Consider the following 56,593-nt stretch of genomic DNA (forward strand, 5'->3'; position numbering starts at 1 on the left):
CACACACCGCTCGGCCGCGCCCGGACGGCTGCCCGGGCACGACTCCTCCGGCCGCGCCCGGACCCCGGGCACAGTCCCTCGGCCCTGCCCGGACCGCCGCATCCGCCCCCCTCGATTTCCCGTCGAACGCCCGAACAGGAACACGATGACGGACACCCAAGACGTGCCCACCGACTGGTCCGCTGCCAAGCGCGCCCTGCTCAGCCAGCGGCTGCGCGGCGCCGCGGCGCCCGCCCGGGTGGTGGACCCCCGCCCGGCGGACACCGCGCCGCCGCTCTCCAGCGGCCAGGAACGGCTCTGGTTCATGGACCAGCTCGCTCCCGGCTCCACGGCCTACACCCTGGCACCGGCCCGCCGGTTCCGGGGCCCCTTCGACCGCGCCGCACTGGACGCCGCGCTGACCGACCTGGTGGTCCGGCACGAGAGCCTGCGGATGACCTTCCGCACCAGCGAGGCCGGCACCGCCGAGGTCCGGGTCGCCGAGCCCGCGCCGTTCGCCGCCCGGCACCTGGACGCCAGTGCGGACCCGGACCCGGAGGCACGCGCCACCGCCGAACTGGGTGCGCTGATCGCCGAACCCTTCGACCTCCAGGCCGGACCGCTACTGCGCGCCCTGGTGGTCCGGATCGCCGAGGACGACCACGTCCTGGCCCTGGTGATGCACCACATCGTCTGCGACGGCTGGTCGATCGACCTCCTCAACCGCGAGCTCGACCTCCGCTACGCCCACCACGCCCACGGCGCTCCGGGTGAACTACCTCCCCTGCCCGTGCAGTTCGGTGACTACGCGGCGTGGCAGCGGAGCCGTCTGGAAGACGGCCGGCTCGCCGCCTCGCGCGAGCACTGGCGCGTGGAACTCGACGGCGTACCGGCCCTGGAGCTGCCGTCCGACCGGCCCCGCCCGCCGCTGTTCACCTTCGACGGGGCCGCGACCGAGTTCCACTGGAGCCCGGAGCTCTCCCGCCGGGTCGGCGAGGCGGCGCGGGCCTACGGCGCCTCCACGTACATGGTGCTGATGGCCGCGTTCCAGGCCCTGCTGGGCCGGCACACCGGCCAGCGCGACTTCGCCGTCGGCTCCGCCGTCGCCGGCCGGCTGCACCGCGAACTCGAAGGCGTGGTGGGCGCGTTCGTCAACATGCTGCCGATCCGCGCGCGACTCACCGCAGGTCTCGACTTCGGCCAACTGATCAGCCGGGTCCGCGAGACCACGCTCGACGCGTACGCGCACCAGGAGGTGCCGTTCGAGCAGATGGTCAGCGATCTCGCGGTGGAACGCGACGTCAGCCGCGCCGCCGTCTTCCAGACCACCTTCGCCTTCCAGAACTACGGCGACCACGCCGCCGCCCCCACCGCGGGCCGGGACTCCGAGGGCTTCGGCTACGAGGCGACCACCACCCACGCCGACCTCGCCCTCTACATGCGCGAGAAGCCGGACGGCGGCCTCTACGGCCTGTTCACCTACCGCACCGACCTCTTCGACGCCGCCACCGTCGAGCGCCTCGCCGAGCGGTTCGAGCTGCTGACCGCGGCCGGCGTCGCCGACCCCGCCCTGCCGGTCGACCGGCTCCCGCTGCTCGGCGCGGCCGAGCGGACGGCCGTGCTGGAGACCTGGGCGGCGGGTCCCCCGCTCCCGGACACCGGTCCCGCCACGCTCACCCGGGCACTGGCCCGGACGGCGGCCCGGACGCCCGACGCGCCGGCGCTGGTCTTCGAGGACCGCACGCTGACCTACGGCGGTCTCGAACGGCGCGCCAACGCCATGGCCCGGCGCCTGCGGGCGCTGGGCGTGGGCGCGGACGACCGGGTGGCCGTCTGCCTGGAGCAGTCCGTCGAGCTGGCGGTCGCCCTGGTCGCCGTGCTCAAGGCCGGCGGCGGCTACCTGCCGCTCGATCCCGAGCAGCCCCCGTCCCGGCTCGCCCGCCTGGTCGCCGACTCCGGAGCCAAGGTCCTGATCACCGACACCGTGCTGCGGGCGCGGTTCGGCGACCATCCGGCGGTCGACCTGCTGACCGACGGGGACGACGACGCCACGCAGGCGGACGGGGCCCCGCTGGAGGAGGTCTCCGGCGCCGACCACCTGGCGTACGTGATCTACACCTCGGGCTCCACCGGCACGCCCAAGGGCGTCGCGGTGCAGCACCGCCAGATCCTCAACTACCTGGCGGGCGTGGGCGAGCGGCTGCGGATCGAGCCCGGGGCCTCGTACGGGCTGCTGCAGTCGCTCTCCTTCGACTTCAGCATGACCATGCTCTACCTGGCGCTCACGACCGGCGGCCGGGTCCACCTGCTGCCGCGCCGGATCGCGGGCGTGGAGCTGGCCGCGGAGATCGAGCGGGCCGGTATCGACCACCTGAAGATGACGCCGTCCCACCTGGCCGCGCTGACCGCCGACGCACCCCTCGAACACCTGCTGCCGCGCCGTGCCCTGGTCCTCGGCGGCGAGGCCAGCAGCCGGTCGTGGGCGGCGGGCATCGCCGCACTGGGCCGGTGCGCGGTGTTCAACCACTACGGGCCGACCGAGGCGACGGTGGGCATCACCGTCCACGAGGTCACCGCCGACGGGCTGGGCGCGCCGGGCAACACCCCGATCGGCAGGCCGCTGGCCGGCGGGCGCTGCTACGTGCTGGACGGGGAGCGCAACCCCGTTCCGCCGGGCGTCACCGGCGAGTTGTACCTGGGCGGGGACCGGTTGGCCCGGGGCTACCTCGGGCGGCCGGACCTGACCGCCGAGCGGTTCCTGCCCGATCCGTACGCCGGGCCGGCCGGAGCGGCCGCCGCGGAACCGTCCGCGGCCGACCCGTCCGGCGCCGACGGGTACGCCCCGGGGGCCGCCGGACCGCGGATGTACCGCACCGGTGACCTCGCGCGCTGGCGCGCCGACGGGACCCTGGACTACCTCGGCCGCGGCGACGACCAGATCAAGGTCCGCGGCTACCGGGTCGAGCCCGGCGAGATCGAGGCCGCGCTGACCGCCCTGCCCGGCATCACCCAGGCGGTGGTCCTGGCCCGCGGCGAGGGCGTCAAGCAGAACCTCGTCGCCTACCTCGAACGCCCCGCCGGCGGCGAACCGCCGGCCACCGCCGAGCTGCGCGCCACCCTGGGCGAGGTCCTGCCGGACTACATGGTCCCGGCCCGCTACGTGGTGCTGGAGCGGCTGCCGCTGCTGGCCCACGGCAAGGTCGACCGGAAGGCGCTGCCCGAACCCGCGGACGGCCCGGCCGCCGGCGCCCACGTCGATCCCGAGGCCGGGGCCGAGCAGGTGATCGCCGCCATGTGGGCGGACCTGCTGGACCTCCCCCGGGTCGGCGCACTGGACGACTTCTTCGAACTGGGGGGCCACTCCCTGCTCGCCACCCAGGTGGTCGCCCGGATGCGCCGCGCCTTCCCCGACCTGGCCGTCCCGGTCGGGGTGATGGACCTGTTCACGCACCCGACGGTCCGTCGGCTCGCCGAGCTGGTGGCCACCCCCGAGGCCGACCGCGGCCCGCGCCGGCTGCTGCACCTGCTCACCCCCGAGCGCCGCACGGTGGCCGCCAGTGTGGTCTGCGCCCCGTACGGCGGCGGCAGCGCGCTGATCTACAAGCCGCTCGCCGACGCCATGCCGGCGGACTGGGCCCTGCACTCCCTCGCCGTACCCGGCCACGAGCTGGGCGAGGAGGCCATGGACATCGACGAGGTCGCCCGGCTCTGCGCGGAGGAGATCCTCGCCGACGTGGCCGGACCCCTGGTGCTCTACGGGCACTGCGGGGTCGGCGTCCGGCTGACCGTGGAGATCGCCCGCAGGGTGGAGGCGGCCGGCCGGAAGATCGACGCGGTCCACCTCGGGGGCATCTTCCCGTTCGCCCGCCCGAAGGGCCGCGGCGCGGCGCTGGCCGAGCGCTTCGCCGAGCTGGCCACCCGCCTGCGCAGCGACCAGGGCATGATCAACGCCCTGGCCGCGGCGGGCCTGGACGTGGACGAGGTCGACGAGGAGCAGCTGCGGCTGATCGTGCACAACCGCCGGGTCGGCACCAAGGGCGCCGAGCGCTACTTCGGCGAGCTGTACGAGAGCGAGGGCGGCGCCATCGCGGCGCCGGTGATCGCCGTCTGCGGCGACCGCGATCCGGCGACCGAGTTCTACGAGGAGCGGTTCCGCGAGTGGCACCGGATCACCGGGACCGCCGCCGTGGTGGTCCTGGACGAAGCCGGGCACTTCTACCTCAAGTACCGGGCGGAGGAGCTGGCCGACATCCTCACCGGGGTGCACCGCTCGATCGCCGCCGGTGAGGAGGCGCGCCACGCACGCACCCCCGACGCCACCTGGTGGTTGGCCGGCCTGTCCCGGAACGCGGACGGGACCGAGCCCGAGGCGGAGCCGGGGCCCGGGCAGCCGGGGAAGCCGGAGCCGGCCGGGACGCCGGTGAAGCCCGAGCGGTCCGGGCGGCCGGAGACGGCACGGAAGGCCCGCCGGCGGCGCCCCGTCCACCCGACCATGGGCCGCTTCCTGGCCATCGCCACCGGCCAGCAGCTCTCGATGATCGGCTCGGCGCTCACCGAGTTCGCACTGCCGATCTGGATCTACCTGCAGACCGGCTCGCTGTTCCAGCTCGGCCTGCTCGCGGCCTTCGGCCTGGTCCCCGGCATCGTGGTCGCCCCGCTGGCCGGTGCCATCGTCGACCGCGGCGACCGCCGCCGGGTGATGCTGGGCGGCGACATCGCGGCCGGCCTGACCCAGGGGGCCCTGCTGGTGCTCTACCTCAGCGACTCGCTGGAGATCTGGCACTGCTACGTGATGATCTCCCTGCTCTCCGCCTCCCTCGCCTTCCAGCGCGTCGCCTGGGGCTCGGCGGTGCCGCAGCTGGTGCCCAAGCGCTTCCTCGGCCGCGCCAACGGCGTGGTCCAGATGGCCCTCGGTCTCGCCCAGTTCCTCGTTCCGCTGATCGCGGTCGGCATCCTGCACGTGATCGGCCTCGGCGGCATCCTGGTCTTCGACGTCGTCAGCTACCTGATCGCCACGGGCGTCACCCTCGCGGTGCGCTTCCCCGACGTGATGGCCGCCACCCGCCGCGAGAGCGTCGGCGCCGAGATCCGGGCCGGCTTCCAACGCGCCCTCGGCAGCCGGCACTTCAGGGCCATGCTGTTCTGGTTCGCGGCGCTGAACATCTTCCTCTCCCCGCTCTTCCTGCTCGTCACCCCGCTGGTCCTCTCCTTCTCCTCGACCGCGTCGGCCGGCTGGGTCTCCACCGCGGCCGGCCTGGGCGCCGTCTTCGGCGGCCTCACCCTGCTGGTCTGGGGAGGCCCGCGCCGGATGCGCCTGCGCGGCGTCCTGTTCGCCACCCTCGGCCTCGCCGCCGCCTGCGTCGTCACCGGCCTGCGGCCCTCGGTGGCCGTGGTCGCCGCCGGCGCGTTCGGCATGACCTACGGGCTGGCGCTGCTCAACGGCATCTACGCGACGGTCGTCCAGACCAAGGTGCCGATGCGCTTCCACGGCCGGGTGATCGCGGTGAACACCATGGTCGCCTGGTCGACCCTGCCGATCGGCTTCGCCCTGGTCGCCCCGGCCGGTCCCGAACTGCTCCAGCCCCTGATGGACGAGGGCGGCGCGCTGGCCTCCACGGTCGGCGCGCTGATCGGCACCGGCGACGGGCGCGGCATCGGCCTGCTCTACCTGGTGTTCGGCCTCGCCATGGCCGTACTGGTCCTCATCAGCTTCTGCATTCCCGTCCTGGCCCGCTTCGACCGGGAAGTCCCGGACGCCGAGTCCGACGACCTGATCGGCCTGAAGACCCTGCAGGCCCGCGCGAAAAGCGAGACGAACGCATGACCTCTCCGACCTCGACCATCCGGTATCCCCTGACCGACGAGCAGCGGCGCCTCTGGTTCCTCCAGCAACTGAACCCGCTGGACTCGGGGTTCAACATGTACCTGAACCGGCGCTGGAGCGGCCCCGTCGACCCGCGGGCGCTGAGCCGGGCGCTCACCCGGCTCACCGTGCGGCACCAGGTGCTGCGCACCCGGTTCGAACTGGACGGCGAGCAGCCCGTCCAGGTCGTGGAGCCCGTGCGGGACGTCGAACTGACCCTGGTTCCGATACCGGACGCCGCGGAGGAGTCCTTCACCGCGGCCTGCGCCCCCTTCGCCAACGCCCCCTTCGACCTGGGCGAGCGTCCGCCGCTGCGGGCCGTCCTGGTCAGTGCCGGCGCGCACGAGCACGCCCTGGGCGTGGTGGTGCACCACATCGTCTCCGACGGCTGGTCGTTCACCGTGCTGTGGCGCGAACTGCTCGCGCTGTACCGCGAGGAGATCGGCGAGGCGGCGGCCGGACTTCCGGAGCTCAAAACGCAGTTCGGCGACTTCGCGCTGGCCGAACGGACCAGGCTGGACGGCGGTGCGGCCGAGGAGGCGGTCCGGTACTGGAGCGGACGACTGGCCGGCGTCGGCGCCCTGCGGATGCCGCTGGACCACCCCCGGCCCGCCGGGCCCGCCCACCCGGCCGGCTTCGCCGACCTGGCCCTCGGCCCGGGCCTCGTCGCGGGCGTCGACGCCCTGGCCCGCGAGCAGCGCTGCACCCCGTTCATGGTGCTGCTCGCCGCCTACCAGTGCGTGCTGGCCCGCTGGAGCGGCAGCTACGACTTCGCCGTCGGCACCCCGCTGGCCGGCCGCAACGAGACCGCCCACGAGGACCTGCTCGGCTACTTCTCCCGCACCGGGGTGATCCGCGCCGACCTCACCGGCGAGCCCGACTTCCGCACCGTGCTGCGCCGGGTGCGCTCCGCCACGATGGCCGCGCTGAGCCATCAGGACGTCCCGGTGGAGCGGGTGGCCGCCGAACTGGCGCTGCCCGTGCTGCCCGGTGTCGGCCCCCTCTACCAGGCGGTGTTCGTTCACCAGAGCCAGTACGAGCTGGCCGGCGCCGACGGGGGGACCGCGCTGCCCGCGGGCGTCCGGACGGCGAGCATGGACTCCGGTTTCGACCGGGCCAAGACCGATCTGCTGCTGGACAGCTGGCGCACCCCGGACGGCGGGATGACGCTCTCGTTCTGCTTCGACCGGGAGCTCTTCGAGCGCGCCACGGTCGAGGCCCTGGCGCGTCGGGTCCGCGACCTGCTCGCCCGCGCCGTCGTGGACGTGGAGGTCCCGCTGCACGGCGACTGGCTGCTGGCCGGCGACGAGCGCGCCGCCCTGCTCGCCCTCGGCACCGGACCGGCCGTCGCCGAGGTCGCCCGCCCGATCCTGCGCGCCTTCGCCGACCAGGTCGCCGCCCGTCCCGGCGCACCCGCCCTGGAGTGTGCGGGCGAGGTCCTCGGCTACGCCGAACTCGACGATAGATCAGACGAGTTGGCCGGTCGGCTGGGCCCGGTGGCCGGCCGTGCGGTGGGCGTCCGGATCGAGCCGTCCTTCGAACTGGTCATCGCGCTGCTGGCGATCTGGAAGGCCGGGGCCGGCTACCTGCCGCTCGACCCCGCGCACCCGGCCGAGCGCCAGCGGCTGATGCTCGGTGAGGCGGACGCCGCCCTGCTGCTCACCGGAGGCGAGCGGCCGGACCTCGGAGTCCCGGTACTGGCCGTCGGCGATCCGGACACCGGGCCCGGACAGGCCGGCACCGCCGGCACCGGGTCCGGGGACACCGGGTCCGCACGGAACGCCGCGCTGCCCGGGACCGACCCGGGCGGCCTCGCCTACGTCCTCTACACCTCGGGCTCCACCGGAACCCCCAAGGGCGTCGCCGTCGAGCACGCCGCTCTCGCCGAGCGCGTCCGGTGGATGGCCGGCCCCGAGGGCTACCGGCTCGGGCCGGGCGACCGGATCGTCCAGTTCGCCTCCATCGGCTTCGACACCCACGCCGAGGAGATCTGGCCCGCCCTCTCCGCCGGCGCCTGTGTCGTCCTGCTGCCCGGCGGCGGCCGGATGCTGCCCGACCTGCTGCGCAGCGAGGCCGGACGGTCCGTCACCGTGCTCGACCTGCCCACCGCGTACTGGCAGGAACTGGTCTCGCTCGCGGACCGGGCCCCGTGGCCGCCGGCGCTGCGCCTGGTGGTCCTCGGCGGTTCCGAAGCGCGCGCCGCCACCCTCGCCCAGTGGCGGGAGCGGCACGGCGACACCGTCCGCCTGGTCAACACCTACGGCCCGACGGAGGCCACCGTCATCGTCACCGCGGGCGAGCTCTGCGGCGGCCCCGGCGACGGCGTCGGCCGTGGGCCGTCCGCCGAGCGGCGGCCGCCGCTCGGCCGGCCGCTGCCGGGCGTACGGCTCTACCTCCTGGACGAGCGCGGCAGCCTGCTGCCCGCCGGCTCGGAGGGCGAGCTGTGGATCGGCGGCGCCGGTCTCGCGCGGGGCTACCTGGCCCGGCCCGAGCTGACGGCGGAGCTCTTCCTCCCGGACCCGTTCGCCGACGCCCCGGACGGCCGGATGTACCGCACCGGTGACCGCGCCCGGTGGCGCACCGACGGGCAGTTGGAGTTCCTCGGCCGCGCCGACGACCAGGTGAAGATCCGCGGATACCGCATCGAGCCCGCCGAGATCGAGACCGCCCTGACCGCCCACCCGGCGGTCGGCCGGGCGGCGGTACTGGTCCGCGACGGCCGCCGACTGATCGCGTACGCCGTCCTTCGACCGGCCGGCGGTCAACGGGACGCGGCCGCGCCGACGGCGGACGGACTGCGCGAGCACCTGGCGCTGCGGCTGCCGGCCTTCATGGTGCCGGACGCCGTGGTGCTGCTCGACACGCTCCCGCTCACCGCCAACGGCAAGATCGACACCGCGGCCCTGCCCGACCCCGACCCGGCGGGCGCCGCCGCCGGGTACCTGGCGCCCCGCACCGATGCCGAGGCCCTGATCGTCGACCTCTGGCAGGAGGTGCTCGGCGTACCGAAGGTCGGCGTACTGGACGACTTCCTCGCCCTCGGCGGGGACTCGCTGCTGGTCACCAGGGTCGCCGCCCGCATCCGGGCCGGGGTCGGCCTCGACGTCCCGATCCGCGACGTCTTCGAGAGCCCCACCCCGGCAGCCCTGGCGGCCCGGATCGAGGCCCTGCTGATCGCGGAGATCGACGCCCTCAGCGAGGAGGAGGCCGCCGGCCGGCTGGCCTGACTCCGCGTTCGGGTCGCCGCACCGCCATCTCCCCTTCCGCGCAGCGGATCTGCCCTTCCCCGCCCCGCCTCACCGCCCGCCACGCATCACACCGGAGAACGCCATCGCCACCACCGTGCCGCCCACCGCGACGACCGTCCCTGAACTCCTCGACGCGCGGGCCGCCGAACACCCGGACCACATGGCCCTCCAGGTCGTCGGCGGCGGTGAACTCAGCTACCGGCGTTGGCGCGAGGAGGCGCTGCGCGCCGCCGTCGGGCTGGCCGCCGCCGGGGTCGGACCGGGCGACCGGGTGGTGCTGCGGTTCTCCAACGCGCGCTGGGAGCGGTACGCCGTCGGCTTCCTCGCCGTCCAGTACGCGGGCGGGGTGCCCGTACCGGTCCGCGAGGACCTGTCCGAGGCCGATGCCGCCGCCCTGGCCGCACTGGCCGAGGCCCGCACGGTCCTGTCGGAGGGCGACCTGCCCAGCGTCCCGGGACGGGTGGAGCTGCACCTGGACGCCCTGCTGGCGGCGCACCCCGCGCCGCCGGCCGGGCCGCCGCACCGGGTCGGCCCGGCCGACCCGGCCCAGGTGATCGGCACCTCCGGCACCACCGGCGCGCCCAAGGGCGTGCTCGCCGCGCACGGCAACCTGACCGCCGGTCTGGCCGCCCACCCCCGCCGGCGCGCCTACGCGCACTCCCGGTACGCCCTGCACGCCTTCCCGATCGGCACCAACGCGGGCCAGGTGATGCTGCTGGGCGCCCTGACCGCCGCGCCCACCACGCTCAGCCTGCCGCGCTTCGACGCGGACCGGTTCGGCCTCGCGGTCCAGGAGTACGGGATCGGCACCGCCTTCCTGGTGCCCTCGATGGCGATCGAACTGGTCAACGCGGGCACCGCCGGACGGTACGACCTGAGCAGTCTGCGCCTGGTCAACTCCTCCGCCGCCGCACTGCCCGTGCCGGTGGCGGCCGCGCTGGCCGCGGCGCTGCCCGGCGTGACGCTCGTCAACACCTACACCTCCGCCGAGGCCTCGCCCGCGCAGGTGTCCACCGTGGTCGACCCCCGCCGCCCCGGCTCGCTGGGCCGCCCGGCCGACCCCGGTGACGTGCGGATCCTCGACGCGGAGGGGCTGCCGCTGCCCGCCGGGCAGGTCGGCGAGGTCTGGCTGCGCCAGCCCGGACCTTCCCGCGGCTACCTGGGGGCCGCCGGGCCGGGCGCGCGGGTGTTCCGGGACGGCTGGGTGCGGATGGGAGACGTCGGACGGCTCGACCCCGACGGCTACCTGTACCTGGTCGACCGGGAGAGCGACGTCATCAAGAGCGGTGCGCTGAAGGTCTCCACGCTGCGCATCGAGGAGGTGCTGCACGAGCACCCGGCGGTCGCCGACGCCGCCGCGCTCGGCCTGCCGCATCCGGTGATGGGCGCCGTCCCGGTGGCGGTCGTGGTGGCCGGTCCCGGCGGTCTGGACCTGGACGAGCTCCGGCTGTTCCTGAGCGCCCGGTTGAGCCGGCCCGAACTGCCGGTCCGGATCCTGCTCGCCGGTGACCTGCCCCGCAACCCGAGCGGCAAGGTGGTCAAGCACCGGCTGCGCCCGCTGTTCGACGCGCCCGCGGAGTCCACCGGCCCCGCGGTCGCACCGGCCACCCCGACGGAGCTGCGTCTGGCCGGACTCTGGCGGCGCCTGCTCGGCCGACCGGTCACCGACGTGGCCGCCGAGTTCTTCGCGCTGGGCGGCGACTCGTTCCGGGCCGTCCAGCTCGCCAGCGCCATCAGCGGCGAGTTCGGCGTCCGGGCGGGCACCGCCATGGTCTTCGAACGCCCCTCGCTGCGGTCCCAGGCGGCCTGGGTGAACCACCCCGACCGGCAGCTGGGCGCCGCTCACGGAGCGACGGCCGGGACCGGGACGGTGACGCCCTACCTCGCCGCGCTCCGTGCGCAGCCGCACGCCGTGGCCCTCACCTCGCAGCAGGAGAACTTCTTCCGCTGGATGTCCGAGGCCCCCGGGCGGGACGCCGGTGCGGTGACGGCGCTGTTCCGGGTGGCCGACCGGCTGGAACCGGAGACCCTGGGCCGGGCCCTCACCGAGGTGGTCCGGCGCCATCCGGCGCTGCGGACCCGGTTCGAGGCGGTGGGCGACGGCGTCGTACGGGCGGTGCTGGACGAGGAGCCCCGGGTGCGGATCACGCTGACCCGGGCCCCGGGGGCCACGGACGCGGAGGTGGACGCCCTGCTGCTGGCCGAGCGCGACCGCCTCACCGACCTGGCCCGTGACCCGATGGCCCGCCTCCTGGTGGTCAGCCGGTCGGAGACCGACCACGTGGTCCTGGTCGCGACGCACCACATGGTCTCCGACGGCTGGTCGGTCGGCGTGCTGCTGGCCGACCTCGGGGTGTTCTACTCCGCGCTGCGGCGCGGCCGCTCCGCCCCGCCGGCCCGCTCGGGCCCGGGCTACCGGGAGCTGGTGGACTGGGCGAACGCGCACTGGCCGGCCTCCCGGGCCCACTTCGCGGCCGCGCTGGCCGGGGCTCCGGAGGCCGTCGAGCAGTTCGCCGGCCGCCGCGCGGTGGACGAAGTGCTCACCACGGCGCACGAGTTCGAGGTGTCGGCGGCGCTGGCCGAAGCCCTGCGGGCCCGGGCAGCCGAGCTGGGCGCCACGCCCTTCCTGGCCGTCACCGCGGCCTGGACCGGACTGCTGGCGGGTCGCAGCGGCCGTCCCGACCTGGTGGTGATGACCCCGGTGCCCGGCAGGCCGCGCCCGGACGCCGAGCGGACGGTGGGCTGCTTCGTCCAGTCGGTGCTGCTGCGGGTGGACGCGAGCGGGGGCCCCGGCTTCGCCGAGCTCGTGGACCGGCTGCGCACGGTCTACAGCGAGGCGCTGGACCACCAGCTCTACCCGTTCGCCGAGTTCAGTCCGTCCGTACCGTTCGCGGCCTGGCTCCGCTACGAGGCCTGGGCAGCGCCCGCGCAACTGCCCGGCCTGAGCTGCGAGCCCTGGGAGCTGCCGCGCGGGAGCACCGTGCCCTGGCCGCTGCCGGGCGGGGACCGGAGCGTCCCCGAGCTGACCGTGGTCGAACAGCCGGACGGCGGCCTGCGGTGCTGGCTGCAGTACAACGCACTGGCCTTCGACCTCCCCGTGATCACCGAACTGGCCGGGGAGTTCACCGCCGCCCTGACCGCCGCCTGCGGTTGACCCGGCGCCGGCGGCCTCAGCCGGCGCCGGGCGCGAGGGCGTCCACCGCGGAGGCCAACGGCACCGTTCCGCCGATCAGTTCGAGGACCAGCCCCGCGGTCGCCGGGGTGTCGATCAGCCGGACCAAGGCGGCCGCCACGTCGTCGCGCGGTACCGGGCCGCGGCCGGTGACCGGCCCGAGGCTCACCCGGCCGCTTCCCGGCTCGTCGGTGAGGGCGCCGGGCCGCAGGATCGTCCAGTCGAGCCCGGACCGGAAGCGGAGGTCGTCGTCGGCCGCGCCCTTCGCGCGCAGGTACGCGTCGAAGACCTCGTCGCCCGGGTGTTCCGCGTCCGCCCCCATCGCCGAGACGGCGAGGTAGCGGCGCACCCCGGCGCGTTCGGCCGCGTTCGCGAAGAGCACGGCCGCGCCGCGGTCCACCGCGTCCTTGCGCGCGTGGCCGCTCCCGGGGCCGGCGCCGGCCGCGAAGACCACCGCGTCGGCGCCCCTCAGTACGGCGGCGACGGATCGGACCGGCGCCGATTCCAGGTCCAGCACGACCGGCTCGGCGCCGGCGGCCCGCAGATCGTCCGCCTGTTCCTCCGTGCGGATGATGCCCACCGCCCGGTCCCCGCGCGCCGCGAGGAGCCGCTCCAGCCTCAGGGCGATCCGTCCGTGTCCACCTGCGATGACAATGCGCATGGGAGTGACGGTACTGCGCCGCGCGGCCTTTCCCCGCATTCCCCGGCCCTCGGCGGACCGCAGGCCGCGGGGCCGGTGCGGGGGAGGCCGCGGGCGGAGTCCGTACCGCCCCGCCCGCTCAGCGCCGCCGCTCGGGACGTTCCGCTTCGGCGGGGCGGCTCCCCGGGCGGGTCAGGATCGCGCTCGCGACGACGTCGAAGAGGTGGTCGGCGCGTGGCGCCAGCGAGGATTGGTCGCCGAGCCACGCGAGCATCGCCACCAGCGCGAACACGTCGGCGCCGTCGATGTCGCCCCGTGCCGCGCCCGCGGCCTGGGCGCGGGTGAGCAGTCGCGCACCGGCTGCGCGGAGCGTGACGCACGAGGCGTGCAGGGCGGATTCGGTGTCCTCGATGGCGGCGGCCATGAGCACGGTCACGCCCCGGTACTCGGTCGTCCACGCGACGCAGGCGCGGACCCAGGACACGAGGGCGTCCTCGTGCGAACCCGATGCCTCCAGCTCGCGCGCCAGCGCCGTCAGTTCGTCGAAGCTCGTGCGGAGCAGGGCTTCGAGCAGCGCCTCGCGGGTCGGGAAGTGCCGCAGCAGCGTCGCGAGCCCGACGTCCGCCCTGCGCGCGATGTCGCGCAGGGACACGTCGACGCCCTGTTCGCCGATGGCGGCGCCCGCCACCGCGAGCAGGTGGTCGCGGTTCTTCCTCGCGTCGGCCCGCATCTGTGCCCCTTGACTATCCGGATCAGTGGTCCATATATTCGGATCAGCGATCCGCTTCCATTAACTGGACCACTGATCCGATTCTATCCCGCAGCGCGGCCAGGAGATGACGATGCCGACACACACGATGAGGGCGGTCCGGCTCCACGAGCACGGCGGCCCCGAAGTCCTGCGCTACGACGCCGAGGTGCCGATCCCCGAGCCGGGGCCGGGCGAGGTGCTCGTTCGCGTGCACGCGGTCGGGGTCAATCCGCCGGACTGGTACCTGCGCGGCGGACTGACCACGATGCCCGGTGAGACGGAACCGACGGTCAGCCTGCCGGTGGTCCCCGGGACGGACGTGTCGGGCGTCGTCGCGTCCGCGGCCGCGGACGTGGACGGCCTCGCCGTGGGGGACGAGGTCTTCGGCCTCCTGCGCTTTCCCGGCTTCCGCGGCAGCGCGTACGCCGAGTACGTGGCCGCGCCCGCGTCGGACCTCGCCCGCAAGCCGGCCGGCATCGACCACGTGCACGCCGCCGGGGCGCCCATGGCCGGGCTCACCGCGTGGCAGTTCCTGATCGAGGTGGGACACGACCACCCGTCCCCCTTCCAGAGCACGGTGCACCGCCCGACGGTGCTCGACGCCGGCACGACCGTCCTCGTCAACGGCGCCGCGGGCGGAGTGGGGCACTTCGCCGTGCAGTTGGCGAAGTGGCGGGGCGCCCGTGTCGTCGCGGTGGCCTCGGGCGCGCACGAGGCGTTCCTGACCGAACTGGGCGCCGACCGGTTCATCGACTACACGAAGAGCCGACCCGAGGAACGCGTACACGACATCGACCTCGTCCTCGACACGGTCGGCGGCCCCGGCAGCAGGCGGTTCCTGCGCACGCTCAAGCGCGGCGGCGCCCAGTTCCCCGTGTTCCCCGGAGACTTCGACGCGGAGGAGCTCGCGAAGCTGGAGGTCACGGTCTCCAGCACCCAGGTCCGCTCGAACGGTGCCCAACTCGCCGTACTGGGGCGCCTCCTCGACGCGGGAACGGTGCGCGTCGCGATCGACGACGCCTTCCCCCTCGCCGACGCCCGGGCCGCCCACGAACGCGCCGCCCGCGGGCACCTCCGGGGCAAGATCGTGCTGACGGTCGTCTAGTGCTGTGACCGCACAGGTTCGCCGGGTTGGTCGTCGTGGCGGTTGGATGTGCGGTGACGTCCGATCCGACCGCTGGCGGCGCGGTGGCCGAGCCTGTCCGTGTGCGCGGACCGACCGACCAGGAGGGGCGGCGGTTGCAGCAGATCGTGCGCCGGGGCAGCACCGACGCGGTGCGCCATCGGTTCGCTCGTGGCCAAGCGCGGACGACCGAAGCGTCGTGAAGACGATCTCGATCGGGCAGACCCGGAGCCCCGAACGGGGCCGGTTCAGGAGAAGGACGGCGCCAGAGGAGAACGACTCAGGAGGCGGACGGCCCGATCTCCCCCGCGAAGACGACGACCTGGTCGATGAGGCTCCGCCGCAGATGGACGACGTCCGTTCCCGCCAGGCGGGGGCCTCCATCCGGCGTCGTGAAGACCCACTGGTACCGGGCCCACTCGTCCGGCATGTCCACCGCCGAACAGCGCACCATCGTGCCGGTTCCCGCGGGGTGGCGCCGGATGTCCAGTACGAACCGCTCGACCGCCTCGATCCCCTCGCTGCGGCCCAACGGTCCCCAGAAGACCACGTCCGAGGTGAGGGCCTGGGAGAGCAGCGCAGTCACATGGCTGTCGTCCGAGGCGTTGAACGCGGAGATGAACGTGTCGATCGCGGATCGCGCGGTCTCTTCCTGCATGCACCAGTAATACCACTCGCCTCGCGGACCGCGCTCGTCCCGTGAGCCGTCTCCCGACCACGATGAACCCGCCCGGTCACGGGGCTGGGGACGAGCCGCTTCGCCCGCGCCCGGTGCGGGACCGGTTCTCAGCACCCCAGGAAGGTCAGCCGCACCTGGCGGTCGGGGTTGTCCCGGTTGGTGTCCACCAGGGTGACGGACTGCCAGGTGCCCAGTTGGAGGGCGCCGTCGATCACCGGCAGGGTCGCGTGGGGCGGGACGATCGCCGGCAGGACGTGGTCCCGGCCGTGCCCGGGTGAGCCGTGCCTGTGCTGCCAGCGGCCGTCGGCCGGCAGGAGGGACCGCAGGGCTTCCAGGAGGTCCTCGTCGCTGCCCGCACCCGTCTCGATGACGGCGAGCCCTGCGGTCGCATGGGGGGTGAACACGTTGAGGAGCCCGCTCCGCCCCCGGGCCACCTCATGGAGGAAGGCCCCGCAGACCTCGGTCAGGTCCAGGACGGCCTCCCTGTTCCCGGTGGTCACGTCGACGGTCCGTGAAACGAAAGTGTCGGTCATGACACCATCCTCGCGGCACGGGGCCCGAACGGCGCGCACCTGCTCGCCGACCGGGCCGCCGTGCCCGACGACGCCCTCACCGGCGGCGACGGGCGGCAGTCCGCCCTCCGAAGCGCGTCGCGGCCCGGTCGCCGGGGCGCCCGGACGGGTCCGGTGCGCGGGCGCCCCGCGCCTCGTTCAGGAGTCGGCCTTCACCGTGAGGACCGGACACGGCGCGTCCAGCAGGATCCGCAGGGCCGCGGAGCCCAGGAGGAGCTTGCCCACCGTGCTGCGGTGCCTGAGGCCGATCACCACGAGGGACACCCCGGCCGACGCCGCCAGCTCGACGATCTCCTCGGCCGCGTCGCCCCCGCCGACCACCTGGCGGATGTCGAAGCCGATGCCCAGCTCCGTCAGGTCGCGTCGGACGAGGTCCAGGTCCGTGCGTTCCGCGAAACCCCGGTCGACGTAGGCGTCGCCCCGCGAGGTGTTCACCACCAGCAGCGTCTCGCCCCGGGTGCGGGCCTCGTGGACCCCCGCCCGCAGGGCCGCCTCCCCTTCCGGCGAGGGGACGTATCCCACCAGTACGGTCATGACCGCTCCTTTCCGGCCCGCCGGTCGGCGAGGGGCCGTGCGACGTACCGGCGGGCCAGCGGCCAGGCCAGGACGAGCACGATCACGGTGTAGATCACGTAGGACACCGGCCCGCCCAGCAGACCGGACAGCTCGCCGCCGGACAGCTGGAGCGAGCGCCGGCCCTGGAGTTCCGCCCGGGGTCCGAGGATGACGCCGACGATCAGCGGCAGCACCGGCAGGCCGAACCTGCGCATGCCGAAGCCGATCAGCCCCACGGTCAGGAGCAGGAAGAGGTCCAGGGGCTGGGCGTTGACCGCGTAGGCGCCCATCGACGCGAAGAACACGATCCCCGCGTACAGGTAGGGGCGGGGTATGCGCAGCAGCCTGGCCCAGGCGGGTGCGAGCGGCAGGTTGAGCAGGAGCAGCAGCAGGTTGCCGATGAACAGGCTGGCGATCAGCGCCCAGACCAGCTCCGACTCGCGCTCGAAGAGCAGCGGGCCGGGCTGGATGCCGTGCGACTGGAACGCCGCGAGCATCACCGCGGCGGTCGCGTTCGTCGGCAGGCCGATGGCGAGCATCGGCACGAGGGTGCCCGCCGCGGACGCGTTGTTCGCCGCCTCGGGACCGGCGACCCCCTCGATCGCACCCTTGCCGAACTGCTCGGGGTGCTTGCTCAGCTTCTTCTCGACGGCGTACGACAGGAACGTCGGGATCTCCGCGCCGCCGGCCGGCATGGCCCCGAAGGGGAAGCCGAAGGCGGTGCCGCGCAGCCACGGTTTCCAGGACCTCTTCCAGTCCTCGCGCCCCATCCACGGCACGCCGACCGGGATCACCCCCGCGGGTTTGCGCCGCAGGTGCGCCGCCACCCAGAGGGCCTCGCCGACGGCGAAGATGCCCACGGCGACGACGACCACGTCGATGCCGTCGGCGAGCTGCGGGACGCCGAAGGTGAGCCGCTGCTGCCCGGAGACCGCGTCGATGCCGACCAGGCCGATCACCAGGCCGACGAGCAGCGAGGCGAACCCGCGGATGCGCGAGGAGCCGAGGACGGCGGTGACCGCGACGAAGGACAGCAGCATGATCGCGAAGTAGTCGGGTGCGCCGAGGCCGACCGCGAAGTCCACCACGAGCGGGGCGACGAAGACCAGCAGCAGGGTGCCGATCGTGCCGGCGACGAAGGATCCGATCGCCGCGGTGGCGAGGGCCTGCGCCGCCCGGCCGGCCTTGGCCATCTTGTTGCCCTCGATGGCCGTGACGACGGACGACGACTCGCCGGGCGTGTTCAGCAGGATCGAGGTGGTCGAGCCGCCGTACATGCCGCCGTAGAAGATGCCGGCGAACATGATGAACGCCTGGACCGGCTCCATCCCGTAGGTGACCGGCAGCAGCAGGGCCACGGTCATGGCCGGGCCGATGCCGGGCAGCACCCCGACCGCCGTGCCGATCGTGACGCCGATCAGCGCGAGCAGCAGGTTCATCGGGGTGACGACCTGCGCGAACCCTTCGAGCAGGTGGTTCAGGTTGTCCATTACAGGATTCCTCGCAGCACGCCGGCCGGGAGACTGACGCCGAGCCCGATCGCGAAGGCGTAGAAGGTGGCCAGGGACAGCGCCACCGCGATCACCAGGTTGCGCAGGTAGTGCCGGTTGCCCAGGGCGAAGGCGGTCCCCCAGAACAGGAGGGTGCCGCTGATCACCCAGCCGAGGGGCTCGATCAGTACCGCGTTCACGACGAACGCCCCGGTCAGCAGGAGCACCGTGCGCCAGTCGACCGGGCTCGTCGGATCGACGTCCTCGCCGGCCTCGGGTTCGGCGCGGCCGCCCCGCGCGACGTCGACGGTGTACGCCAGGGCGATCACGAGGAGCAGTGCGCCGAGGAGCACCGGTACCGTGCGCGGCCCGATCGGGTCGGCGCTGCTCGTGGAGTGCGCGATCCCCGCCGCGTCGACGATCACCAGCCCGCCCACCAGGGCGAGGAAGGCGCACACTCCGTACTGGCCCCGGTCCCCGCCGGTGTGTCGGCGGGGGGCCGGGTCGGTGTGCTCGGTGACGTCCAGGCTCATGCCAGGCCGAGCTCTGTGAGGATGTCGGCGACGGCCTTGTCCTGCGCCGTCAGATAGGCGGCGAACTCGTCGCCCGTCATGAACGCGTCGGTCCAGCCGTGCTTGGCCAGTTCGCCCTGCCACTCCTTGGACCGGTGCATGGCGGTGAGCGAGTCGGTCCAGACCTTCTTGTCGGCGTCGCCGATGCCGGGCGGGGCGACGACTCCGCGCCAGTTGGTGAAGACCAGGTCGATGCCCGAGGCCTTCAGCGTCGGGACGTCCTTGAGGGCGTCGATCGGCTTCTCGCTGGTCACCGCGAGCACCCTCACCTGGCCCGCCTGGATCTGGTCGAGGAACTCGCCGAAGCCGCTGGCACCGAAGGCGATCTTGTTACCGAGGATCGCCGGGAGCAGCTCGCCGCCGCCGTCGTACCCGATGTAGTTGACCTTCTTCGGGTCGATTCCGACGGCCTTGGCGAGCTGCGTCGGCAGCAGGTGGTCGGGGCCGCCGAGCGATGAGCCGCCCCCGACGGCGACCGCCTTGGGGTCCGCCTTCCAGGCGGTGACGAGGTCGCCGATCGTCTTGTACGGGGAGTCCTTGGGCACGACGATCGCGCCCGCCTCTTCCATCAGCTTGGCGATCGGGGTGGTCTGGGAGAGCGTCGCCTTCGACTTCGAGGCGTAGGAGGCACCGACGACTCCCAGCCCCATCTGCATGGCGAGCTTGCCGTTGCCCTTTTCGTTCACGGTGCGCTGGAGGCCGACGGTTCCGCCGGCGCCCGGGAGGTTGAACACCTGGATACCGGAGGCGATCTTGGTGTCCTCCATCACCTTGGCCACCGTCCGCGCCGTGGTGTCGTACCCGCCGCCCGGGGTGTTGGGGACCATGATCCGCAGGCCGGTCACGGGCTCGTCCGCCTTGCCCGTTCCCTGCTTCTCGGCGGTGGCGCCGCAGGCACCCGCGGCGAGTATGGACAGGGCTGCCAGGGCGCTGACGGCAGCAGTTCTTCGGGTTCTCATGGTTTGTCCCTATCGCTTCCGGGTGTCGGACGCCATGATTGTGCGACCCCGCAGCCACCACGTCTGTGTTGTGTCAGAACTGAAGATTGAGTTCATTGTGGTCGTAACTTTTCGCCGCCATACCCTCGCGGGCGAGCTGTTGGTGCTCCAGCTCGCCATCGTCGTGGTGGTGCTGCTGGCGGTCGCCGGCGTCTCGCTGGCCCAGTCGGAAGCGACCTTCAACCGGGTCGAAGGACACCGGGTCACCGCGCTGGCCGAGCAGTTGGCCGGCATGCCCCTGGTGTCCAGCCAGCTCGTCCGGCCGGCGCCCGGCGAGACGCTCGCCCCGCTCGTCCAGACCACGCTGACCCAGTCGGGCGTCACCTCCGTGACGGTCGCCGACAGCACCGGCAGGATCGTCAGCTCCACGAACCCATCGGTGATCGGTACGCGGCTGCAGCTCGGCCCCGGCGTGGCGCAGGCCCGCGGCTGGTCGGGCGAGCTGGTGCTGGACGGCGTCCCGGAGCTGGTGGCCCAGGTGCCGGTGCTGGGGAGCGGTCAACCCGTTCTCGGCCGGCATCTGGGCACCGTGATGATCGGTGAGGCCTCCCCGACGGTGTGGCAGCGGCTGAACGGCGCCTCGTCGTACCTGCTGGCCTACCTCGGCATCGCGAGCGGGCTCGGCCTGACCGGATCGTGGCTGCTGGCCCGGCGCACCAAGCGCCAGACCCTCGGTCTGGAACCGCGCGAGATCGCCGGGCTCGCCGAGCACCGCGAGGCCATGCTGTACGGGATCGCGGAAGGCGTGGTGGCCCTCGATCCGCAGCTGCGGCTCACCCTGGTCAACGAGGTCGGCCGGCGGCTGCTCGATCTGCCCGAGCACTGTGTGGGGCGGAGCCTGGCCGAGCTCCGGATCGAGGGCCGCCTGCACGACGTCCTCGCCGGATCCCCCGGCGACACGGCCGAGCGGCGCGACGAGGTCGTCATACGCCGCAACCGGGTGCTCGTGATGAACCGGATGACCGTCACCAAGGACGGCCGCCGGCTCGGGTCGGTCACCACCCTGCGGGACCGTACTGAGCTCGCGCAGCTGGAGCGCGAGATCGGGTCCTTCCGCAGCTCCGCCGAACTGCTGCGCGCGCAGGCCCACGAGTTCGCCAACCAGCTGCACACGATCTCCGGACTGATCCAGATCGGCAGGCACGACGAGGTCGTCCGGTACGTCCGCGCCCTGAGCCGACACCGCCAGTCCCTGGACACGACCCTGGCCACACGGGTCCGCGACCTGGCAGTCGGCGCCCTGCTGATGGCGAAGTCCTCGCTCGCGGCCGAACGGAAGGTCGTCCTGCGCGTCTCGGAGCACACGGCCCTCGACCGGCTGGCACCGGAGGACTCGGTGGACGTGGCGACCGTGCTGGGAAACCTCGTCGACAACGCCGTCGACGCCGCGGCGGCGGGCGACGACGGCCGCGACGCGTGGGTGGAGGTGGAACTGCGGCAGGACGCGTCCAGCGTGGAGATCGTCGTGCGCGACTCGGGCCCCGGCGTGGCACCCGAACTCGCCCAGGAGGTCTTCTCGCACGGCTTCACCACGAAGGCCGCCCAGCAGGGCGAGCGCGGCATCGGCCTGGCGCTCACCCGGCTCGTCTGCGAGCGCCGGGGCGGCGAGGTCGCGGTGGCCAACACGCCCGACGGTGCCATGTTCACCGCGAGGATGTCCGTCGGCAGCACGGCCGGCACGGTGGCGGAAGGGGCCTCCCGATGATCGACGTACTGGTCGTCGACGACGACTTCATGGTGGCGAGCGTCCACCGGGCCTTCGTCGACCGCGTGGCGCCCTTCCGGGTCGTCGGCACCGCGAGCAGCGGCGAGCAGGCGATCGCGGCCGTCGGCGAGCTGCGCCCCGACCTGGTCCTGCTCGATCTCTACCTGCCGGACATGTTCGGCCTGGACGTCATCCCGCGTCTGCGGGCCGCCGGGCACGACTGCGACATCATGGTGATCAGCGCCTCGCGCGAGGCCGACGCCGTACGACGCTCCGTCCGCCAGGGCGTGGTCAACTACCTGCTGAAGCCCTTCGACTTCGACGACCTGCGCCCCCGCCTCGAACGGTACGCCGCCCAGCGCACCAGCCTGCTCACCACGGTCGTCAGGGGCCAGGCCGACGTGGACCGGGTGCTGACCGGGGCCGGCCTGCCGACGTCGAGCACGGCGCTGCCGAAGGGGATGAGCGTGGAGACGGCGGGGCTGATCGAGCGCACCCTGCGCGGTACCGACGGAACGCTGTCGGCAGCCGAGTGCGCGGCCCGCACCGGCATCTCCCGCGTCAGCGCCCGCCGTTACCTGGAGCACTTCCACGACACGGGCCGCGCCGAGGTGTCCCTGCGGTACGGAGCGGCCGGCAGGCCCGAGCGGCGCTACGGCTGGCGCGTCTGAGCCGGAGGCGGCGTCGGGGCGGAAGGGGTCGTACTGATCGGCCGCACCGGCGGAGGGACCCGCGGAGGGTCACTCCCGCTCAGCGGACGAACGCGGTCCGCAGGGGGATCTCGCTGCGCTGCAGGCGGCCGGCGTGATGGGCTCGGCGGCGTGCGACGTGGACGCTGCGCCGGGCGAGGCAGAGCTCGCCCGCCGGTACGTGACAGGTAGGGCAGTCCTCCGCGAACGCACCGTGCCGGAACCGGCGGTGCGTCTCGTACGCGGCGTCCAGGGCGGCATCGAAGACGGAGCCCGGCATCGGCGCTGCGGCGGTCGTCATGGAGGGCTTCTCCTCGCATAGGGGGCGCGGCGGCCTCAGCCCTCACACTCCACGGGTCCTACAAGTAGTCGACCTTCGGATTCCCCGTTTTGCGCGGTTCAACAGGCCGAAGTGAAATCCGACCGGCGGACCGGTGCCGGGGAGGCCTGCGGCGTAGGCTGGGAAGACGGCCGTGGAGGCCGACGACCACGGGAGCCATGGATGACGCGGTACCTCATCTCGTTCGACGACGGCACGATGATCATTCCCGAGGAGGAGCTGCCCGAGGTCACCGAGGACTCGCTCCGGGTGGTGCGCGAGGCTCGGGACGCCGGTGTGTGGGTCTTCGGGGGTGGACTGCACACGCAGCGGGCGAGCGTGGTGTCCACCGACGGGACCGTCGCCGATGGCCCGTACCCCGAGACCAAGGCGGTGCCCGGCGGGTTCTCGATCATCGACGTGCCCACGCGTGAGGAGGCGCTGGAGTGGGCCGCCAAGATCGCCGCCGCGTGCCGCTGCGCGCAGGAGGTGCGGGAGTTCATGTCCGACCCGACCGACTGAGCGCGGCGGACTTCGACGTCGCGGCCCGGATGAGCCTCCCCGGGAGGGGTCGGCCGGCACGGCGCTGCACCGGGCCGGCCGAGGACGCGGCGTACCGCGCGGACCGGTGGCCGATCCCGCACTGGCCGCCGGGTGGTTCGCGGCCGTCTCGGGCGGCGCCGCGCCGGGTCAGCCCGGCTTGACCGCCAGCGTCGCGAAATAGTTCGACATGTGTGCGCCGGATGCGCTGGAGCGGTCCGGTGCCTCCGCGAAGCCGGTGAGGACGAACCCCGCGGCGAGTTGCCCGCCGATCTGGTCGGTGAGGGTGTGGCTGTACTCCAGGGCGGCGTCAGCGCCGAACTTCGTGGCGCGTTCCTCGGCGGAGTACTGCGTGACATCGCTGTAGGGCAGCTTGTGCACGACGATCAGCTCGCCGCGCCCGTCGAGGGCCTCGTGGTCGAACAGGTACACATCGGGGTTGAGGAAGCCCGAGAGCAGGGTTCCGCCCGGTCGCAGGACGCGGAAGCACTCGCGCCACACCGGTGCCAGGTCGGGTGCGAAGAGGTTGGAGACCGGATGGAACACGACGTCGAACGTTGCGTCGTCGAAGGCACCGAGGTCGCGCATGTCACCCAGGACGGTGCGCAGTCCGAGCCCGTCGCGCGCCGCCACCATGCGGTCCTGGCCGAGCTGGCGGGGCGAGTTGTCGAACACGGTGACCCGCGCTCCCGCGGCGGCGAGGATCGGACCCTGCTGGCCGCCGCCGGACGCCAGGCACAACACGTCCTTGCCGGTCAGGTCGGCCGGCAGCCAGGAGCGGTCGACCGGCTCACGGCCGATGAGAACGGTCGACCAGTCGCCCCTGCGGGCGCGCTCGACGTCCTCGGCACTCACCGGCCTCGTCCACTCGTCGCCGTCCTGGACGTACTTGTCCCAGGCTGCCCGATTGTGGGCAACGGGATCGACCTCGATGTCCTGCACGTTCGACTCCCTGCTACGGCCCGGCGGACACCGGTGGTGCCGACGGTTCGGCGCCGCCAGCCAACACGATCGCAGCTGCGGGCTCAAGGAAATATGCGGACGCCGAGGTGTCGCGGGCTCGCCGGGGTGCGGGGGCATGCCGGAGTCCACGCGGTCCAGGAGGACCCGGAGGCCGCAGTGCGGATCGGCTGGCCGGCTGCGTGGAGCGGGACCCGGACGCCGACGTGGCGGCCCGGACCCGACAGGGGCCCGGCTCAGCGGCCGAAGGTGTCGATCCCCTCCACCAGCCAGCGTCCGTCCTGCTCCACGAGGTCGAGGGCGAACATCGCACCCGCGTAGACGCCCTGGTCCTTGGGGTCCTGCTTCTCGGCACCCGCCGTGCCGACGCTGCTCTGGTCGGCGAAGATCAGGACGCGCGCCCGGTCGCCGTCGATCCGCTCGACCGCGCTGTCCGTGACCGTGGTGGTGATCACCGTCCTCTGCTTCTGGGCCTGGGCGAGGACGTCCTTGAAGAGCGTCCCGTGCTGGGTGACGGCCTTGCCCGTCAGCAGGGTCTTCGACGCGCTGTCGAAGGCGGCGGGCTGCGCGTGGTCGTAGGAGAAGAGGGCGGCGACGGCCTTGGCGGCCTGGCCCTTGATCTCGCTGGTGCGGGCGAGGTCGGTGAGTGCGGTGTTGGCGCGCACGGGGTCGTCCCGCAGTGCCCCGGCCCGGCTCGCGGCGAATCCGGCGAAGGCGCCGAGCAGGAGGGTGAGGACGCAGAGGACCAGGAGGGGGGCGAGGTGCCCGCGTGCGTTGCCGTCCGTGCCCGCCGTTGCGGGCGCTGCGCCCCGCTCCGGCGGCTCCTGCCGCTTCGCGCCGGCGGTCCGCCGCGTGCCCGCCGCCTTCCCGGTCGGTGTCCGGGCCGGCTCGGGGGCGGGCAGCAGGCCCACGGGGGCACCGGACGCGGTGGCGGGGGCCCGCTGCGGGCCGGAGTCGTCGGCCGCGGGCGCTGCGGGGACCGTCTGGTTGCCCACGGCCTGACGGCGGCGCTGGCGGTTGATGAGGTGGCGGGTCGTCGACATCGTGCCTGTCCTTCTCGGGTACGTGCGGCTCTCGGGTGCGGGCGGCTCGCGCGGTACGGCGCGGGCCGGTCAGCCGGACGCCGTGCCTCCCACCGGGGCCTGGCCCAGCGCGCTGAGCTTCCACTGGCCGCCGGAGCGGGTCAGTTCACCGAGCATGCGGCTGTCCTTGTCGCTGCTCTTGTCGTCGGCCGCCTTCACCGTGATCCGCAGGGCGACCAGTACCCTGGCCCGCCCCGCGCGGTCGTCCAGCTCGGTGACGGCGCCGGACAGCACCCGGGCCGTCGTCACGGTCTTCGCCGTCTTGACCTGCTTGGCGAACTCCGTTCTTCCCTGCACGAGTTGGTCGTGCAGATCGCCGGTCGTGGACGACTCCCAGAGGTCGAGGCCCTGGTCCACCTTCGCGTGGTCGAGGGTGTTGAGGTTCTGCACGGCCTGCTCCGCCGCTGCGAGGGCCCGGTCGCGCTGGACGGCGTACGCGGCGGACTCGTCGTGGCTCGCCCCGTACCAGTCCTGGGCCGCCCAGGCGGCGAAGCCGCCCGCGACCAGGGTGAGCGCGAGGGCGGCGGCCAGGACCGGCCGGGTGCCCCTGAGGGCGCGGACCGCGCGTGTCATGGAGTGCTCTTCTCTCCCGCTCATCTCTCAGCGGGCCTTGATGTCGACGATCTGCCACCGGTTGTCGTGGAAGCGTGCGGTGACGGTCAGTTGGGCCGAGGCCGAGGTGGTGGAGCCCTCGTCCCGCCGCGAGGTCTGGTCGAGGAGCACCAGCAGCCGTGCGGTGTCCCCGTCCAGTTCGATCACCCCGGTGCGGACGGCCTGCGTGTTCAGGGTGATCTTCTGTTTCTCCAGGTTCGCGCGGAGCTGGGCGAACAGGTCGGCGTACTGCCGGGCGGCCCGGCCCCCGAGCACCGTCCGGGCCGACCGCTCGGTGGCGTCGGCGCCGGTCGGGGTGTACGAGAAGATCCTGGCCAGGCCGTCGCCGACCTCGCCGCTCACCCGGTCGGTGGCCGCGGTGTCGGTGAGGGCGCGGTTCTGGGCGGACGGGGTGGAGCGCAGCTGGTGCGCACCGAAGAAGAGCGCGCTCCCGGCCAGGAGCAGCACGGCGACGGCCGCCGCGAAGGCCGCCGTGCGCCACCGGCCGCCGGAGCGGGGACCGGAGCCGGAGGCCCGGACGTCCGGGTCGGCCCGCTCGTCTCCGTCACCCCCGTCCTCGCCGTCGGCGCCGTCGGCGTCCGCCGCCCGCGCGGTGACGGAGGCCGCGTCGGGGGACGCGTCGGGGGCCGCGGCCGCTCCGGCCCCGGTGTCGGGCACCCCCGAGGTGCCGGGGTCGGTCGTGTCCCTACCGACGGGGCCCTCCGCCGTGTCCGGCGCGAGCGCCTCCTGCGCCGGCTCCGGCGCACCGGCCCGCGTCCGTCCGTCCGTCGTCTTCCGCAGCAGCCCCGTCACCTGGACCCGCTCCCCCCGCTGGCGGTGGCGGAACCGGCGGCGCTCGGGCTCGCCCCCGCCACCGGAACGGCGCTCAGCGCCTTGACCTTCCAGGTGTTCCCGCCCGTGCGCTCCAGGACGGCTTCGAGCCGCTTGCGGTCGCTCGTCGGCTTCGCGGCCCCCTGGGGCGTGACGTCGACGCGCACGGTCGCGATGAGCTTCGCCGTACCCGCCCGGGCGTCCAGCGCGGTGACGGCCGCCTCGGTGACGGTGGCACGGGCCGAGGCGCCCACGGCCGGCCGGGTGGCGCCCAGTTCGGTGTGCAGCGGGCCGGTGGAGGCGTCGCGCCACGCCTGGATGCCGGCCTGCGCGTGCTCGCGCGTGGAGGCGTCCAGGGTGGTGAGCACCGCCACGTGGTCGCGGCCCTGGGCGAGGACGGTGTCGCGCTCCCGGCCGAAGGCGAGACCGTCGTCGGTGCGGGCCTGTGCGTACGTCCAGGCGCCCGTCCCGCAGAAGGCGAGCGCCACGGCCAGTCCCGCGCCCGCCAGGACGCGTGCCCGCCTCATCGGGCGCTCCCGGCGCCGAGGCCGAGCAGCCCGGCCAGGTCGGTGGGCCCGTCGCCCTGGCCGGGCAGGGCGAGTGCGCCGGGCAGGGCGGGCGCGGCCGGCCCGGTGGCGGAGCGGGCGCCGCCCGCGGGCAGCGAACCGGGTCGGGCCGGGGTGGGTACGGGGCCGCCCTTGGGGGCGTTGGCGGAGCCGCGCACGTTGGTCCCGGACGAGGCCGGACTGGTGCAGGAGGCTCCGGTGTTGAGGGCGGGTGCGGTGCCGAGGTCGAGGCCGTTGCGGTAGCGCGTACCGCCGTAGCCGGTGGTGCAGGGCAGCGGTTTGAAGAAGGTGACGGCCATGCCGAGGTTCATCCGTCCTCCGTCGACGGTGGTGGCGCCCGCGGAGACGGCGGCGGGGAACTTCACGAGGAGCTCCTCCATGCCGCGCTGCCGGGTGACGGCGATCTCCGAGGTGGTGAGCAGGTTGGCGAGGACCACGCCGAGGCTGGGGTCGAGGTCGCGCAGGAGGCCGCTGACCTGGGTGGCCGCGTCCGGGGTCACGGCGAGCAGGCGGCGCACGTCGGCGTCGGAGCCCTTGAGGGTGACGGCGAGCTCGCGTGCGCCGGTGGCGAAGTCGCGGATGGCCCGGCCCTCCTCGGCCTGGGTGCGCAGGACGACCTCGCCGTCGTTGATGAGGCGGGTGGTCTCGGGCAGGGAGCGGTCGGCGGCCTGCACGAACGCGCTGCCGCTGTCGATCAGGGCCTGGAGGTCGTCGCCGTGGCCCTCGAACGCCTTGCCCAGTTCGTCGACGACGGTGCGCAACGATTCGAGCGGTACGGACCGGGTGAGGTCGTTCATGCTGACCAGGAGGTCGGTGACGGGTGCGGGGACCTGGGTGTCGGCCTGGTCGATGCGGGAGCCCTCCGCGAGGTAGGGGCCCCGGTCGCTGTCGGGCCGCAGGTCGATGTACTGCTCGCCGACGGCGGAGAGCCCGGCGACGACGGCCTTGGCGTCGGCGGGGACGCGGGCGGCCGACTTCTTGATGCGCAGCCGGGCCACGACCCCCTCGGCGGTGAGGTCGATGGCGCCGACGCGGCCCACGGAGACGCCCCGGTAGGTGACGTCGGAGTGGGGGAACAGGCCGCCGGTGCGGGCGAGGTGGACGTCGACGGTGTAGTAGTCGGCGGCGCCGACGTAGCGGCCGAGGTCGGCGTAGCGGATGCCGAGGAAGCCGAGGACGAGGACGGCGATGACGAGGAACGCGAGGTTCTTCAGCCGTACGGCGAGGGTGATCACCGGGTCTTGCCTCCGTCCTGCGCTCCGGTGGCGGTGCCCGGCGCGCCCGGGGTGGCGCTCCGGACGGGCGGCAGTGGCAGCGGGGACGCCGGCTTCGTGGCGCTGCCGCCGGGCCGGTTCTCGCGGGCGGTGGTGCCCGGATCGGCCGGCGGGTCGCCCGGGTCGGCCGGCGGGGTGGGGGTGGGGCTGGGCGTGGCCTGCGGGACGAGCGGCGGGATGATCCGGGTGCCGGGCTCCGCGGCGATGTACAGGTAGGTGTTGAGGTAGTCGCCCTTGACGCCCCGCATCACCTCGTCGGTGAAGGGGTACGTCAGCAGCGCCTGGAGCGAGTCGGGCAGGTCGGCGCCGGCGTCGGCGAGCGCCTTCAGGGTCGGCGCGAGGGCCTTGAGGTCGGCGACCATGTCGTCCTTGCCGGCGTTGATGGTGGAGACGGCGACACCCGACAGGGTGTCGAGGGCGCGCAGCATGGTCAGGAGCGAGCCCCGTTGCTCCTCCAGGGTCTTGAGGCCCGGCGAGAGGCCGGTGAGGACCGTTCCCACGTCCTCCTTGCGCTCGGCCAGGGTGGCGGATAGCCGGTTGACGCCGTCGAGCGCCTGCGTGATGTCGCCCCGGTGCGCGTCGAGGTCGGTCACGAGGGTGTTGACCCGCTCCAGCATGGAGCGGACCTCGGGCTCGCGTCCGCCGAGCGCGGCGTTGAGCTCCTTGGTGATGGTCTTCAGCTGGTTGACCCCGCCGCCGTTGAGCAGCAGGGACAGGGCGCCGAAGACCTCCTCGACCTCGGTGTTGCGGCTGGTGCGGGCGAGGGGGATGGTGCTGCCGTCGGCGAGGCGCGCCCCGCCGGTGTCCTTGGCGGGGGCGGTGAGCTCGATGAACTTCTCGCCGAGGAGGCTGGACTGCTGCAGGCGGGCGCCCGCGTCGGCGGGCAGGCGGATGTCACCGTTGATCTTCATGGTGACGCGCGCCGTCCACTCGCCGGTCCCGAGGCGGATCTCGGTGACGCGGCCGACGGCGACGTCGTTGACCTTGACCGCGGACTGCGGGACGAGGCTGAGGACGTCGGCGAGTTCGGCGGTGACGGTGTACGGGTGGGAGCCGAGGTCGGCGCCGCCGGGCAGCGGCAGGTCCTCGATGCCGTCGAAGCGGGGCAGGTCGGCGGGGAGCAGGGTCGCGGTGAGGACCACGACCGCGCCCAGGGCGACGATCCCGCCGATCCGGGTCCCGGCGGCCCTGCCGGTGAAGGGGGTGCGGCGCTTCACCGGTCCCCCTTCCCGCCCGCGGCCGAGGAGCCGCCGGCCACGGGCAGCGGGAGCAGCGGTCCGCCCATGCTGATCTCGTTGAGGTTGGCCCGGCCGTCGAGGGTGCGGGTGTCCTCGTTGTACGCGCCCACCACGTTGGCCGCCGCGAGCGGGGCCGTGTCGAGGGCTTCGGCGAGGGAGGCCCGCTGATCGACAAGGGCCTGGGTGAGGGGGACGAGCCGGTCGACGTTCTGCTTCAGCTCGTCCCGGTTGTCCTGGATGAAGGTCTTCACCTGGGCGAGGGCCTTGCCGAGCTCGGCGAGGGCGCCCGCGAGGTCGTCCTTGTTGTCGGCGAAGAAGCTCACCACGTCGTCGAGGCGCTCCTGGGCGGTGCGGACGTCGCCGTCCTTGTCCTTGAGCATCGTGGTGAACGTCTGGAGCTGGCCGAGGGTGGCGAACAGGTCGTCGCTGCTGCCGTCGAGGGTCTTGGCCGCCTTGCCGAACTCCTGGATGGACGTGCCGATCGCGTCGCCGTTGTCCTTGAGGTTCGCCGCGCCGGTGTCGAGCAGGCCGGACAGGGCGCCGGTCGCGTTGGCGCCGTCGGGGCCGAGGGCCTTGCCGAGGTCGGTGATCGAGGCGTACAGCTGGTCGATCTCGACGGGGGTGCGGTTGCGGGACGCGGCGAGCCGGGCGCCGTCGGCGAGGGCGGGGCCGGAGCTGTAGGCCGGGGTGAGCTGGACGTACCGGTCCGCGACGATGCTCGGGGCGACGATGACGGCCCGCGCGTCGGCCGCGACGCGCACGCCGTCGTCGACGTGGAGGCGGACGCGGACGCGGGTGCCCTCGGGCTCCACGGACTCGACCTCGCCCACGCGCACGCCGAGGATCCTCAGGTCGGATCCGGCGTAGACGCCGACGGCGCGGTCGAAGTAGGCGGTGACACGGGTGCCGTCGGAGCCGAGGACGCGTACGGCGACGAGTCCCACGGCGGCGAGCACCACGACGGCGAGCCCGAAGACGAGGGGTTTTCCGGGTCTGGTCATCATTCACCGCTCCCCTTGGCCGCCGCGGCCTGCTGCGGCGGCTGGCATCCGGTCTTGGGCTGGGACGCCTCGGGCAGGTAGTTCCGCGGCACGACTCCGCACAGGTAGCTGTCGAACCAGTGACCGCTGCCGAGGGTGTTGCCGACGAGCCGGTAGTACGGGCCGACGAGGGCGAGGGTCTTGTCGAGCTGGCTGCTGTTCTTCTCCAGCACCTCGGTGACGCGGCCGAGGGCCTTGAGGGTGGGGCCGAGCTGGCGGTCGTTGTCGTCGACGATGCCGCTGAGCTGCGTGCCCAGGTCCCGGCTGCCCTTGAGGAGGGCGCGGATGGCGTCGCGCCGGTCCTTCAGCTCGCCGAGCAGCGAACCGCCGTCCTCCAGCAGGGTCTCGAAGCTGGACTTCTTGCCCTCCAGGGTCTTGGTGAAGGTCCGGCTCCCCTGGAGCAGCTGGACCAGCTGGGCGTCGCGGCTGGAGACGGACTTGGACAGCTCGGACAGGCCGGTGGCGGCGCTGCGCACGTTCGGCGGCGAGTTCTTGAAGGTGTCGGAGATCGTCGCGAAGCTCTCGGCGAGCTTCTTGGTGTCGATGGCGTCGACGGTGCCGCTGAGGTCCTGGAAGGCCTGGGTCACGTCGTACGGGGACGTGGTGCGGGACAGCGGGATGCGGCTGCCGGGGTCCTGGCGTGCGGAGCCCAGCGGGTCGAGGGCCAGGTACTTGTCGCCGAGCAGGGTCTTGATGGCGATGGCGGCGGTGGAGCGGTCGCCGACCCAGGCGTCGCCGACCTCGAAGGTCACCTTCACCTTGGGCCCGTCGAGCGCGACCCCGGTGACCGAACCGACCTTGACCCCGGCGATGCGCACCTCGTCGCCGTCGCCGAGGCCGGCGGCCTCGGTGAAGTCGGCGCTGTAGGCGGTGCCGCCGCCGACGAACGGGAGGCGGTCGACGTTGTAGGCGAGGGCGGCGAGCAGGGCGAGGACGACGAGCCCGACGGCGGCCACCGCGACGGGGTTGCGGTCCTTGACGGGGGTGAACCTGGGCGGGCGGCTCATCCTCGGCACCTCGATTCGGTGACGGTGATGCCGGTCGGCGGCGCGGAGCCGTCGGAGGTGGTCACACCGCTCACGCGGGCCTCGCAGAGGTAGAGGTTGAACCACGACCCGTACGAGGACAGGCGGGCCAGGGCGGTCATCTTGGCCGGGGTCCTGTCGAGGAAGTCCTCGATCTGCGGCGTGTGGTCGCCGAGGGTGGTCGCGAGGCGGCCCAGTTCGCCGATGCTCTGCTTCAGGGGGGCGCGCCCGTCCTGGAGGAGTCCCGCGGTCGTGGTGGTGAGGTCGCCCATGGCCAGGACGGCCTCGCCGAGGGGTTTGCGGTCGTCGTTGAAGCCGGTGACGAGTTTCTGGAGGGTGACGACCAGGTCGTCGAAGGCGGCCTCGCGGGTGTTGAGGGTCTCCAGGACGGTGTTGAGGTTGGTGACGACCTGGCCGATCACCTTGTCCTTGGCGGCGACGGTCTGCGTGAGCGAACCGACGTGCCGGATCAGGCTGTCGACGGTGCCGCCCTCGCCTTGGAGGACCTGGACGAGCGAGCCGGCGAGGTCGTTGACGTCGCTGGGCGACAGACCCTCGAAGAGCGGCTTGAACCCGTTGAAGAGCAGCGTCATGTCGAGCGCGGGCGTCGTGCGCTCCAGGGGGATGGTGGAGCCGGGCGGCAGGTCGCCGCCCACGTCGCCGCTGCCCCGGTCGAGGGCGACGTAGCGCTGTCCGACCATGTTGAGGTACTTCACCGCGGCGGTCGCCGAGCCGGGGAGCGTGCGGTCGTCGCGGATGCGGAAGGTGACCTGGGCGGTGCGCCGGTCGACGACCCGGACGTCGGTCACCTCCCCGACCTTCACTCCCGAGATCCGCACGCTGTCCCCGTCGATGAGCCCGGTGGCGTCGGTGAACAGCGCCTTGTACGAGCGGGTTCCGGAGTCCACGCCGGTGTTGGCGATGCTGAGCGCGAGCACGGTCGTGGCGAGGGCGGTGACCAGCACGAAGATCAGGGACTTGACGAGCGGCCCGGTCAGGGGGCGCCGTCGGGTGTGGGCGAGGTCGTGCGTCACTTGAGGACCACCTCCGCGCCGCGGTACGCGGGACCGGCCAGCAGGCTGCTCCAGTCGGGCAGGTCGCCGGGCTGCTTCTCGGCGGCGGGAGCGAGGAGCTCGTTCAGGAAGTCGTTCTCCTGCGGGGAGTTGGCGGGCCCGAGGTTCTGCTCGGCCGCCGCCGTGGCCCGGGCGGCGGGCGCCGCCGGGACCCCGAGGTAGGGCACGGGGTAGCAGTGCGGGCCGCCGCCCGAGGTGTACGAGGGGGTGTCGCGGCCGGGTACGTACGCGCCCCGCGAGGGCACGGTGACCACGTTGACGTGCAGCCCGGGCTGGTCGGTGCCCTTGCCGAGGGCCTTGTCCATGGCCGGCACGAACTCGGCGAGGGTGCGCAGGGTGCAGGGGAAGGACGAGGAGTACTCGGCGAGGAGCTCCAGGGTCGGCCTGCCGGTGGCGCTGAGCCGGATGATGTTGTCCTTGTTCTGGCGCAGGAAGGCGGTGACGTCCTGGGCGGTGCGGGTGGTGGCCCCGAGGGTGCCGGCGAGCTCGCTCTCCTTCTCGGCGAGCGTGCCGCTGGTGGTGGTGAAGTCGGTGAGCGCGGTGACGATGTCCGGGGCCGCGTCGGCGTACAGGTTGCTGACCTTCACCAGCTCCTGGAGGTCGCGGTTGAGCGCGGGCAGCTCGGGGTTGAACTCCTTGAGGTGGGCGTCCAGTTGGGCGAGGGTGGTGCCGAGCTTGTCGCCGCGTCCTTCGAGGGCCCGGGAGACGGCGGACAGGGTGGCGGAGAGCTTCTGCGGCTGGACGGCGGTGAGCATGGGCAGGACGTTGTCCAGGACCTGCTGGAGTTCCACGGCGTTGCTGGAGCGGTCCTCGGGGATGACGGCCCCGGCGCCGATCGGTTCGGCCGAGGGCGCCGACGGCGGGACGAGCGCCACGAAGCGTTCGCCGAACAGGGTCGTCGGCAGCATCTGGGCGCGCACGTCGGAGGGGACGTCGCCGAGGGTCGCCGGATCCATCGCGAGGGTGAGCCGGGCGCCCGTGTCGGTGGCGTCGATGGAGCGGACCTCGCCGATGACGACGCCGCGCAGTTTGACGTCGGCGCCCGGGTGCATCTCGTTGCCGACGCTGCTCGTCTCGACGGTGATCGGGGCGCTGTCGGTGAACTGCTTGTCGTAGACGGCGATCGCCAGCCAGACGAGGAGGACGGGGACCAGAAGGAAGACGATTCCGGCGAGCCGGCGGCGCAGGGTCTCACCCCGTGGGCTGCTCATCTCACCCCGCCACCTTCACGGTCGTGGTCGCGCCCCACAGGGCCAGCGACAGGAAGAAGTCGGTGACGCTGATGAGCACGATGGCGTTGCGCACGGACCGGCCCACCGCGATGCCGACCCCGGCCGGGCCGCCGGAGGCGCGGAAGCCGTAGTAGCAGTGGGCGAGGATCACCATGACGCTGAAGATGAACACCTTGAGGACCGACAGCACGACGTCGGTCGGGGAGAGGAACAGGTTGAAGTAGTGGTCGTACGTTCCCTGGGACTGGCCGTTGAACAGGACGGTCACGTAGCGGGAGGCGACGTACGACGAGAGGAGGCCGATCGCGTAGAGCGGGATGATCGCGACGACGCCCGCGATGATGCGGGTGGTGACCAGGTAGGGGATGGAGCGGATGCCCATCCCTTCGAGGGCGTCGACCTCCTCGTTGATCCGCATCGCGCCGAGCTGGGCGGTGAAGCCGGCGCCGACGGTCGCGGAGAGGGCGAGCCCGGCGACCAGGGGCGCGATCTCGCGGGTGTTGAAGTAGGCGGAGATGAACCCGGTGAACGCGGCGGTGCCGATCTGGTCGAGGGCCGCGTACCCCTGGAGGCCGACGACGGTGCCGGTGAACAGGGTCATGGCGATCATCACGCCGATGGTGCCGCCGATCACCCCGAGGCCGCCGGAACCGAAGGCCACTTCGGCGAGCAGCCGTTGGACCTCCTTGAGGTAGCGGCGCAGCGTGCGCGGGATCCAGGCCAGTGCCTTGACGTAGAACAGGAACTGGTCGCCGGACCGGTCGAGCCAGACGAACGGGGAGGCCATCGGCCTCAGCCTCCCTTCGGCGGGACGATCTGCAGGTAGATGCCCGTCAGCACCATGTTCACGAAGAACAGCAGCATGAACGTGATGACGACGGACTGGTTGACGGCGTCGCCGACCCCTTTGGGGCCGCCGCGCGGGTTGAGGCCGCGGTAGGCGGCGACGATGCCCGCGATGAACCCGAAGACCAGTGCCTTGAACTCGCTGATGTACAGGTCGGGCAGCTGGGCGAGGGCGGAGAAGCTGGAGAGGTAGGCACCCGGGGTGCCGCCCTGGAGGATGACGTTGAAGAAGTAGCCGCCGAGCGTGCCGACGACCGACACCAGCCCGTTGAGGAGCACGGCCACGCCCATGGTCGCCAGGACCCGCGGCACGACCAGGCGCTGGACGGGCGAGACGCCCATGACCTCCATCGCGTCGAGCTCCTCGCGGATCGTGCGGGACCCGAGGTCGGCGCAGATGGCGGAGCCTCCGGCGCCGGCGATGAGCAGGGCGACGATGAGCGGGCTCGCCTGCTGGATGATGGCGAGGACGCTGGCGCCTCCGGTGAACGACTGGGCGCCCAACTGCTGGGTGAGCGAGCCGACCTGGAGGGCGATCACCGCACCGAACGGGATGGAGACGAGCGCGGCGGGCAGGATCGTGATGCTGGCGATGAACCAGAACTGCTCGACGAACTCCCGGAACTGGAAGGGCCGTCGGAAGATGGCCCGGCCCACCTCGGCCGCGAGGGCGAAGAGCCGGCCGGTCTGCCGCAGCGCGCCCGTGATCACGAGCCGCTCCCGGTGGCCGGAAGCCGCAGGGTCGGTGCCTGCGCCCCGTGGGCGTAGGTGTCCTCGATGGCGGCGCGGGCGGCGGGCGGCAGCGTGTCGAGCATGCCGAGGACGCGCTCGCGCCGCCTGAGGGCCGCCTGGCGCTGCGGCAGGCCGGGCGAGGGCTCCAGTTGGGGGACGATGACCCGGGGCTCGGCGGGCGCGGATGCGGGTACGGCGGCCTCGGCGGCGAGCGTGGCCTCGTCCTTCTCCTCGGACATCCCGATGGGGCCTTCGCGGCGTCCGGCGAGGAACTGCGCCACGACCGGTTCGTCGCTGGTGAGCAGCACTTCGCGCGGGCCGAAGGTGACGAGGTTGCGCCGGAAGAGCATCCCCATGTTGTCGGGGACGGTCGCGGCGATGTCGAGGTTGTGGGTGACGATGAGCATCGTCGCGTCGATCTGCGCGTTGAGGTCGATCAGGAGCTGCGAGAGGTTGGCGGTGCGGACGGGGTCGAGGCCGGAGTCCGGCTCGTCGCACAGCACGATCTGCGGGTCGAGCACGAGCGCGCGGGCCAGTCCCGCCCGCTTGCGCATGCCGCCGCTGATCTCGCCGGGGAGCTTGCCCTCGGAGCCGAGGAGCCCGACGACGTCGATGCGCTCCATGACGATCCGGCGGATCTCCGACTCCTTCTTCCGCGTGTGCTCGCGCAGCGGGAAGGCGATGTTGTCGAAGAGGGACATGGACCCGAAGAGGGCGCCGTCCTGGAACATGAGGCCGAAGAGTTTGCGTGCTTCGTATATGTCGCGGTCGGGGCTGTTCACCATGTCGACGCCGGCCACGAGGACGCGTCCCCGTTGCGGCTTCAGCAGCCCGATGAGCGATTTGAGGAACACCGTCTTCCCGGTGCCGGAGGGACCGAGCATGACGCTCACTTCCCCCGCGGGCAACGTCAGGGTCACGTCCTGCCAGATGTTCTGCTTGCCGAAGGACATGGTCAGACCCTCAACAGCTACTTCGATTCCCATACCACCTCCAGCAGGCGTGTGCCGCGTGTGCACCGCGGGCCGCACGTTAGGTCGTTCACGATCATCCCGACAATAGGCGTGGCACGAATTCGGCCCGGCGTCCCGGAATGTGTCACCGGGCAGACAAAGCCGGGTGCGCCACTTGTCTCCGGTGAGACACGGTGGGGCCCCGCGGGTCCGCGAGCCGGCTCCGCGGGGCCCCACCGGAAGCATCCGTCCCGGCAGGAGGCCGGGCCGAAAACCATCCGTCAGGACCCCTGCCTCAAGGGGCCGCCAACCAGGGGTCGAGCGTCGCACCCGGAACGCTACGACCCGGTAACCTCCGACGGCAATACCAGGTTCTGAGTTTTCCGCGAGACCGCACGCGCCCCCGCCTTTCTTGTCACGCGGAGCACACATGGGGGCGGTCGCTTGTCACCGGCGAGAGCAGTTTCTCTTCATATCGAGATGCATACGCTCTACCCGGTCGCAAGATGTGGCAGCGAGGTGCGCGACGGGCCGCGATTATCGACATTGCGCACCTGGGGACCAAAGCGGCGACGGGGACCGCTCACCCGGCGAACAGTTAATTCGGGCTCTTCAAAGAATCTTGAACTGCGCCATTGTTCAGCCAAGTTTCCCGCAAGTAACGTCAGCGTCGCGGCCGAGGAACACCGAGCCGCGGGCCGCTTCTGTCCCTCCCACCGCACAGCTGCGGCCCACCTCTGCCGGTCAATCCCCAAGGAGAGTCCCAGAGCCATGAAGAAGACCATCAGAAACCTCGCCGTCGTCACCGGCGCCGCTGCCGCCGCCTTCGCCCTGACGGCCGGCCCGGCATCGGCCCTGCCGTCGACCACGTGGACCGTCAACCCGACTCCCTCGACGTTCACGGCGACGAACAGCGGGAACATCGTCCTCAGCGTCAACGGCATCGCCATGACGTGTACGACGTCGGGCGCCTCCGGCTCGATGGCCAGCGCCACGGGCAACCCGGCCACCGTCGGCTCGATCAGCGCCATCAACTTCGGTGCCACCGGCTCGCCCTGCACCAGCGTCCTGGGCAACGTCACCACCGTCCCCACCACCCCGTGGACCGTGGTGGCCCAGGACTACACGGCCGCGACCGGCGTCACCAAGGGCTACATCGGCAACGTCGACGCCAAGGTCACCGTCGGTGCCTGCGTCTTCCGCGTCACGGGCAAGGCGTCCAGCACGTACACGAACTCGACGGGCAAGCTGGCGGTCTCCAGCGTCACCGGTGAGCTCAACGTGGTGTCGTCGACCAACTGCGGCAGCGCGGTGCCCGTCGGTGCCAAGCCGATCTTCACCGGCGCCTACCTGGTCAAGAAGACCGGCACCACGGTCATCCCGACCATCGTCGGCACCAACCCGTAAGACGTGGGGGAGTGCCGCCGGCACTCCCCCGGGTCCGTACGCCCGACCGGCGGGACCGGCCGGGCGTTCGCCGACCCTCGACGCCGACCCGTCACGCCCACCCGTCAGGCCGACCGGCCACGCCGACGGTCGGCGCCCCGGACGATCCCCGAGCGGAGCAAGCGATGACAGGCCACCGTCCCGCCCTGCGGACACCCCGCGGCCGCGCGCGCGGTGCGGCGATCGCCGCCTTCGTGGCGCTCGCCCCCCTGATCCCGTCGGCGGCGGCCGCGGTGGGCTCGCAGGAGATCACCGCGAAGCTGCCCTACGACTGCGCGCTGCCCTCGGGAACGCAGCGCGCCGCGGTACGGGTCACGGCCGCCTTCCCCGACCGGGCGAAGGCCGGCGAGGCGATCCGTCCCACCGGGGTCACCACCACCGTCGAGCTCCCGGCCGCGGCCGTCGCCGACCTGACGGCCCTCAAGGCCACCACCGTGGTGCCCGAGACCAGGCTGGCCCTCGACGTCGCCCAGCACGAGGCGAAGGCACAGGCCCTCTGGCGGGGCACCGCCCGGCCCGTCCCCCTTCCCGCCGAAGGCACGCTCACCCTCACCACCACCGGCGACGCCCCGGCGGTGACGGCGGCCGCCGACGGCGACCTCACCCTCACGGCCACGGGCCTGGCCGTCGACCTCGCCCTCGGCACGGCCGACGGCGCCCCCACCGCTCCCCCGTCCCTCTCCCTCGCCTGCACCCTCGCGAAGGACGCGGACGGCCACGGCCTGCTGGCCACCGTGCCGATCGGACCGGCCACCGGCACCCCGGCCCCGAGCGGCTCGCCCTCCCCGTCGGCCCCCACGGCCCCGGCGTCCGGGCGGCCGACGGACCCCGCGTCCCCGAGCGGGTCGGCGGCGCCCGGTGCTCCCGGCGCCCCGGGCGGCAAGGACAAGGACAAGGACAAGGACAAGGCACCGAAGGTCGGCGACGCCCGCGCCGGTCTGGCGGCCGACAGGCCGCCGGCGCCGCCCTGCGTCAAGGAGAACCCGACCGACAAGTCGCTCAACGCGTACATCACCGGCTACTCCAACGTCCGCAAGCTGGCCGGCGCCTCGCTGATCCCGGTGTCGTGCGTACAGATCGAGCAGGGCGACCCGGAGATCTCCTTCCCGCCGGACGGCAGCATCCACCTGCTCCAGAAGTCGGACGCCTACCTCGACTACCAGGGCCGCAAGCAGACCCCGCCGTTCACCTCCACCTTCCTGACCTTCGGTTTCACCCCGACGACCGCGACCATGATCCTGGAGCAGGCCGGACCCATGACCGTCGCGTCGGACGTCCTGCTCGTCTTCCCGGACAACATCGCCGAGACGTACGTGCGCGCCCCGCTGGTCCTGCGCGTCCTGAACGTCGAGGTCAACGGCACGCGCCTGGACGTCGGCCCGTCCTGCCGCACCGAGACCCCGCTCAGCTCCCCCGAACCCGATCCGGCCACCTACCCGGGCCCGCACCTGGTGATGCTCGGGAAGGGTCAGCTCATCAACGGCACGGACGCCACCGGCTACGTCCTGACCTCCGGCGGCCCGCTGACCGGCGAGGTGACCATCCCCGCCTTCACGGGCTGCGGGGCGGGCGGCGAGAACCTGGACCGGCTGCTGACCGCGTCCATCTCGGGCTCCGGCAACTACGTCAAGCAGATCCAGGGCCAGACGTGCGCCGTGGGCGTCGAGGTGCCGACCGAGGGCCAGTGCACCGAGGACCGCCAGCCGTACGTGGTCCCCGCGCCGGAGCGCTGATCCGCACCACCCGGACGCCCTGCGCGCCCCGGCGCACACCGGCACTCCCGCGCGCGGGACCCGCACCGCCGTACCGCCGCACCCCCGCACGACCGATCCGCACGTTTCCGCACGTTCCCGCCACCGAAAGGCACCTCCATGCCACTCGCCTCCGCACGCACCCGGCTCGTGACCGTATCGGCGCTGACCGCGTTCGGCGCGTTCGCCTCCCTCGGTACGGCGACCGCCGCCACGCCGGCCCTGGGCGGCTCCTGGGCTCCGTTCACCCGCTGCCCCGTCGACTCGCCGACGATGCTCGGCGCGGACGGCCTGGACAAGGCGCCGCAGTGCGTCGTCTCGTACGCCACCAGCGGGTCCATCAAGCTGGGCAACACGACGGTCATCACCGGCAACAGCAACCTGCAGATCGGCGTCGTGCAGAACTCCGACGGCACCAGCACCGTCGTCGCACCCGCCTCCGGTGCGATCATCGCCGACTCCGCGACGGTGCCCGGCGGCCTCCTCGGGCTGATGTGTCCGAGCAACATCCCGGGCATCACCGAGATCTGCAAGCAGCTCGCGGACGGCAAGCTCAACAAGATCACCGCGACCCTGGAGTCGGTGGGCACCCCCTCCGACTTCGACCAGATCGCGGGCGTGGTCACCGACCAGACGATCGTGAACATCCCGGTCCGCATCCACCTGGAGAACCCGTTCCTGGGCAGCAACTGCTACATCGGCACCAAGAACAACCCGATCGTCCTGAAGCCGAAGAACCTCACCTACCCGTCGTTCGGCGTGGAGCGGTTCAACGGTGACGGCAGCCCGAACGAGGACGGCGAGATGAGCCGTCTCAACCTCCTCGGCTCCACCCAGAGCGACACGTCCTTCGCCGTTCCCGGCGCCAGCGGCTGCGGCCTGGGGCTGTTCGGCCTGATCGACGCCGCGGTCAACCTCAAGACCGGTCTCCCGTCGGCGGCGGGCAAGAACAGCCTGACCCTGAACAACACCCAGACCTACCTGGGCGGGCTCTACGCCCCGGGCACGGTGGCCCCCGACGCGGGCAAGCGGCTCGCGCAGAACTGGCACTCCGCGGTCAAGTAACGGTCACCGACCGGCGATTCCCGGCCGACTCGCCGGCCTCGACCCGTCCTCCTGCGCAACTCCTGTTCAACCGGTGTACAGCACAGCGCACTTGTCCTAGCGTCAGCACCTCACACAGGTATGCACCTGACGGCCGCTCCAGCGCCCTCCAGCCAGCAGGGCGCTGTCACGCCACTCCCCCCACCGGGCGCGCAGGAGAGCAAGGAATCGGTCATGCCCTCAATCGCACAACCACCGGACCTCGGTGAACCGCTCGATCCGCTCCCCAAGGAGTTCGCGGCCTTGATGAGGCCCGAGGTCCCGGGCCTCATCAAGGAGATCCGCGTCGAGGTCCAGCGCGCCTATCCGGTGTACGCCCGCCTCCTCGACGGCCCCAGCGCGGACGCCATCCGCCAAGGCGTGGAGCAGGCACTGGGCACGTTCGTCGACCGGGTCGCGGACCCCGGTTCGAGCTCGGCCCAGCGCGACGAACTGCTGCGCAAGTTCGGCCGGGTGGAGGCGTACGAGGGCCGTGACCTCGACACCCTCCAGGGGGCCTACCGGCTCGGCGCGCGCATCGCGCTGCGCCGCGCCAAGACCATGGGCCGCCAGTACAACCTGTCCCCCTCGCTGATCCTCGCCTTCGCCGACGCGCTCTTCGCGTACGTCGACGAGCTCGAGGCACTGGCGCGCGAGGGGTACGCGGAGGTCCAGGCACGCGCCGCCTCCGAGGTGTCCGCGTTACGCAGGCAACTGCTCCACCTCATCCTCGTCGGACCGCCCCTGCCGCAGGCGGCCATCTCCGAGCTGTGCGAGCAGGCGGCCTGGGAACTCCCCGCGCAGTGCACGCTGGTGGCCTTGCGCGTGCCGGCGCCCGACCACATACGGGCGTGCCTGGACCGGGACGTCCTCGCCGACCTCGGCATCCCGCAGCCGCACCTGCTGATCCCGGGACCACTCACCCCCGAGCGTCTGGCGATGCTCGAATCCGCCCTGGCGGGCGCCCCGGCCGTCGTCGGTCTGACCGTGCCGCCGCCGCAGGCCGCCGACTCCCTGCGCTGGGCCAGGAGGGTGCTGCAGCTCATCGACGACGGGATCGTGCCCGACGGACCGCTCGTGCACTGCGAAGACCATCTGACAACGTTGTGGCTCCTGTCCGACCCCGCCCTGGTCACCCACATCGCGGCCCGCGAACTGGCCCCGCTCGGCGCGCTCACCGGCTCCCGGCGCGGCCGCCTGGTCGAGACGCTGCGCGTCCACATCGCCACGCGGGCCCCCGCCGAGCAGGTGGGCGAGGTGCTCGGGGTGCACGCGCAGACGGTCCGCTACCGCCTGCGCAACCTGGACGCCCACCTGGGCGCGCGCATCACGGACCCGGACCACCGCTTCGCGCTGGAGGCGTCCCTGCGCTCGCTCCACCTCCAGGGCAACCACTACGCGGAATGACCCGGCCCGCCCCGACGGGCGCCCGGGAGCCGCACCGTCGCACTCCCGGCGCCCGGCCCCTGCCCGGGTGCGGCCAGGACGGCGGCGTGACCGTCCGGGCCGTCCCGGCGGTGCGCCGCGTCCGGTGGAACCATGTGATGAAGGCCGTCGCACAGGCGACCGACACCAGCGGCGGCCGTGCCGTGGCCCGGCCGCCGTCCACGGAAAGCCGCAGGTCCCGGGGCCGGTGGGGCTAACGGGGTGTGTGCCCGGCCGTGACGACGGCCGCCAGGTCGGTGCCCGCGTGCAGGAGGGCCACCGAGCGCTCGGCGATCCGGTCGAGGCGGGCGTCCAGGATCCGTCGGGTGTCGCGCGGGCCGTCGGGCCGGTGGAGGGAGTCCATCACCTCGCGCACCGCCGCGATGCCGTACCCGGCGGCGCGCAGGGCCGCGACGATGCGGGCCTCCCCGACGGCCGCGGGGGCGTACCGGCGCGCGCGCAGCGAGGTGACCCGCTCGGGGTGCAGGAGGCCCTCCCGCTCCCAGAAACGCAGGGTCGAGGCGCGTACCCCGAGCGCGCCGGCGAGCTCCGTGATCGTCATCGCGTCGCCCTCCCGCTCCACACCCGCAGTGTGGGCTTCGGCCTCGATGACCCGCAGCGCACGCAGGGCCCGCAGGACCTCGTCGCGTTCCCGCGCGAGCCGGGCGTGGACGGCGTTGGCCTCGGCGGCCGCCTCCGCGAGCGTGCCCGTCCGCAGGCGCGGAAGCAGCTCCCTGGCCTCCACCGGCCCCACGGCGGCCGCGAGCCCCCGGTAGGCGCGCAGGGCCCGTACGTGGAGCTGCGTGTACGAGCGGTAGCCGTTGTCCGACCGGGCGGCGGGCGGCAGGACGCCGAGCCGTTCGAGGTCCCGGACCTGCTGCGCCGAATACCCCGAGAGCCGCGCGACGTCCAGGGTCCGCAGCGGCGCCGGTCGCGTCTCGTCCGTCGTCGCGTTCGCCGTCTCGTCCACGGTCAACCCCCCGGAAGCACTTCAAGCCGATGCTTGAACCATGAAAACGGACCCGAGTATGGACATGGACATGGGCAGGGGCATGAGCAGGGAACGGATCATCGCCCACGTGCGCGGATTCGACGGGTCGCACGTGGTCCTGCCGGAGGCGGGCGGCGGCTTTCCGGAGCTGGTCTGGGGGGACGCGTTCTTCTCCTACTCCCCCGACGGCCCCCCTCCCCCCACGCTCCAGCCCTACGGCACGATCGTCACCAAGGACTACCCGGGTGACGCCGCTTCGGCCCTCGGCCCGGGGCGGTGGCGCGTGAACGTGCACGTCGAACGGGCGGTCTTCCGGGAACTCACGGGGGAGGAACCGCGTGACCTGCGCCTGCCGCGCGACCCCGCCGCCGCGGACACGCTGGTCCCGCACCCCGTGTACGGGCAGCTCGGCTGGGTCTGCGTCGTCAACCCCGGTGCGCGGACGGCCGGTACGGTACTGCGGCTGTTGCGCGGTGCCCACGAGGCGGCCCGCGCCCGGGCCTCGCGGCGCCGGGCCGGCGGCGCCCCGTAGGCCTTCGCGACGGGCGGCGGGCGCGCCGGGCCGGGGTCGGATCAGGGCGGTTCGGCTCGGCTCGGCTCGGGTTCCGTCAGGACCAGGCGATCGGGCCGTTCCGGTCGATGAAGCGGCCCGACCCGGCGCCGGGTCCCTCGGTCGCGAGGAGGACGATCGCGTCGGTGCCCTCGGTGACGGACTGCGGGCCGCTGTGGGCGTTGAGGTCGGTCGCCGTGTAGCCGGGGTCGACGGCGTTGACGCGGATGCCCTCCAGGCCCCTGGCGTACTGCGTCGTCAGCATGGTGAGGGCGGCCTTCGAAGCGGTGTAGAGCGGTGCGACGACGGAGGATTCCGCGCGCGAGGGGTCGTGGGTGAGCGCGAGCGATCCCATCCCGCTGCTGACGTTGACGATGACGGGGTCCGGCGAGCGGCGCAGCAGCGGGAGGAAGGCGCGGGTCGTGCGGATCACGCCGAACAGGTTGACGTCGAAGACGGCGAGGGCGTCCGCGGCGGTCAGGTCGGCGGGATCGGCGTGCGGACCGGTGATGCCGGCGTTGTTCACCAGGACGTCGATCGCCCCCTCGTGCGCGGCGACGTCGGCCGCGGCGGCGGTGACGGAGGCCTCGTCGGTGACGTCGACGCGGACGAACCGGGCGCCCAGCGCGGCGGCCGCTTCGGCCCCCCGTTCCGGGTCGCGGGCGCCCATGATCACGGTGTGGCCGAGGTCGAGGAGGCGGCGGGCGGTCTCGCGGCCCAGGCCCTTGTTGGCTCCGGTGATGAAGGTGGTGGTCATGGACCGATGGTCCACGCCGCCCCGGTTCCCGGCCCGGGACGCTCCGACGCGGGGCGCACCGGTCCCACGAAGGGCGGCAGCAGACCCGCCGACGGGCTCGACCGCGCCCCGGGGCCGGCGGCGCGGGGGGCTACAGCACGGCGATGCCCAGTGGGCGGGAGCCGGTCGGCAGACGGCGGGTGTCGCCCGTGTCGAGGTCGACGACGGTGATGCCGTTCCAGTAGCCGTCGCGGGTGAAGCCGCCGGTCACGTACGCCGTGCGCCCGTCCCGCGAGAGCGCGACGTCCTCGTGCGGCCCCTCCAGCGGGTGGACCCGCTCGGTCCCGTCCGGGTCGCGGACCGTCAGCGAGGGGCCTTCGCCGTCACCGGCCCGCACCGCGCCGGTGCCCACCACCAGGAGCCGGCCGTCGGGGGCCGCCGTCGCCCCGTGCTGGTGCGTGTCGGCCGTCATGCGCTCGACGGTGGTGCGCCCGGTGCGGGGGTCGACCACGGCGAGCCGCTCCCCCTCGAACGGGAGCAGCAGCATGCCGTCGGAGGGGCGTACGGCCGTGTAGTGCGGCTTGAGCCAGGAGCCGAGGCCGCCTTCCGTGCCGTACGGGGCCACCTCGATGCGGCGCGGGGCCGGGGAGCCCGGGGAGCCGGCCGTGACGACCGTGACGTCGAAGGAGTCGTGGCCGGTGACGTAGACCTCGGAGCCGTCGGGCGAGACGTCCACGTCGAAGGGGCGCCGGCCCACGGGGACGACGGAGGTGACCTCGCGCGTCGCGGTGTCGACGACCTCCAGGACGCCCGTGGTGCCGGGCACGTTGACCCCGACGTAGGCGTGGGCGCCGTCGGGCGCCAGCGCGATGCCCATGCCACCGCCGCGGTACTCGCCGTCGGCGGCGGGGCCGGTGTCGGTGCGGTACGGGACGCGGGCGACCAGCTCGCGCGTGCGGGTGTCGACGACGGCGACGCCCTCGGCCGTGGCCACCCAGGCCCGGCCGTCGGCTCCGACGGCCAGGCCGTAGGGGGCGCGGCCGACGGGGACCGAGGCCATCGCGCCGTGTCGCGGGTCGGTGAAGGTGACGGTGTCGGCGCCGAAGTCCGCGGTCAGCAGCGTGCCCTGCGGGGTGGGTGCGGTGGCGGGCGGCGGGGCGGACGCGGAGGGCGCGGGGGCGGTCGCGGCCGGGCCGGGTCCGGCGCCGCAGGCCCCGAGCAGCAGGGCGGCGGCGAGCGCCGCGAGGGCGGTGCGGGTGCCCGTCGTACGGCGGTTCACCGGCCGGTCTCCGTCCCGGGGGCGCCCTGCGCTCCGGAGACGGCCCGCGTTCCGCGGGCGGCGGCGAGGAGGCGGGCCATGCCGTCGAAGCCGCGGCGGGTGGCGTGCTCGTGGGCGGTGACGCCGTCGAGGTCGGGCAGCAGGGGATCGGCGCCCGCCGCGAGCAGCAGGGCGACGACCTCCTCGTGCCGGGGGCCGCCGTCGCCGAGGATCACGGCCTCCAGCAGGGCGGTCCAGCCGAGCCGGTTGACGTGGTCGACGTCGATGGCGGTCTCGTCGAGCACGGCGCGCACGTAGCGGGTGTGCCCGCGTTCGGCGGCCGGGACGAGGGAGGTCCCGCCGAACCGGTTGGGCTGGGTCAGGTCGGGTCCGGCGGCCAGCAGCAGCCGCATCATGCGGACGCTCCCGGTGACGCCGGTGACGAGCCAGGGGCTGTCGGCGCGGGAGTCCGGGGCGTCGGGATCGGCGCCGGCGGCGAGCAGGACGGCGGCCGCGTCGGCGTGGTCGCCGAGCGCGGCGAGCAGCAGCGGGGTGCGCAGCTGGTCGTCACGGGCCTCGACGCGGGCGCCCGCGGCGAGCGCCGCGCCGACCGCGGCCGCGTCGCCGCGCCGGGCGGCTTCGAGGAGCGCCCGGTCCGGTCGGTCGTGCGGGTTCATGGTGGTCCTCTCGGCTCCGGGGCGGGGAGGGCCGTCCGTGCCCTCCCGCTCCCCCGTTCCCATGCTGGTCCCGCGCGCGGTCCCGGCCGGTCCGCCCTGCGGCCGGAGTCGGCGGGCGGCCCGGAGGATGCCGGGGTCCTCCGATCGGACGATGCGCCGGCCGCGGCGAGGCCGTAGCGGGCCCGGGGCCGGGCGGCGTCGGGGGGCGCATCGGAGCCGTACCGTGCTCGGTCCCCGTGGCGGAGCCGGTCCGGGCTCAGGCCTCGTATTCGGTGAGGTCGATGCCGTGGATCTGCAGCAGGTGGCCGTACGCGGGGTGGGTGGTGTCGCGCTCCGCCACCATCCCGAGCTTGCGGATCACGTTCTCGGACTCGTCGTTGCCGGCCCGGTTGATCGCCACGACCCGGTCCAGGCCGCGGTCCTGGAGGGCGAACTCCAGCGTGGCGTGGGCGGCCTCCGAGGCGTAGCCCTGACCCCAGTACTGGCGGCCCAGGCGCCAGCTGATCTCCACGGCCGGCATCACCTCGGCCAGGTACTCGGGTACGGAGAGGCCGACGACGCCGATCAGCTCGCCGGAGCCGAGGAGCTCGACGGCGAAGAGGCCGAAGCCCTCCTCGTCCCACTCCTCCTCCATGCGCTCGATGTCCTCGGCGCTGTCGTCCAGGCCGCGGACCGATCCGTCGCCGATCCACCGCATCACCTCCGCGTCCCCGTCGATCTCCGACAGGGGGATGAGGTCGTCGTCGTGCCAGCGGCGGAGGATGAGGCGGGGGGTCAGGATCTCGGTCATGCGGGCCATCCTGCCGAACACCGGTGCGCAGCGGTAATCGGGTCCTCCGTTGCGGCGGTGTTGCAGGTTCGTGGCCATCGTGTCGAGGAGGTTCCCGCAGGTGGGGCCGGGCTCCTACGGTCCGTCGGGAATCGCGACCGAGGAGTGTTCCGCCATGCCCGTCGACCTGTCGGACGAGAGCCGTTACGACCGTGCGCGCCTGCGGCAGTGGGCGCGCGGCCGCGCCCGTTCCGCCGGGGTGGACCGGCGCGACCTGCTGAGGCTGTTCGCGGCCGGCGCGGCCGCCGGCGCCCTGACGGCGGGCGCTTCCGGCCCGGCCGGGGCGGCGTCCGCGCACGGCGCGCCGGACGCGGCCGCACCGGGCCCGGGCTCGGGTCCGGCCCGGGCGGCGGCCCCGGTCGCGCCGCCCGGCATCGTGAAGCCGCTCCCGCCGGAGCTGTTCACGGTCCGGGGCACCAACGCGGAGACGAACTTCGCGGCCCTGCGCGGTACGGGCCCGCTGACTCCGGTGGACCGGTTCTTCGTGCGCAACCACACCACCACCCCGCGCGTCGAGGCGGCCGGCTGGCGGCTGAACGTGTGGGGCGACGGGCTGGCCGCCGGCCCGGTGGAGTTCTCCTACGACCGGCTGCGGTCCCTTCCGGCGGTGGAGCGGACGCTGTTCATCGAGTGCGCCGGCAACGGCCGCAGCTTCTACACCACCCAGCAGGGCCAGCAGGTGACCGGCACCGCCTGGACCCTCGGCGCGATCGGCTCGGCCCGCTGGCGCGGGGCCCGGCTGTCGGACGTGCTGCGGCGGGCGGGCGTGACGCGCGCGGCGGTGGACGTGCTGCCGCGCGGCCTGGACGACGAGGTGGTGGCGAACGGGGTGAACCTCGGGCGGGTGCGGCGGCCGCTGCCGGTCTCGAAGGCGCTGGACGACGTGATCCTGGCGTACGAGATGAACGGGGGACCGCTGCCGCCCGACCACGGCGGGCCGGTCCGGGTGGTCGTGCCGGACTGGATCGGGATCTCGTCGATCAAGTGGGTCGGGGACATCGAGGTCAGCGCACAGCCGCTGTACTCGCCGTGGAACACCGACCTGTACCGGCTGTTCGGGCCCGACCAGCCGGCGGAGGGCAGCGCCCCGCTGACCCGGCAGACCCTCAAGAGCGCCTTCGAGCTGGAGCTCGGGGCGAGCGTCCCGGTGCACCGGACCCGGCTGCTGACCGGCCGTTCGTGGTCGGGTGCGGCGCCCGTGCACCGGGTGGAGGTGAGCACGGACGGCGGTGCGCGGTGGCAGCGGGCCCGGCTGCACGACGCGCCGCGGCGGGGCGGCTGGGTGCGCTGGTCGCTGCCGTGGACCCCGCGGACCACGGGCGCGGCCGCCCTGCTGGCGCGGGCGACGGACGCCGGCGGCCGGACCCAGCCCGCGACGGCGGCGTACAACACGCAGGGCTACCTCTTCGACGCGGTGGTGCGCCACCCGGTGACGGTGGTCTGACCCGGGCCGCGTACCGCCGGTGCAGGACCGTCCCCCGTTCCGTCCCGAAAAGGACGAGAATGGGACCGTGTGCCCCCGCGCGGGACGAACGGAGCGAGCCGTGAGGATGTCGACGAAGGAGGTCTTCGGAGCTCCGTGCTGGGTGAGCCTGATGGCGCGCGACCTCGGCACGGCGCAGCGCTTCTACGGGGCGGTCGTCGGCTGGAGCTACCGGCGGACCCGGCTCGGCGAGGCGTTCTCGGTGGCCGAGCTGGACCGGGTGCCGGTGGCGGGCATCGGTGCGCTCGCGGCGGACCTGGCCGTGCCGGTGGCCTGGACCCCGTACTTCGCCGTCGACGACGCCGACGCGGCCGCGGACCGCGTCCGCGAGCGGACGGGGACGATCGCGGTCGGCCCGGTGTCCTTCGCTTCCGGGGGCCGCGCGGCGCTGGTGTCCGACCCGCAGGGCGCGGTCTTCGGTATCTGGGAGGGCGCGGTCTCGGCGGACTGGCGGGTGGGCCGGGGCCAGGCGCCGGCTTGGCTGGAACTGCGCACCCGCGACGCCTTCGACGCGGCGATCTTCTACGGCGCGGTGCTGGAGTGGGCGACGGGGCGCTCCGGCTGCTGCGAGGTCTCGTACGAGGAGGACAGGGTGGTCCTGCGGCAGGGCGGCGAGCCCGTCGCCCGGCTCGACGGCGGTCCGGTCGAGCGCGCCGCCCGCGACCCGCACGCCCGGCCGCGCTGGCACGTCCACTTCCGCGTCCCGCACCTGCGGCGGGCGGTCGAGGAGGCCGTGGCGCTGGGGGGCCGGACCGTCTCGGACGTCACCTCCGACGCCACCGAACGCTGGGTGGCGCTGCGGGACCCGGACGGGGCCCTGTTCACCCTCACCGCGCCCCTGGGCGGCCCGGCGGCCGGGGGCGGTCACGCTCGGTGAGGGTTCGAGGTGCGGGTGGACGGTGGTGCTGGTGTCCTGATGTCGCCCGCTCTCCCCACGGCACACAAGGAGTGATCATGAGCGATGCAGGCGAGGCCCGCGGACGGTCGGGGCAGTTGCGCGCCAAGGCGCAGGAGCTGAACGAGGCGGCCGAACGGTCCACCGACGCGGACGAGAAGCGCAGACTGCGCGACAAGGCCCGCCGGCTCCAGGCGCAGAGCGAGCAGGAGGGCAAGCTCGACGACCGGGGCATGGACCCGCTCTAGCCCCCCTCGGCCGAAGCCCTTCCCTCCGCGGCCGGTGGCCGCCGCGACATCCCCGCGGCGGCCACCGGCCGCTCGCGGCCGCTCCCCCGTGCGGAGCATGGAGCAACCGAGTCCGGGTAGCCGGGTGTTCACAGCAACCGGCAGGCGGGCCGGGCGGCCCGGTGCTCCGGGGCGTCCGGGGCCGCACGGACAGGACGGAAGGAAGGGTTTCCCGATGTCGCACGTCGAGGAACACGTCGAGGTGAACGTCCCTCTGCGGACGGCCTACAACCAGTGGACGCAGTTCGAGGAGTTCCCGTCCTTCATGGCGGGGGTCGAGCGGGTCGAGCAGCGCGGCGACACCCTCACGCACTGGGTGACGAACGTGAACGGCGTGGAGCGGACCTTCGACGCACGGATCACCGAACAGCTCCCGGACCGGCGCGTCGCGTGGATGACCGAGGGCGCCGGCACGCGCCAGGGCGGGCTGGTCACCTTCGAGCCGGTCGACGCGACGACCACGGAGATCGTCGTGCACGTGAACTGGGTGCCCGAGGGCATCGCGGAGTCCACCGCGGACAAGCTCGGCTTCGTCAAGCGCCAGGTGGCCGGAGACCTCAAGCGCTTCAAGGCCTTCATCGAGACGCGAGGTGCCGAGACCGGCGCCTGGCGCGGCGAGGTCTGAGCGCCGTGGGCGGCGCAGTGGCGCGCGAGGGCGGCGCGATGGCACGCGGAGGCGTGCGGACCGCGTCCCGGGGCGGTACCGGCCGGGAGGTGGCGGCGCGGTGCGGACTGGTGGCGCGGGGTGTGCTGTACGTGCTCATCGGCGTACTCGCCGTCCGGGTGGCGTTCGGTGGCGGCGGCCAGGAGGCGGACCGCCAGGGCGCGTTGCAGGAGCTCGCGGCCCAGCCCTTCGGCAAGGTGCTGGTGTGGGCGGTCGGGGTCGGCATCGTGTGCATGATGCTGTGGCGGCTGTCGGAGGCGGTGTTCGGCGCCGCCGGTCCCGACGGCGACAAGGCGTCCAAGCGGGCGACGTCCGCGGCTCGGGCCGTGTTCTACGGGGTCGTGGCGTTCTCGGTGCTGTCCTTCGCGGCCGGCGCCGGCAACCGGCAGTCCGGAGACCAGCAGTCGCGGGACATGACCTCGAAGGCGATGGAACTGCCGGGCGGCCAGTGGTGGGTGGGCGCGGCCGGCGTGGCGATAGCCGTGGCGGGTGTGGTGGTCGCCGTCCAGGCGGCCCGGCGCACCTTCCGCAAGCACCTGGCGATGACCGGTGCTTCGCAGGGCGCCCGCAAGGCCGTCGACGTGCTCGGCATCGCGGGCGGCATCGCCCGCGGCACCGTCTTCGCGGCGGCCGGCGGCTTCGTCGTGTACGCCGCGGTGCGGTTCGACCCGGGCCAGGCGAAGGGCATGGACGACACCCTGCGCTCGCTCGCCCAGACCCCGGCGGGCCCGTGGCTGCTCGTGGCGGTCGCGGCCGGGCTCGTCCTGTTCGGTCTGTTCTCCTGGGCCATGGCCCGCTGGCGCCGCGTCTGACCCGCGCCGCCACCACGACACCGGCCGGCCGCCGGCTCCCTCCGGGGGCCGCGGCCGGCCGTCGCGTCACCGCGCCCGGGACGGTCGGCTACAGCCGCACGGACCACTGCGCCGTGGAGGTCAGCCCGCGGGCGGCCTCCGGATCGCGCACGGAGGGGGTGCGGTCGCGGACCGTCACGGCGAGCCGGTGCGCGCGCAGGTCGAACAGCCACAGGTCCGCCACCCGCACCTCGGTCCGGCCCGCGAACCGCCCCAGCTCCCGGCCGTCGAGGTACCAGCGGACGTCGAGCTGCCGGCCGTCCGCGCCGGCCAGCCGGGGCACGGCCACCCTGGCGGTGTGGCGCGGGCGCAGGGTGCGGTCGACCGGGGTGAGCGGGGTGGCGGTCCGGGCGTGCCGGTGGAAGCCGGCGATCATCGCCTCGACGCCGGGCAGGTTGAAGGGCTTGCCGAGCACCCGCATCAGGGAGCCGTCGGTGGGGCGGTACAGGCCGCCGACGTAGTAGCCGCCGCCCTCGTAGGTGCCGACCGTGCCGCCGTCGGGCGACTGCTCGCCGAGCCAGCGGTACCACTTGGCCTGCTGCGCGGCCATCCGGTCGGCCGGCAGGGTGCTGGTGTTGGAGTCGGCCGGTTCGGGACCCGTGTACCGCTCGTAGTCGGGGACGCCCGGGTAGAAGTACTCGTCGGCGAGCTTGCCCAGCGAATGGCCGGTCTCGTGGATGGCGACCTGACCGGACTTGGCGTGGCGGTGGCCGGCCGAGGCGGTGGATATGCCCTCGTAGCCGAGGGTGGCGCTGGGTTCGTTGTAGCCCGCCCCGCCGTACTTGGCACTGTTGGCGAGGACGATGACGAGATCGGCCTCCGGTGCCTTCGCCACGTACGCGTCGACCTTCGGCTGGTCGACGCAGAGCAGCCGTTCGATGTCCTCGCACCAGAAGTACGAGCCGAGCGCGGTGTCGCGGACGGTGGCCGGGTCGGGGTCGCCGGAGACGCCCGAGTCGCGGGACACCGCGTCGACCGTCCACACGTTGAAGAGGTCGCGGTAGGTGGTGTACGGCTCGACGGCCGTGACCTCGGCCCACTTCTCGCGGGCGTCGTCGTGGAACCGGGCCAGTTCGCCGGCCGTGTACCCGTCGCCGATGACGACCACGTCGAGCCGGTCGGCCGCGGGGCCGTTGTCGATCAGCTTCGCGACCCCGCCGTCCGCGGCCCGCTCGGCCGGTGAGAGCCGGCCCGCGGCCGCGGTCCGGCCGCCGGACGGCACCCGCGGCACCAGGACGCGGCCCGATCCGGCCGCCTCGCCGTGCTCGGGTCCCGGCACCTCGACCTGCACCCGCGCCGCGCCCGGCCCGGCCGCCGCGGCGGGGATCGCTGCCGCGCCGGCGGGCCCGGCGGCCGACAGCGCCGCGGCGGCGCACACCGCGACGACGGCGGCGGCGCAGCGCCCCGCCCTTCTGGTTCGCCTGACTGGGTCCACGGGGTCCTCACCGGATGAAGGAGTTGAGTGCGGGTGTAAGCACGCTGAATCAGTTGCTTAAATTAGGGGGCGCGCGGACGGTGCGCAATGGCCTGCTCCCCTTGGACGAAGGGGAGTTCGCACCTCCTGGGGGTCTTCATGGACGAACCGGCCCGCATCGGCCGCCGTGTTCACCACATGCGCACGGAACTGGGCCTGACGCAGAAGCAGTTGGCGCAGCCGGCCTACACCCCCGCGTACATCTCCACGCTGGAGTCGGGCCGGGTGCGCCCCTCGGAGACCGCGCTGCGCTTCCTCGCGGACCGGCTGGGCACCTCGTACGAGGAACTGGCCACCGGCCGCCCGGCCCACCTCGCGACCGAGCTGCGGCTCGCCCTCGCCGACGCGCAGCAGGACCTCGCCCGCGGCGAGGCGGGCGGGGCCGCGGACCGCTACCGGGCGCTGCTCGCCGACGCCGAACGGCTGGAGCTCGTGGCCGAGCAGGCGGAGGCGCGGCTCGGGCTGGGCGACTGCGCCCTGGAGGCCGGTGAACTCGGCGAGGCCATAGGGCAGTTCGAGGAGGCGGAGCGACTGCTCGCGGCGGAGCCGCTCCCCCGCCGGGCCCGCGCGGTCCGCGGCCGGGCCGTCGCGCACCTGCTCGCCGGGGAGCTGCGCTACGCCTGCCACCTGCTGGAGTCGGCCATCGACGAGCTGGGGACGAGCGGGCTCGGCGATCCCGAGGCGTTGGTACTGCTGTACGCGGCGGTGATCGGGCCCTACATCGACATGGGCGCCCATGCCCGGGCCGCGCACGCCGCCGAGCTCGCGCTCGCCCTGGCCCCGCACGTGGAGGATCCGGCGCTGGTGGCGGGGATGCACCGGCAGGTGGCGCGGACCTTCCTCGCCGAGGGGCGGCTGGCCGACGCGGACGCCTCGCTGGCCAAGGCGCAGGCGATCTACGGGCAGTTGCGGCTGCGGACGGACCTCGCGCACTGCCACTGGATGCGCGGCTACGTGCAGGCGCAGGACGGGGACCTCGTCGCGGCCGAGCGGGAGCTGCGCACCGCGCGGGACATGCTCTCCGCGCGGCGCGCCGCGCTGTACACGGCGCAGGTGGAGGTGGAGCTGGCGGACGTGCTGCGCCGGCTGGGGCGGTGCGGGGAGGCGGCCGGGCTGCTGGCCGAGGTGGTGGAACTGGGCGAGCGTCACGGCGCCGTCCACGCGGGCGGAGCCCACCGGCTCCTCGGCCTGATGGCCGAGGAGCGCGGTGAGGCCGAGGCCGCCGAGGAGCACTACGTGCGGGCGCTGGCGCTGCTGGAGCGCAGCGGGGCGACCGGGGACCTGGCCGACCTGTGCCGGCTCCTGGGCGACCTGCTGCGGCGCGCGGGCCGCACCGAGGCCGCTCTGGACGCCTACCGCACCGGGCTGGGCCACCGGGCGGCGCCCGGCACCACGACCCTGGGGCCGGCGCCGGCCGCCCCGGTGCTGCGCACGGCCCCGGTCAGTGGTTCTCGGTCGGCCGCAGGTCGCGCGGAATGAGCGACCAGGTGGTGGCGGCCGCGGCCACCGCGAGGACGCCGGCCAGCAGGAACGCCGGGGTGATCGCCAGGGTGTAGGCGTGCGAGGCGGTGTCGAGCAGGGCCTGCCCGACGGCGCCGCCGAGCCGCTCGGCGGTGTGGGCGGCCTCGCCGACGGAGTCGCGCACGGCGGCCGTGGAGGGCCCGTCGAGGTCGAGGGCCGGCAGATTGCCCCGGTAGAGGGCGGCGGCGGTGGAGCCGAGGATGGCCACGCCCATGGCCGAGCCGAGCTCGTAGCAGGTCTCCTCGATGGCGGCGGCGCTGGAGACCTCGTGGGCGGGGGCGGCCGAGATCAGGGTGACCGAGGCCACCGTGGTGGCGAGTCCGGCGCCCAGGCCCATGACGGTGAGGGCGACGGCGAAGGCCGGGTAGCCGAGGTCGGTGAACTGCTGGAAGGTCCAGGGCAGGGCCATTCCGGCGGCGAGGACCACCAGTCCGGCACCGAGCACGTGCCGGATCGCGAAGCGCTGCATCAGGGCGGGGGCGACCATCGACGCGCAGATCAGGGCGAGCGGGGCCGGCAGCAGGCGCAGGCCGGCCTCCAGCGGCGTGTAGCCCTGGCCGTACTGGAACCACTGGGTGACCAGGAAGAGGATGGCGCCCATGCCGACCATCGGCAGGAAGATCGCGGTGGCCGCGACGCTGAAGGCGGGCTTGGCGAACAGCCGCACTTGGAGCAGCGGGTTGTCCAGGCGGAGCTGGCGGCGGACGAAGACGGTCAGCGCGACGGCGGCCAGGATCAGCAGGGCCCAGGGCAGCGGGTCGGCGATGCCGCTCTTGCCGAGCTGCTTGATGCCGCCCGCGAGGGCGAGCATGCCGACGATGGACTGGCCGACGCCCCACCAGTCCCAGGCTCCGGCGCTGCGCTCGGAACGCGACTCGGGGAGGTAGCGCAGGCCGGCCGCGACGATGAGCGCGGCGACGGGGAGGTTGAGCAGGAAGGCCGAGTGCCAGCCGTAGTCCTGGACCAGCAGGCCGCCGACGACCGGCCCGAACGCCATGCCGCCGCCGAAGACGGCGGCCCAGACGGCGAGGGCGAAGGCGCGTTCCCTGGCGTCGGTGAAGACGCTGCGCAGGATCGACAGGGTGGCGGGCATGATGGCGGCGCCGCCTATGCCGAGGAGGGCGCGGGCGGCGATCACGTGCCAGGCCTCGGTGGAGAAGACGGCGATCAGCGAGGCGACGGAGAAGATGCCGAAGCCCGCCATGAGCAGCCGCTTGCGGCCCCAGCGGTCACCGAGCGCGCCCGCGGTGACGAGCAGGCCGGACAGGGCGAGCGCGTAGACGTCGATGATCCACAGCTGCTGGACCGCGCCCGGCTGGAGGTCGCCGACGAGCGAGGGGAAGGCCACGTTGAGGATCGTGGTGTCCATGGAGATGAGCAGGAGGCTGCCGGAGAGGATCGCCAGGACGATCCACCGGCGGGGGTCCTGCGTGGGGGTGTGCATGGGATTCCGTTCTGGGGTCGTGCACGGGGTGTTCGGGTCGGTCGGGATCAGGGCGCGCCGGGCGCGGCGGCCCGCGGCCCCTCGGCGGGCCGCGCACCGCCGAGGAAGGAGGTGAGCACGAGGCGGCCGGTCTCGCGGGGGGCGAGGTGTCCGTCGCGGACGCCCTCGGCGGCGGCGTCGAGCAGGCCCCAGAGCGAGTACCAGATCCAGTACGGCGGCAGGTCGGCGCGCAGCCGGCCCAGCCGCTGGCCGAGGGCGAGGAAGGCCAGGGCCCGCCGGTCCTGCCGGTCCACGCCGGCCCGGAACTCGGGGTCGGCGAGGACGGTGGCGTCCCGGGTGGTGAACCCGTAGAGGTGCGCGGCCGGGAGCAGGGCGACGACCAGGTCCTCCAGGGCCGCGTCGAACGCGGCCCCGTCGGCGGTGTCCGGCAGGTCGACCGGGCCGAGGCAGCCGTCGACGACATGGATCGCCCGGACCGCGACGGCCTTGAGCAGCGCCTCGCGGGTCGCGTAGCGGCGGCTCAGCGTGGCGCGGCTGGTTCCGATGCCGGCGGCGATCTGGACCATCGACGCGCTGTGGTCGCCCGCGAGGACGCGGGCGGCGCCGTCGAGCAGTTCTTCGTGGTGCACCATGTCGAATGAGCCTCCTTCGCCTCGAACGATACAAAGATGTCTCACTTGAGGCAACTCTGAACCGAACGGCCGTGCGACGGGAGGTCTGGGGCGGCGAGGTCGGGAGATCGTCCCGACGTACCCCCTCCGGGCATGGCCCCGCGGCGCCCGGGTAGACGCCGACCAGCGAAGACACCGAATGGGGAGGCGTGCCATGCAGGACGACGGCAGAAACGAGAGCGCGGAGGAACGCGCGGACCGGCAGTGGCAGGAGCTGGT

At 73.6% G+C, this 56,593-nt stretch carries 50 protein-coding genes (1 of these 50 running past the window's edge); 19 read left to right on the forward strand and 31 right to left on the reverse strand.

The genetic code is table 11. The features are described from left to right. Positions 1–145: 145 nt before the first annotated feature. The 3 genes from CP968_RS02435 to CP968_RS02445 all read left to right on the forward strand — a co-directional run bounded on the left by CP968_RS02435 (position 146) and on the right by CP968_RS02445 (position 12,244). Positions 146–5,803, forward strand: coding sequence for a non-ribosomal peptide synthetase/MFS transporter (locus CP968_RS02435; RefSeq protein WP_150516403.1), 5,658 nt, complete (start codon positions 146–148; stop codon positions 5,801–5,803). Beyond that, positions 5,800–9,069 carry a non-ribosomal peptide synthetase gene (locus tag CP968_RS02440; protein WP_150516404.1) on the forward strand — a complete coding sequence of 1,090 codons (3,270 nt, stop codon included), beginning with the start codon at positions 5,800–5,802 and terminating at the stop codon, positions 9,067–9,069. The genes CP968_RS02435 and CP968_RS02440 overlap by 4 nt, the downstream gene beginning before the upstream one ends. Before the next feature lie 115 nt (positions 9,070–9,184). Then, positions 9,185–12,244 carry a class I adenylate-forming enzyme family protein gene (locus tag CP968_RS02445; protein ID WP_229885810.1) on the forward strand — a complete coding sequence of 1,020 codons (3,060 nt, stop codon included), beginning with the start codon at positions 9,185–9,187 and terminating at the stop codon, positions 12,242–12,244. Between the two features lie 16 nt (positions 12,245–12,260). Here CP968_RS02445 and CP968_RS02450 read toward each other — a convergent pair whose 3' ends face one another. After that, positions 12,261–12,923 (reverse strand): SDR family oxidoreductase, encoded by a 663-nt coding sequence (locus tag CP968_RS02450; protein ID WP_150516405.1) that lies wholly within the window; start codon positions 12,921–12,923, stop codon positions 12,261–12,263. A 118-nt stretch (positions 12,924–13,041) separates the two neighbouring features. Beyond that, a complete protein-coding gene (locus CP968_RS02455; RefSeq protein ID WP_150516406.1) occupies positions 13,042–13,632 on the reverse strand; it encodes a TetR/AcrR family transcriptional regulator in 591 nt (196 codons plus the stop codon). 112 nt (positions 13,633–13,744) lie between these two features. Between CP968_RS02455 and CP968_RS02460 the strand changes: the two genes are divergently transcribed. Beyond that, a complete protein-coding gene (locus tag CP968_RS02460) occupies positions 13,745–14,758 on the forward strand; it encodes an NADP-dependent oxidoreductase (protein WP_189828800.1) in 1,014 nt (337 codons plus the stop codon). 298 nt (positions 14,759–15,056) lie between these two features. Here the strand turns inward: CP968_RS02460 and CP968_RS02470 are convergent, their stop codons facing one another. From CP968_RS02470 to CP968_RS02495, 6 genes are all read right to left on the reverse strand, one after another. Continuing rightward, positions 15,057–15,434, reverse strand: coding sequence for a nuclear transport factor 2 family protein (locus CP968_RS02470; protein WP_150516407.1), 378 nt, complete (start codon positions 15,432–15,434; stop codon positions 15,057–15,059). A 128-nt stretch (positions 15,435–15,562) separates the two neighbouring features. Beyond that, on the reverse strand, positions 15,563–15,988 hold the full coding sequence (locus tag CP968_RS02475; RefSeq protein WP_150516408.1) for a secondary thiamine-phosphate synthase enzyme YjbQ: 426 nt from the start codon (positions 15,986–15,988) through the stop codon (positions 15,563–15,565). A 177-nt stretch (positions 15,989–16,165) separates the two neighbouring features. After that, the gene (locus CP968_RS02480; RefSeq protein ID WP_150516409.1) at positions 16,166–16,561 is read right to left on the reverse strand and encodes a universal stress protein; all 396 of its coding nucleotides are present in this window, start codon (positions 16,559–16,561) and stop codon (positions 16,166–16,168) included. Continuing rightward, positions 16,558–18,072 (reverse strand): tripartite tricarboxylate transporter permease, encoded by a 1,515-nt coding sequence (locus CP968_RS02485; RefSeq protein WP_150516410.1) that lies wholly within the window; start codon positions 18,070–18,072, stop codon positions 16,558–16,560. The genes CP968_RS02480 and CP968_RS02485 overlap by 4 nt, the downstream gene beginning before the upstream one ends. Next, the gene (locus CP968_RS02490; RefSeq protein ID WP_150516411.1) at positions 18,072–18,605 is read right to left on the reverse strand and encodes a tripartite tricarboxylate transporter TctB family protein; all 534 of its coding nucleotides are present in this window, start codon (positions 18,603–18,605) and stop codon (positions 18,072–18,074) included. Before CP968_RS02490 ends, CP968_RS02485 begins: the two co-directional genes overlap by 1 nt. Beyond that, the gene (locus CP968_RS02495; protein WP_150516412.1) at positions 18,602–19,603 is read right to left on the reverse strand and encodes a Bug family tripartite tricarboxylate transporter substrate binding protein; all 1,002 of its coding nucleotides are present in this window, start codon (positions 19,601–19,603) and stop codon (positions 18,602–18,604) included. The genes CP968_RS02490 and CP968_RS02495 overlap by 4 nt, the downstream gene beginning before the upstream one ends. A gap of 97 nt (positions 19,604–19,700) precedes the next feature. Between CP968_RS02495 and CP968_RS02500 the strand changes: the two genes are divergently transcribed. Together CP968_RS02500 and CP968_RS02505 are read left to right on the forward strand one after the other, a co-directional pair. Then, a complete protein-coding gene (locus CP968_RS02500) occupies positions 19,701–21,347 on the forward strand; it encodes a sensor histidine kinase (RefSeq protein ID WP_150516413.1) in 1,647 nt (548 codons plus the stop codon). Then, positions 21,344–22,018 (forward strand): response regulator, encoded by a 675-nt coding sequence (locus tag CP968_RS02505; RefSeq protein ID WP_150516414.1) that lies wholly within the window; start codon positions 21,344–21,346, stop codon positions 22,016–22,018. The genes CP968_RS02500 and CP968_RS02505 overlap by 4 nt, the downstream gene beginning before the upstream one ends. Before the next feature lie 79 nt (positions 22,019–22,097). Here the strand turns inward: CP968_RS02505 and CP968_RS02510 are convergent, their stop codons facing one another. Further along, positions 22,098–22,337 carry a hypothetical protein gene (locus tag CP968_RS02510; protein ID WP_150516415.1) on the reverse strand — a complete coding sequence of 80 codons (240 nt, stop codon included), beginning with the start codon at positions 22,335–22,337 and terminating at the stop codon, positions 22,098–22,100. 201 nt (positions 22,338–22,538) lie between these two features. Between CP968_RS02510 and CP968_RS02515 the strand changes: the two genes are divergently transcribed. Then, positions 22,539–22,877: a YciI family protein gene (locus CP968_RS02515; protein ID WP_150516416.1), complete on the forward strand. Its 339-nt coding sequence runs from the start codon at positions 22,539–22,541 to the stop codon at positions 22,875–22,877. Between the two features lie 168 nt (positions 22,878–23,045). Here CP968_RS02515 and CP968_RS02520 read toward each other — a convergent pair whose 3' ends face one another. From CP968_RS02520 to CP968_RS02585, 14 genes are all read right to left on the reverse strand, one after another. Further along, positions 23,046–23,837, reverse strand: coding sequence for a class I SAM-dependent methyltransferase (locus tag CP968_RS02520; RefSeq protein WP_150516417.1), 792 nt, complete (start codon positions 23,835–23,837; stop codon positions 23,046–23,048). Between the two features lie 254 nt (positions 23,838–24,091). Beyond that, a complete protein-coding gene (locus CP968_RS34360; RefSeq protein ID WP_150516418.1) occupies positions 24,092–24,898 on the reverse strand; it encodes a hypothetical protein in 807 nt (268 codons plus the stop codon). 69 nt (positions 24,899–24,967) lie between these two features. Further along, the gene (locus CP968_RS02530) at positions 24,968–25,510 is read right to left on the reverse strand and encodes a TerD family protein (RefSeq protein ID WP_150516419.1); all 543 of its coding nucleotides are present in this window, start codon (positions 25,508–25,510) and stop codon (positions 24,968–24,970) included. 27 nt (positions 25,511–25,537) lie between these two features. Continuing rightward, on the reverse strand, positions 25,538–26,206 hold the full coding sequence (locus CP968_RS02535; protein WP_373303983.1) for a hypothetical protein: 669 nt from the start codon (positions 26,204–26,206) through the stop codon (positions 25,538–25,540). A 131-nt stretch (positions 26,207–26,337) separates the two neighbouring features. Next, positions 26,338–26,886 carry a hypothetical protein gene (locus tag CP968_RS02540; RefSeq protein WP_150516420.1) on the reverse strand — a complete coding sequence of 183 codons (549 nt, stop codon included), beginning with the start codon at positions 26,884–26,886 and terminating at the stop codon, positions 26,338–26,340. Next, the gene (locus CP968_RS02545) at positions 26,883–28,160 is read right to left on the reverse strand and encodes an MCE family protein (RefSeq protein WP_150516421.1); all 1,278 of its coding nucleotides are present in this window, start codon (positions 28,158–28,160) and stop codon (positions 26,883–26,885) included. The genes CP968_RS02540 and CP968_RS02545 overlap by 4 nt, the downstream gene beginning before the upstream one ends. Beyond that, positions 28,157–29,416: an MCE family protein gene (locus tag CP968_RS02550; protein WP_150516422.1), complete on the reverse strand. Its 1,260-nt coding sequence runs from the start codon at positions 29,414–29,416 to the stop codon at positions 28,157–28,159. The genes CP968_RS02545 and CP968_RS02550 overlap by 4 nt, the downstream gene beginning before the upstream one ends. Further along, on the reverse strand, positions 29,413–30,438 hold the full coding sequence (locus CP968_RS02555; protein ID WP_150516423.1) for an MCE family protein: 1,026 nt from the start codon (positions 30,436–30,438) through the stop codon (positions 29,413–29,415). Before CP968_RS02555 ends, CP968_RS02550 begins: the two co-directional genes overlap by 4 nt. Then, positions 30,438–31,484 carry an MCE family protein gene (locus CP968_RS02560; RefSeq protein WP_150516424.1) on the reverse strand — a complete coding sequence of 349 codons (1,047 nt, stop codon included), beginning with the start codon at positions 31,482–31,484 and terminating at the stop codon, positions 30,438–30,440. Before CP968_RS02560 ends, CP968_RS02555 begins: the two co-directional genes overlap by 1 nt. Beyond that, positions 31,481–32,536, reverse strand: coding sequence for an MCE family protein (locus tag CP968_RS02565; protein ID WP_150516425.1), 1,056 nt, complete (start codon positions 32,534–32,536; stop codon positions 31,481–31,483). Before CP968_RS02565 ends, CP968_RS02560 begins: the two co-directional genes overlap by 4 nt. Further along, positions 32,533–33,786 (reverse strand): MCE family protein, encoded by a 1,254-nt coding sequence (locus CP968_RS02570; protein WP_150516426.1) that lies wholly within the window; start codon positions 33,784–33,786, stop codon positions 32,533–32,535. Before CP968_RS02570 ends, CP968_RS02565 begins: the two co-directional genes overlap by 4 nt. Before the next feature lies 1 nt (position 33,787). Further along, positions 33,788–34,594 (reverse strand): MlaE family ABC transporter permease, encoded by an 807-nt coding sequence (locus CP968_RS02575; protein ID WP_150516427.1) that lies wholly within the window; start codon positions 34,592–34,594, stop codon positions 33,788–33,790. Positions 34,595–34,599: 5 nt separating this feature from the next. Next, on the reverse strand, positions 34,600–35,364 hold the full coding sequence (locus CP968_RS02580) for an MlaE family ABC transporter permease (RefSeq protein WP_150516428.1): 765 nt from the start codon (positions 35,362–35,364) through the stop codon (positions 34,600–34,602). Then, the gene (locus tag CP968_RS02585) at positions 35,361–36,371 is read right to left on the reverse strand and encodes an ABC transporter ATP-binding protein (RefSeq protein WP_150516429.1); all 1,011 of its coding nucleotides are present in this window, start codon (positions 36,369–36,371) and stop codon (positions 35,361–35,363) included. The genes CP968_RS02580 and CP968_RS02585 overlap by 4 nt, the downstream gene beginning before the upstream one ends. A gap of 738 nt (positions 36,372–37,109) precedes the next feature. On the opposite strand from CP968_RS02585, the gene CP968_RS02590 reads away from it, so the two are divergent. The 4 genes from CP968_RS02590 (at position 37,110) to CP968_RS02605 (ending at position 42,025) form a co-directional block, all read left to right on the forward strand. Next, positions 37,110–37,745, forward strand: coding sequence for a hypothetical protein (locus tag CP968_RS02590; RefSeq protein ID WP_150516430.1), 636 nt, complete (start codon positions 37,110–37,112; stop codon positions 37,743–37,745). A gap of 164 nt (positions 37,746–37,909) precedes the next feature. Next, positions 37,910–39,517 carry a DUF6801 domain-containing protein gene (locus tag CP968_RS02595; protein ID WP_150516431.1) on the forward strand — a complete coding sequence of 536 codons (1,608 nt, stop codon included), beginning with the start codon at positions 37,910–37,912 and terminating at the stop codon, positions 39,515–39,517. A gap of 138 nt (positions 39,518–39,655) precedes the next feature. Beyond that, positions 39,656–40,600, forward strand: coding sequence for a hypothetical protein (locus CP968_RS02600; RefSeq protein WP_150516432.1), 945 nt, complete (start codon positions 39,656–39,658; stop codon positions 40,598–40,600). A gap of 213 nt (positions 40,601–40,813) precedes the next feature. Further along, positions 40,814–42,025, forward strand: coding sequence for a PucR-like N-terminal domain-containing protein (locus CP968_RS02605; protein WP_150516433.1), 1,212 nt, complete (start codon positions 40,814–40,816; stop codon positions 42,023–42,025). Positions 42,026–42,257: 232 nt separating this feature from the next. On the opposite strand, the gene CP968_RS02610 is transcribed toward CP968_RS02605, so the two are convergent. Beyond that, positions 42,258–42,965, reverse strand: coding sequence for a MerR family transcriptional regulator (locus tag CP968_RS02610; RefSeq protein ID WP_150521666.1), 708 nt, complete (start codon positions 42,963–42,965; stop codon positions 42,258–42,260). An 88-nt stretch (positions 42,966–43,053) separates the two neighbouring features. On the opposite strand from CP968_RS02610, the gene CP968_RS02615 reads away from it, so the two are divergent. Then, entirely contained in the window at positions 43,054–43,566 is a 513-nt protein-coding gene (locus tag CP968_RS02615) for a DUF6194 family protein (RefSeq protein WP_229885813.1), read from the forward strand. A gap of 76 nt (positions 43,567–43,642) precedes the next feature. On the opposite strand, the gene CP968_RS02620 is transcribed toward CP968_RS02615, so the two are convergent. The 4 genes from CP968_RS02620 to CP968_RS02635 form a co-directional block, all read right to left on the reverse strand. Further along, a complete protein-coding gene (locus tag CP968_RS02620) occupies positions 43,643–44,341 on the reverse strand; it encodes an SDR family NAD(P)-dependent oxidoreductase (protein ID WP_150516434.1) in 699 nt (232 codons plus the stop codon). A 130-nt stretch (positions 44,342–44,471) separates the two neighbouring features. Further along, positions 44,472–45,599 carry a hypothetical protein gene (locus CP968_RS02625; RefSeq protein ID WP_150516435.1) on the reverse strand — a complete coding sequence of 376 codons (1,128 nt, stop codon included), beginning with the start codon at positions 45,597–45,599 and terminating at the stop codon, positions 44,472–44,474. Continuing rightward, complete coding sequence (locus tag CP968_RS02630; RefSeq protein WP_150516436.1) at positions 45,596–46,255, reverse strand: ankyrin repeat domain-containing protein; 660 nt, start codon at positions 46,253–46,255, stop codon at positions 45,596–45,598. The genes CP968_RS02625 and CP968_RS02630 overlap by 4 nt, the downstream gene beginning before the upstream one ends. 256 nt (positions 46,256–46,511) lie before the next feature. Continuing rightward, complete coding sequence (locus CP968_RS02635) at positions 46,512–47,045, reverse strand: GNAT family N-acetyltransferase (protein ID WP_150516437.1); 534 nt, start codon at positions 47,043–47,045, stop codon at positions 46,512–46,514. Positions 47,046–47,199: 154 nt separating this feature from the next. On the opposite strand from CP968_RS02635, the gene CP968_RS02640 reads away from it, so the two are divergent. The 5 genes from CP968_RS02640 to CP968_RS02660 all read left to right on the forward strand — a co-directional run bounded on the left by CP968_RS02640 (position 47,200) and on the right by CP968_RS02660 (position 51,225). Continuing rightward, entirely contained in the window at positions 47,200–48,528 is a 1,329-nt protein-coding gene (locus CP968_RS02640) for a sulfite oxidase (protein WP_150516438.1), read from the forward strand. Positions 48,529–48,634: 106 nt separating this feature from the next. Further along, complete coding sequence (locus tag CP968_RS02645) at positions 48,635–49,444, forward strand: VOC family protein (protein ID WP_229885867.1); 810 nt, start codon at positions 48,635–48,637, stop codon at positions 49,442–49,444. Between the two features lie 77 nt (positions 49,445–49,521). Beyond that, positions 49,522–49,710: a DUF6381 family protein gene (locus CP968_RS02650; protein ID WP_150516439.1), complete on the forward strand. Its 189-nt coding sequence runs from the start codon at positions 49,522–49,524 to the stop codon at positions 49,708–49,710. 214 nt (positions 49,711–49,924) lie between these two features. Continuing rightward, the gene (locus CP968_RS02655) at positions 49,925–50,374 is read left to right on the forward strand and encodes an SRPBCC family protein (protein ID WP_150516440.1); all 450 of its coding nucleotides are present in this window, start codon (positions 49,925–49,927) and stop codon (positions 50,372–50,374) included. A 38-nt stretch (positions 50,375–50,412) separates the two neighbouring features. Further along, positions 50,413–51,225 carry a DUF1206 domain-containing protein gene (locus tag CP968_RS02660; protein ID WP_150521669.1) on the forward strand — a complete coding sequence of 271 codons (813 nt, stop codon included), beginning with the start codon at positions 50,413–50,415 and terminating at the stop codon, positions 51,223–51,225. Between the two features lie 88 nt (positions 51,226–51,313). Here the strand turns inward: CP968_RS02660 and CP968_RS02665 are convergent, their stop codons facing one another. Continuing rightward, positions 51,314–52,699: a M64 family metallopeptidase gene (locus CP968_RS02665; RefSeq protein WP_373303970.1), complete on the reverse strand. Its 1,386-nt coding sequence runs from the start codon at positions 52,697–52,699 to the stop codon at positions 51,314–51,316. 138 nt (positions 52,700–52,837) lie between these two features. Here CP968_RS02665 and CP968_RS02670 point away from each other — a divergent pair, with 138 nt between their 5' ends. Further along, positions 52,838–54,217, forward strand: coding sequence for a helix-turn-helix domain-containing protein (locus tag CP968_RS02670; protein WP_150516441.1), 1,380 nt, complete (start codon positions 52,838–52,840; stop codon positions 54,215–54,217). Here the strand turns inward: CP968_RS02670 and CP968_RS02675 are convergent. Next, positions 54,180–55,703, reverse strand: coding sequence for an MFS transporter (locus tag CP968_RS02675; protein ID WP_150516442.1), 1,524 nt, complete (start codon positions 55,701–55,703; stop codon positions 54,180–54,182). The genes CP968_RS02670 and CP968_RS02675 overlap by 38 nt on opposite strands. 47 nt (positions 55,704–55,750) lie before the next feature. After that, positions 55,751–56,335 (reverse strand): TetR/AcrR family transcriptional regulator, encoded by a 585-nt coding sequence (locus CP968_RS02680; RefSeq protein ID WP_167536749.1) that lies wholly within the window; start codon positions 56,333–56,335, stop codon positions 55,751–55,753. A 193-nt stretch (positions 56,336–56,528) separates the two neighbouring features. On the opposite strand from CP968_RS02680, the gene CP968_RS02685 reads away from it, so the two are divergent. Further along, positions 56,529–56,593, forward strand: partial view of a DUF6328 family protein gene (locus tag CP968_RS02685; protein ID WP_150516444.1) — the 5' portion only. 457 nt of this gene lie beyond the right edge of the window; only the first 65 of its 522 coding nucleotides appear in the window; the start codon lies at positions 56,529–56,531; its stop codon lies beyond the right edge, outside the window.

This window comes from Streptomyces subrutilus, from assembly GCF_008704535.1.
Classification (GTDB): domain Bacteria; phylum Actinomycetota; class Actinomycetes; order Streptomycetales; family Streptomycetaceae; genus Streptomyces; species Streptomyces subrutilus.

Bases quoted from the DNA above. Each gene is read 5' to 3' on its own strand.
- CP968_RS02470 (WP_150516407.1), bottom strand. From the start codon at position 15,434: ATGCAGGAAGAGACCGCGCGATCCGCGATCGACACGTTCATCTCCGCG.
- CP968_RS02675 (WP_150516442.1), bottom strand. From the start codon at position 55,703: ATGCACACCCCCACGCAGGACCCCCGCCGGTGGATCGTCCTGGCGATC.
- CP968_RS02455 (WP_150516406.1), bottom strand. From the start codon at position 13,632: ATGCGGGCCGACGCGAGGAAGAACCGCGACCACCTGCTCGCGGTGGCG.
- CP968_RS02650 (WP_150516439.1), top strand. From the start codon at position 49,522: ATGAGCGATGCAGGCGAGGCCCGCGGACGGTCGGGGCAGTTGCGCGCC.
- CP968_RS02670 (WP_150516441.1), top strand. From the start codon at position 52,838: ATGGACGAACCGGCCCGCATCGGCCGCCGTGTTCACCACATGCGCACG.
- CP968_RS02460 (WP_189828800.1), top strand. From the start codon at position 13,745: ATGCCGACACACACGATGAGGGCGGTCCGGCTCCACGAGCACGGCGGC.
- CP968_RS02645 (WP_229885867.1), top strand. From the start codon at position 48,635: ATGTCGACGAAGGAGGTCTTCGGAGCTCCGTGCTGGGTGAGCCTGATG.
- CP968_RS02450 (WP_150516405.1), bottom strand. From the start codon at position 12,923: ATGCGCATTGTCATCGCAGGTGGACACGGACGGATCGCCCTGAGGCTG.
- CP968_RS02635 (WP_150516437.1), bottom strand. From the start codon at position 47,045: ATGACCGAGATCCTGACCCCCCGCCTCATCCTCCGCCGCTGGCACGAC.
- CP968_RS02490 (WP_150516411.1), bottom strand. From the start codon at position 18,605: ATGAGCCTGGACGTCACCGAGCACACCGACCCGGCCCCCCGCCGACAC.
- CP968_RS02660 (WP_150521669.1), top strand. From the start codon at position 50,413: ATGGCACGCGGAGGCGTGCGGACCGCGTCCCGGGGCGGTACCGGCCGG.
- CP968_RS02540 (WP_150516420.1), bottom strand. From the start codon at position 26,886: ATGAGGCGGGCACGCGTCCTGGCGGGCGCGGGACTGGCCGTGGCGCTC.
- CP968_RS02485 (WP_150516410.1), bottom strand. From the start codon at position 18,072: ATGGACAACCTGAACCACCTGCTCGAAGGGTTCGCGCAGGTCGTCACC.
- CP968_RS02435 (WP_150516403.1), top strand. From the start codon at position 146: ATGACGGACACCCAAGACGTGCCCACCGACTGGTCCGCTGCCAAGCGC.
- CP968_RS02475 (WP_150516408.1), bottom strand. From the start codon at position 15,988: ATGACCGACACTTTCGTTTCACGGACCGTCGACGTGACCACCGGGAAC.
- CP968_RS02530 (WP_150516419.1), bottom strand. From the start codon at position 25,510: ATGACACGCGCGGTCCGCGCCCTCAGGGGCACCCGGCCGGTCCTGGCC.
- CP968_RS02620 (WP_150516434.1), bottom strand. From the start codon at position 44,341: ATGACCACCACCTTCATCACCGGAGCCAACAAGGGCCTGGGCCGCGAG.
- CP968_RS02495 (WP_150516412.1), bottom strand. From the start codon at position 19,603: ATGAGAACCCGAAGAACTGCTGCCGTCAGCGCCCTGGCAGCCCTGTCC.
- CP968_RS02575 (WP_150516427.1), bottom strand. From the start codon at position 34,594: ATGGCCTCCCCGTTCGTCTGGCTCGACCGGTCCGGCGACCAGTTCCTG.
- CP968_RS02510 (WP_150516415.1), bottom strand. From the start codon at position 22,337: ATGACGACCGCCGCAGCGCCGATGCCGGGCTCCGTCTTCGATGCCGCC.
- CP968_RS02655 (WP_150516440.1), top strand. From the start codon at position 49,925: ATGTCGCACGTCGAGGAACACGTCGAGGTGAACGTCCCTCTGCGGACG.
- CP968_RS02560 (WP_150516424.1), bottom strand. From the start codon at position 31,484: ATGAGCCGCCCGCCCAGGTTCACCCCCGTCAAGGACCGCAACCCCGTC.
- CP968_RS02605 (WP_150516433.1), top strand. From the start codon at position 40,814: ATGCCCTCAATCGCACAACCACCGGACCTCGGTGAACCGCTCGATCCG.
- CP968_RS02615 (WP_229885813.1), top strand. From the start codon at position 43,054: ATGAAAACGGACCCGAGTATGGACATGGACATGGGCAGGGGCATGAGC.
- CP968_RS02440 (WP_150516404.1), top strand. From the start codon at position 5,800: ATGACCTCTCCGACCTCGACCATCCGGTATCCCCTGACCGACGAGCAG.
- CP968_RS02570 (WP_150516426.1), bottom strand. From the start codon at position 33,786: ATGAGCAGCCCACGGGGTGAGACCCTGCGCCGCCGGCTCGCCGGAATC.
- CP968_RS02515 (WP_150516416.1), top strand. From the start codon at position 22,539: ATGACGCGGTACCTCATCTCGTTCGACGACGGCACGATGATCATTCCC.
- CP968_RS02505 (WP_150516414.1), top strand. From the start codon at position 21,344: ATGATCGACGTACTGGTCGTCGACGACGACTTCATGGTGGCGAGCGTC.
- CP968_RS02585 (WP_150516429.1), bottom strand. From the start codon at position 36,371: ATGGGAATCGAAGTAGCTGTTGAGGGTCTGACCATGTCCTTCGGCAAG.
- CP968_RS02480 (WP_150516409.1), bottom strand. From the start codon at position 16,561: ATGACCGTACTGGTGGGATACGTCCCCTCGCCGGAAGGGGAGGCGGCC.
- CP968_RS02590 (WP_150516430.1), top strand. From the start codon at position 37,110: ATGAAGAAGACCATCAGAAACCTCGCCGTCGTCACCGGCGCCGCTGCC.
- CP968_RS02555 (WP_150516423.1), bottom strand. From the start codon at position 30,438: ATGACCAGACCCGGAAAACCCCTCGTCTTCGGGCTCGCCGTCGTGGTG.
- CP968_RS02640 (WP_150516438.1), top strand. From the start codon at position 47,200: ATGCCCGTCGACCTGTCGGACGAGAGCCGTTACGACCGTGCGCGCCTG.
- CP968_RS02630 (WP_150516436.1), bottom strand. From the start codon at position 46,255: ATGAACCCGCACGACCGACCGGACCGGGCGCTCCTCGAAGCCGCCCGG.
- CP968_RS34360 (WP_150516418.1), bottom strand. From the start codon at position 24,898: ATGTCGACGACCCGCCACCTCATCAACCGCCAGCGCCGCCGTCAGGCC.
- CP968_RS02600 (WP_150516432.1), top strand. From the start codon at position 39,656: ATGCCACTCGCCTCCGCACGCACCCGGCTCGTGACCGTATCGGCGCTG.
- CP968_RS02595 (WP_150516431.1), top strand. From the start codon at position 37,910: ATGACAGGCCACCGTCCCGCCCTGCGGACACCCCGCGGCCGCGCGCGC.
- CP968_RS02680 (WP_167536749.1), bottom strand. From the start codon at position 56,335: ATGGTGCACCACGAAGAACTGCTCGACGGCGCCGCCCGCGTCCTCGCG.